At 58.4% G+C, this 57,671-nt stretch carries 44 protein-coding genes, 1 tRNA gene and 1 riboswitch (2 of these 46 cut by a window edge); of the genes, 18 read left to right on the forward strand and 27 right to left on the reverse strand.

All coding sequences use genetic code 11. The features are described from left to right. The 5 genes from JK202_RS09720 to JK202_RS09740 form a co-directional block, all read right to left on the reverse strand. Positions 1–188: the start of an AAA family ATPase gene (locus tag JK202_RS09720; RefSeq protein WP_211560554.1), read on the reverse strand. Its footprint begins 3,226 nt before the window's first position; only the first 188 of its 3,414 coding nucleotides appear in the window; it begins with the start codon at positions 186–188; the stop codon falls past the left edge of the window. After that, entirely contained in the window at positions 188–1,426 is a 1,239-nt protein-coding gene (locus tag JK202_RS09725) for a DNA repair exonuclease (protein WP_211560555.1), read from the reverse strand. The genes JK202_RS09720 and JK202_RS09725 overlap by 1 nt, the downstream gene beginning before the upstream one ends. Positions 1,427–1,476: 50 nt before the next feature. Next, a complete protein-coding gene (locus JK202_RS09730; RefSeq protein WP_211560556.1) occupies positions 1,477–1,980 on the reverse strand; it encodes a DUF892 family protein in 504 nt (167 codons plus the stop codon). A 155-nt stretch (positions 1,981–2,135) separates the two neighbouring features. Next, positions 2,136–4,670, reverse strand: coding sequence for a TonB-dependent receptor (locus JK202_RS09735; protein WP_211560557.1), 2,535 nt, complete (start codon positions 4,668–4,670; stop codon positions 2,136–2,138). Between the two features lie 246 nt (positions 4,671–4,916). After that, positions 4,917–5,663, reverse strand: coding sequence for a sulfotransferase family 2 domain-containing protein (locus JK202_RS09740; protein WP_249199910.1), 747 nt, complete (start codon positions 5,661–5,663; stop codon positions 4,917–4,919). A 159-nt stretch (positions 5,664–5,822) separates the two neighbouring features. Then, positions 5,823–6,031: riboswitch (cobalamin riboswitch) on the forward strand. Between the two features lie 107 nt (positions 6,032–6,138). Between JK202_RS09740 and JK202_RS09745 the strand changes: the two genes are divergently transcribed. Genes JK202_RS09745 through JK202_RS09760 form a run of 4 tightly spaced genes read left to right on the forward strand, consistent with a single transcriptional unit; the run spans position 6,139 to position 10,750 of the window. Then, positions 6,139–8,136, forward strand: a complete 1,998-nt coding sequence (locus JK202_RS09745; RefSeq protein ID WP_249199911.1) for a TonB-dependent siderophore receptor — start codon at positions 6,139–6,141, stop codon at positions 8,134–8,136. A 28-nt stretch (positions 8,137–8,164) separates the two neighbouring features. Further along, on the forward strand, positions 8,165–8,986 hold the full coding sequence (locus tag JK202_RS09750) for an ABC transporter substrate-binding protein (protein WP_211560558.1): 822 nt from the start codon (positions 8,165–8,167) through the stop codon (positions 8,984–8,986). Beyond that, a complete protein-coding gene (locus JK202_RS09755) occupies positions 8,983–9,969 on the forward strand; it encodes an iron ABC transporter permease (RefSeq protein ID WP_211560559.1) in 987 nt (328 codons plus the stop codon). The genes JK202_RS09750 and JK202_RS09755 overlap by 4 nt, the downstream gene beginning before the upstream one ends. A 10-nt stretch (positions 9,970–9,979) precedes the next feature. Continuing rightward, positions 9,980–10,750, forward strand: coding sequence for an ABC transporter ATP-binding protein (locus JK202_RS09760; protein WP_211560561.1), 771 nt, complete (start codon positions 9,980–9,982; stop codon positions 10,748–10,750). Here JK202_RS09760 and JK202_RS09765 read toward each other — a convergent pair. Continuing rightward, positions 10,675–11,697 carry a bile acid:sodium symporter family protein gene (locus JK202_RS09765; RefSeq protein ID WP_211560563.1) on the reverse strand — a complete coding sequence of 341 codons (1,023 nt, stop codon included), beginning with the start codon at positions 11,695–11,697 and terminating at the stop codon, positions 10,675–10,677. The two genes, JK202_RS09760 and JK202_RS09765, sit on opposite strands and share 76 nt — an antisense overlap. Before the next feature lie 88 nt (positions 11,698–11,785). On the opposite strand from JK202_RS09765, the gene JK202_RS09770 reads away from it, so the two are divergent. After that, a complete protein-coding gene (locus JK202_RS09770; RefSeq protein ID WP_249199912.1) occupies positions 11,786–13,720 on the forward strand; it encodes a glycoside hydrolase family 32 protein in 1,935 nt (644 codons plus the stop codon). Between the two features lie 110 nt (positions 13,721–13,830). Here JK202_RS09770 and JK202_RS09775 read toward each other — a convergent pair whose 3' ends face one another. From JK202_RS09775 to JK202_RS09785, 3 genes are all read right to left on the reverse strand, one after another. Then, positions 13,831–14,460 (reverse strand): DUF1269 domain-containing protein, encoded by a 630-nt coding sequence (locus tag JK202_RS09775; RefSeq protein WP_211560566.1) that lies wholly within the window; start codon positions 14,458–14,460, stop codon positions 13,831–13,833. A gap of 117 nt (positions 14,461–14,577) precedes the next feature. After that, positions 14,578–15,039, reverse strand: coding sequence for a hypothetical protein (locus tag JK202_RS09780; protein WP_211560569.1), 462 nt, complete (start codon positions 15,037–15,039; stop codon positions 14,578–14,580). Positions 15,040–15,268: 229 nt separating this feature from the next. Further along, a complete protein-coding gene (locus JK202_RS09785; protein ID WP_211560570.1) occupies positions 15,269–16,702 on the reverse strand; it encodes an FkbM family methyltransferase in 1,434 nt (477 codons plus the stop codon). Positions 16,703–16,796: 94 nt separating this feature from the next. On the opposite strand from JK202_RS09785, the gene JK202_RS09790 reads away from it, so the two are divergent. Beyond that, on the forward strand, positions 16,797–18,935 hold the full coding sequence (locus JK202_RS09790; protein ID WP_211560573.1) for a hypothetical protein: 2,139 nt from the start codon (positions 16,797–16,799) through the stop codon (positions 18,933–18,935). Then, the gene (locus JK202_RS09795) at positions 18,932–19,966 is read left to right on the forward strand and encodes a hypothetical protein (RefSeq protein WP_211560574.1); all 1,035 of its coding nucleotides are present in this window, start codon (positions 18,932–18,934) and stop codon (positions 19,964–19,966) included. Before JK202_RS09790 ends, JK202_RS09795 begins: the two co-directional genes overlap by 4 nt. A gap of 24 nt (positions 19,967–19,990) precedes the next feature. On the opposite strand, the gene JK202_RS09800 is transcribed toward JK202_RS09795, so the two are convergent. The 12 genes from JK202_RS09800 to JK202_RS09855 all read right to left on the reverse strand — a co-directional run bounded on the left by JK202_RS09800 (position 19,991) and on the right by JK202_RS09855 (position 31,855). Further along, positions 19,991–20,929, reverse strand: coding sequence for a glycosyltransferase family 2 protein (locus JK202_RS09800; protein ID WP_211560576.1), 939 nt, complete (start codon positions 20,927–20,929; stop codon positions 19,991–19,993). 102 nt (positions 20,930–21,031) lie between these two features. Next, on the reverse strand, positions 21,032–23,038 hold the full coding sequence (locus JK202_RS09805; protein ID WP_211560578.1) for a hypothetical protein: 2,007 nt from the start codon (positions 23,036–23,038) through the stop codon (positions 21,032–21,034). A gap of 13 nt (positions 23,039–23,051) precedes the next feature. Beyond that, on the reverse strand, positions 23,052–23,531 hold the full coding sequence (locus tag JK202_RS09810; protein ID WP_211560580.1) for a hypothetical protein: 480 nt from the start codon (positions 23,529–23,531) through the stop codon (positions 23,052–23,054). Positions 23,532–23,556: 25 nt separating this feature from the next. Further along, entirely contained in the window at positions 23,557–25,704 is a 2,148-nt protein-coding gene (locus JK202_RS09815; protein WP_211560582.1) for a glycosyltransferase, read from the reverse strand. Between the two features lie 634 nt (positions 25,705–26,338). After that, a tRNA-Phe gene (locus JK202_RS09820) sits at positions 26,339–26,414 on the reverse strand. A 61-nt stretch (positions 26,415–26,475) separates the two neighbouring features. After that, positions 26,476–26,655, reverse strand: coding sequence for a DNA gyrase inhibitor YacG (locus JK202_RS09825; protein WP_211560584.1), 180 nt, complete (start codon positions 26,653–26,655; stop codon positions 26,476–26,478). Then, positions 26,652–27,695, reverse strand: coding sequence for a ribonuclease E/G (locus tag JK202_RS09830; protein ID WP_211560587.1), 1,044 nt, complete (start codon positions 27,693–27,695; stop codon positions 26,652–26,654). Before JK202_RS09830 ends, JK202_RS09825 begins: the two co-directional genes overlap by 4 nt. Beyond that, complete coding sequence (locus tag JK202_RS09835; RefSeq protein WP_211560590.1) at positions 27,692–28,348, reverse strand: nucleoside triphosphate pyrophosphatase; 657 nt, start codon at positions 28,346–28,348, stop codon at positions 27,692–27,694. The genes JK202_RS09830 and JK202_RS09835 overlap by 4 nt, the downstream gene beginning before the upstream one ends. Positions 28,349–28,361: 13 nt before the next feature. Further along, positions 28,362–28,580 (reverse strand): translation initiation factor IF-1, encoded by a 219-nt coding sequence (infA, locus tag JK202_RS09840; RefSeq protein ID WP_007282896.1) that lies wholly within the window; start codon positions 28,578–28,580, stop codon positions 28,362–28,364. 195 nt (positions 28,581–28,775) lie between these two features. Next, complete coding sequence (locus tag JK202_RS09845; protein WP_211560592.1) at positions 28,776–30,071, reverse strand: DEAD/DEAH box helicase; 1,296 nt, start codon at positions 30,069–30,071, stop codon at positions 28,776–28,778. 127 nt (positions 30,072–30,198) lie between these two features. Next, positions 30,199–30,639, reverse strand: coding sequence for a hypothetical protein (locus tag JK202_RS09850; RefSeq protein ID WP_211560595.1), 441 nt, complete (start codon positions 30,637–30,639; stop codon positions 30,199–30,201). A 52-nt stretch (positions 30,640–30,691) separates the two neighbouring features. Continuing rightward, a complete protein-coding gene (locus tag JK202_RS09855) occupies positions 30,692–31,855 on the reverse strand; it encodes an autotransporter strand-loop-strand O-heptosyltransferase (protein ID WP_211560598.1) in 1,164 nt (387 codons plus the stop codon). Between the two features lie 367 nt (positions 31,856–32,222). Here JK202_RS09855 and JK202_RS09860 point away from each other — a divergent pair, with 367 nt between their 5' ends. Both JK202_RS09860 and JK202_RS09865 read left to right on the forward strand, forming a co-directional pair. Then, entirely contained in the window at positions 32,223–33,614 is a 1,392-nt protein-coding gene (locus JK202_RS09860) for a cytochrome-c peroxidase (protein ID WP_211560600.1), read from the forward strand. Between the two features lie 166 nt (positions 33,615–33,780). Continuing rightward, positions 33,781–35,112: an autotransporter strand-loop-strand O-heptosyltransferase gene (locus JK202_RS09865; RefSeq protein ID WP_408872151.1), complete on the forward strand. Its 1,332-nt coding sequence runs from the start codon at positions 33,781–33,783 to the stop codon at positions 35,110–35,112. Positions 35,113–35,132: 20 nt separating this feature from the next. Here JK202_RS09865 and JK202_RS09870 read toward each other — a convergent pair whose 3' ends face one another. From JK202_RS09870 to JK202_RS09895, 6 genes are read right to left on the reverse strand one after another with little or no spacing between them, the layout of a single operon-like run. Beyond that, a complete protein-coding gene (locus tag JK202_RS09870; RefSeq protein WP_211560602.1) occupies positions 35,133–35,558 on the reverse strand; it encodes a hypothetical protein in 426 nt (141 codons plus the stop codon). A 10-nt stretch (positions 35,559–35,568) separates the two neighbouring features. Continuing rightward, complete coding sequence (locus tag JK202_RS09875; protein ID WP_211560606.1) at positions 35,569–36,153, reverse strand: prepilin-type N-terminal cleavage/methylation domain-containing protein; 585 nt, start codon at positions 36,151–36,153, stop codon at positions 35,569–35,571. A gap of 14 nt (positions 36,154–36,167) precedes the next feature. Next, the gene (locus JK202_RS09880; protein WP_211560609.1) at positions 36,168–36,545 is read right to left on the reverse strand and encodes a prepilin-type N-terminal cleavage/methylation domain-containing protein; all 378 of its coding nucleotides are present in this window, start codon (positions 36,543–36,545) and stop codon (positions 36,168–36,170) included. Beyond that, positions 36,535–36,954, reverse strand: a complete 420-nt coding sequence (locus tag JK202_RS09885) for a prepilin-type N-terminal cleavage/methylation domain-containing protein (protein WP_211560613.1) — start codon at positions 36,952–36,954, stop codon at positions 36,535–36,537. The genes JK202_RS09880 and JK202_RS09885 overlap by 11 nt, the downstream gene beginning before the upstream one ends. Next, positions 36,944–38,179: a type II secretion system F family protein gene (locus JK202_RS09890; protein WP_211560616.1), complete on the reverse strand. Its 1,236-nt coding sequence runs from the start codon at positions 38,177–38,179 to the stop codon at positions 36,944–36,946. The genes JK202_RS09885 and JK202_RS09890 overlap by 11 nt, the downstream gene beginning before the upstream one ends. Beyond that, a complete protein-coding gene (locus JK202_RS09895; protein WP_211560617.1) occupies positions 38,176–39,903 on the reverse strand; it encodes a GspE/PulE family protein in 1,728 nt (575 codons plus the stop codon). The genes JK202_RS09890 and JK202_RS09895 overlap by 4 nt, the downstream gene beginning before the upstream one ends. An 80-nt stretch (positions 39,904–39,983) precedes the next feature. On the opposite strand from JK202_RS09895, the gene JK202_RS09900 reads away from it, so the two are divergent. From JK202_RS09900 to JK202_RS09940, 9 genes are all read left to right on the forward strand, one after another. Further along, entirely contained in the window at positions 39,984–40,733 is a 750-nt protein-coding gene (locus tag JK202_RS09900; RefSeq protein WP_211560619.1) for an A24 family peptidase, read from the forward strand. A gap of 132 nt (positions 40,734–40,865) precedes the next feature. Then, entirely contained in the window at positions 40,866–41,930 is a 1,065-nt protein-coding gene (locus tag JK202_RS09905) for a PilN domain-containing protein (protein WP_211560621.1), read from the forward strand. Beyond that, on the forward strand, positions 41,927–42,553 hold the full coding sequence (gspM, locus tag JK202_RS09910; protein ID WP_211560623.1) for a type II secretion system protein GspM: 627 nt from the start codon (positions 41,927–41,929) through the stop codon (positions 42,551–42,553). The genes JK202_RS09905 and gspM overlap by 4 nt, the downstream gene beginning before the upstream one ends. Beyond that, positions 42,550–44,880 (forward strand): type II secretion system secretin GspD, encoded by a 2,331-nt coding sequence (gspD, locus tag JK202_RS09915; protein WP_211560624.1) that lies wholly within the window; start codon positions 42,550–42,552, stop codon positions 44,878–44,880. Before gspM ends, gspD begins: the two co-directional genes overlap by 4 nt. Next, a complete protein-coding gene (locus tag JK202_RS09920; RefSeq protein WP_211560626.1) occupies positions 44,877–45,737 on the forward strand; it encodes a type II secretion system protein GspK in 861 nt (286 codons plus the stop codon). The genes gspD and JK202_RS09920 overlap by 4 nt, the downstream gene beginning before the upstream one ends. 153 nt (positions 45,738–45,890) lie before the next feature. Further along, positions 45,891–48,023, forward strand: a complete 2,133-nt coding sequence (locus JK202_RS09925; protein WP_211560628.1) for a phosphocholine-specific phospholipase C — start codon at positions 45,891–45,893, stop codon at positions 48,021–48,023. Positions 48,024–48,187: 164 nt separating this feature from the next. Further along, positions 48,188–55,168, forward strand: a complete 6,981-nt coding sequence (locus tag JK202_RS09930) for a Hint domain-containing protein (protein ID WP_211560630.1) — start codon at positions 48,188–48,190, stop codon at positions 55,166–55,168. Positions 55,169–55,206: 38 nt separating this feature from the next. Next, positions 55,207–57,138 (forward strand): glycosyltransferase, encoded by a 1,932-nt coding sequence (locus JK202_RS09935; protein WP_211560631.1) that lies wholly within the window; start codon positions 55,207–55,209, stop codon positions 57,136–57,138. A gap of 194 nt (positions 57,139–57,332) precedes the next feature. Next, positions 57,333–57,671 carry the beginning of a phospholipase C gene (locus JK202_RS09940; protein ID WP_249199915.1) on the forward strand. It continues 1,293 nt past the right edge of the window, so 339 of the gene's 1,632 nt are visible here — the first part of the coding sequence; it begins with the start codon at positions 57,333–57,335; its stop codon lies off the right edge, out of view.

Genomic DNA, 57,671 nt, shown 5'->3' on the forward strand with positions numbered 1-57,671 from the left:
ATCCAGTCCCCGCCCGAAACATGATGCGGAAACCCAAACAGAAAATCCCGGATGGCACAGAGCGTCGTCGATTTGCCGGCCTCGTTCGGACCATAAATCACATGCAGGTCCCGCTCGCCCTTTGGGAAGGTCAGCGTGGCATCCTGAAAGCCGCCATAGCGTAGAAGGTCGAGACGTTCGAAACGCATTAGTCCGTCTCCCCCACAAGCCGCGCCCGCAAGGCCGCCCGGGCCTGTTCCAGCGGAAACTGCCCCTCTGCCATCAGACTGTCGCGTTCAACGCAGGAGGGCAGGGCGGAGAAAAATCCTTCAAACGCGTCCGGAAGGGATGCCAGAAATTCCTCGTCCTGCATCAGCCCCTCAAGCGCCAGATCCAGCTCCCGCGTCTCCGCCACCCCGGCCCGATGCACAGGACCGGACGTCTCGTTCCGGATTTTTTCCAGCGCAATCTGCGCGGATCCCTGCGCCATCGACACCGCAATGCTCCGCAGATCCTCTTTCCACGCCTGCGACGCGCACAGTCGGCCATGCAGAACACTCCGTCCCGTCAGCACGATCCGCGCAATGACCGTCCGTCCCCCGGCTTCGGACAGCGCGTCTTCCATTTCCCGCCGTGCGGCACCCAGAACCGCATCCATGGTCTGCATGTCGCTGACATCCAGCTCCAACCGGCACCAGCGCACCACATCACATTCCACAAAATCGACGGACCGGACGATCCCGTCCTCAACCGTGACCAGCTCACACCCACACGCCCCGGTCTCGCGTGCATGGCGCCCCTGAAGCACGCCGGGAAACACGATCCACGGATGCTTGCAGACAATTTCGCGCGCATGGACATGCCCCAGCGCCCAGTAATCATACCCCTTGGCCGAGAGCGTCTCGACGGAGCAGGGGGCATAGGTCTCGTGCTCCCCATACCCCGAGAGCGACGTATGCAGCACACCGATATTGAAGCGCCCCGCCACCGGCGCGGGATAGGCGCGTGTCATGTCCTGCGTGACATGCCGGTCCCGGAAACTCTGTCCATGCAGCGCCACGCCCAGCTCAGGCCAGTGCAGCGTCTGCGGCGCATCATAGGAGAAATGGTCGATCCCGTCCGGCAGCGGCAGTTCGCGCGCAATGACCGACTGGGCATCATGATTGCCCGAAAGCGTCACGACCCGGATACCCGCCTGAACCAGACGGCTCAGCGCCCGGACCATGTAAAGCCCGGTCCCCACATCCTGCCAGGACCCGTCATACAGATCCCCCGCCAGCACGACGAAATTGACCTTTTCCGTCAGCGCCGTCTCGACCAGCCGGTCCAGCGCGCGCCGCGTGGAGCCGCGGATTTCCGCTTCGGGAAGCCCCTCGTAACGGCTCAGCCCCCTCAGGGGGCTGTCGAGGTGAATGTCAGCAGCATGAAGAAAGCGGAATGAGGACATGCACGAAGTTTACGCCCTCGCGGATGTCTTGCAAGCCGGGTTGAGCCGTCTCAGGCCGCAGCCAGATACTGGGCTACGATTTCAGGCATCAGCCCCTCAAGTGCATTGGTCGAAGCGACTTCCTCGTCCTTGAGACATTCCAGAGCCGCCGCATCCTGCGTAAAGCCAAGCTGCCGCGCCAGCACGATCAGAACCTGAAGGGACGTGATCTGATGCGCGCGATACCCGCTCGCCGCCAGCACGTTCTTCAGAACGTCATGCTCCTCCCCGCCATGCAGCAGACCCGAGACCGTGCTGAGAATGGACGAGACCGTCTCATGCGGAACCGGGGCAGGGTGCCCATGCCGGGACAGAAGGGTCGTGATCTCCCGTGCATGACTCCGGCCCATCGCCAGATCCTGCTCCATCCGGCGGCACAGCTCCGGATACTGCTCACATACAGGAAGCTCGCAAAGCGCAGTCTCGATGGCCTTGGATTCAATGGACAGGTGATCCCGCAGAGCGTCCAGATAGAGATCCAGCGCTGACCTGGCCGTTGTTTTCGTTCTGCCCACCGTGGATCCTCTTTATCTTTGGCGCGATCTTAAATGGCCATATCGTCGAATAGAGTGCAAGAGCGCAGAGCCGTCCCCACAGAGCCTTTCCAGCAAAGAAAAACCCCATGCCGGAAACCGGCATGGGGCATTCAGGCTCAGCAGGATCTGAAAGATCAGAAACCGGCGCTGACGGAACCAATCGCGGCGAAAGGAGCAGCGATCATGTAGGTCGGAGCCGTTCCCTTGATTGTGTTGCCGAAGATGCCGCGCTGTGCAGTGGCATTGGTCGTCGGCGAGGTCGGGAAACCAAGGTAATGGTTGTTGGTGATGTTGGTCAGATTCAACTTAATGTTCGGAGCCTGTAGGAAACCAAGCGTCTTGAAGCGGTAGCCAACCGTGATGTCCATCTTGACGTAACCAGGGATGCTCTGGTCGTTCATAAAGGTGGAGTACTGCTTGGCGACATACTTCAGCTTGTAGGCACCGAAAACATTGCCATCATCATAGTCGAGATTAAAGCCGACCTGATACTTGGGGGTGTCCGGAGCAAACTTGCCACTTGTCTTCAGGTAGTCGACCGTATTCGAGCTGCTGGCACGAAGATTGCTCGTGGTGCGAGCATCAACATACTCGAACGAGGCATAGGGACGGATGTGATAGAAGATCGGGCGTGTTCCGATTTCCGCATCCACACCGTTTGTGCTCTGGCCACCGGCGTTGACGTTAGTCGTGGCGTAGTTGAGGCAGGAGCTGTCAAGACATTCGGTCTGGGAGAACAGACGGTTCGTGAAGTTGTAGTGGAAATACGTGACCGAGGCCATGACCGTCGGGCCAGTGTATCGAAAACCGGCTTCTTCGGAAATGGAGATTTCCGGCTGCTGGTTCTGGTTGGCCTGCGTTCCGTAGTAGTTTCCGGAAGCAGTTTTGGACGGCAGGTAGTACGTGCCGGCATCATACAGGGAGTAGTTCGTCGGGATACGGAAGTTCGTAGCGCCCGAGACGAAAACCTGCATCTCCGGATTGATCTGATACCGGATCGAGGCCGTCGGCAGCGGCTGGTAATACGTCTTGTCGATATACGGACCCGTAGATGTATTTGGCAGGAAGTTGTGACCATCACGTGTGACGATCGCGTATTTCAGGCCAGCGTCGATGGTCAGCTTGTTATGGAACAGCGACAGGCTGTCGCCGATGAACATGGTGTGCGTACGCGTCTGGGTCAGGGACTGACGGTACTGGTAGGTCGTGCCGTCGTTGAACACGTAGTTCGGCCCACCACCCCACAGGTTCCACGGCGTACCATCGGCGCCGATGCCGGTTCCCGGTGCGGTCTGGGACTGCTTGGCATACTCGAACCAGTAACCGACCATCAGACGGTTTACGCCTGTGGTCAGCGTCAGCTTCGTGACAGCACCCGGACGATACGTCGTCGTGATGGACGGCTCATAGATAAGGCTGCCCTTCGCGGGGGTCTTGCCGTCCAGAGTACCACCCATGGTGGTCTGGCCCCAGTTCGTGGGAACGGAGTAGGCTGCGCCACCGCTGCCACTCCCGTACCAGAAGTACGGCGTCTCCGTCAGGACGAGATGATCGGTCAGCTTGAAGGTGGACGGGGCACTGGCATAGATGTTCGTAAACGGGTTCTGATGTAGTTTATAATAGTTGCTGTTGTTCTGCTGATAAACGCCATTATAGACAGTATTATTGATCGTGGCGCCGGTTTTATTGACGAACGTCGTACCGTTTGGACGGGTACAGGTGCTGCCGCTATAGCAGGTTGCGACGTTCTTGTCCTTCACACCGAAACCGTACGTGTCCCAGGAGGCCTGATTCACGCTCGGCGTAAGGTAATTGTAAAGACGGTTGCCGACGATCGCGAGCGAAACGCGGTTGCCATCACCCCAGTCATTCACGAACTTCGCTTCGGCATGCAGTTTGCGGTTTGTTGCCTCGGAGTGGATGGCATCTTCTGTTGCATAGGAGCCGGAGAAATATGCGCGCAGATTGGTCTGGCCGATTTTTCCGGTATCCAGACGCAGGAAGCCGCGTGTGTAGTCATACGAACCGTAGGAGACGTCGAAAGCTCCGCCCTTCTGCATCTTCGGATCGATCATGTACATGTCGACCACGCCGCCGGTGGCGCTCAGATGCGGACTGTCGAGGTCAGCCGAACCCTGTGCGAGGCTGACCTTGCGCAGGTTCTCGGAGTCCACGATTTCCTGGGAATAGACCGAGAAGGAACCGATATCGTTGATCGGGAAACCTTCAAGCGTGAAACCCATCTGCGCCTGGTCGAGACCACGGGCGCTCATATGGCTTCCCGTCAGGCCTGCCGGATCGGAAGACGTAACGTTCGCACCTGGAAGCAGCGCGATCAGCTGCATCGGATCCTGGCCCGGTGCCTGCTTTTCGATATAGTCGCGGGAAATAGCAGAAACGGACTTTGCGGAGTCCTGTTTCTGCATCAGACCACCACCGACATCGCGGCGTGTTACGCCATCGAAATAGGTATGATGACCGCTGACAGAGACATGTTCTTCATGTTCGTCTGTTGGAGCCGTGTTACCCATCATGGACGGAGCGGCAGCAGCGACTTTCGTAGGGCTCTTCTTGGTAGAAGGAGCCGTGCTGTCTGCGGGTGCGGCAAATGCCGACACCGTACCGAACGCAAACAGGGCCGAAGTCGAAAGCAGGCGAGCAAGGCGCATCGTATTTTCGGTCTTTCTCGGTCAGGTGAACTTTCAGCCGAGAAAAAGCATGAGTGACGGTGTTATTTCAATCAGATGTAGGGTGATACATTATGACATGGAGGGGGTATGGCAATTTAGTCACATTTCACTGCCGTAACGGCGACAAATGGCAGGAAACTCCCCATGCATTGTGACATTTAGAAGACAGATCCCGTTTTTCTGGGGCCGATCGTTTCGAAATCTCATTCTGCGGGACGCAGGGCTTCATCCGCGCTGTAGAGCTGACGAATCCTTTTTGCCTGGGCAGCTTGTCGGCACGACATCATGGCTGTTGCCGTTCAGATGCGGAATTGTCTTCCCTTGCAGGGCAGGCACCAGGTCGGGCAGGGACGAGATCTTGTGCATCGGGAAAAGCTGGTCGACGGCAAGTTGGCCGTTTCGGTCGCAGACATAAAGGGTCTGCGGTCGGAAGACATGGTCCATATCATAGACCGATGAACAGGACTCCACATGGTTGATCGCATCATCCAGCGTGTGGAAAGAGCGGTAAAGTGCATTGACGGAAGGATGGATTTTCACTCGCGATGTTCCGCCACGACGGGCGAAGGCCCATGCGGATACGAAACGCTCCACCGGATCGCGCCAGATCGCAAAGCTGGGCAGGGTCCGCGACAGATCGGGCGCGACATGCTGATAGTAGCGCCAGGTCTCATGCATCATGATCCCGCCATACAGCAGGTCACAGATCGAAGTCCCCCCGTTCTTGGGGACATGGATAAAAAATGCTCCCGCTTCCCGGATACGTTCGATCCTCTGAAGGCGCTTCTGGCCCAGCGGAAGGCGCAGTCGCAGATCGGCAGCCCGGGCATGGACGTCGTTATATTGCCGAACCCGGAAGGCGGTACACAACAGGCGCTGGGGAAGGCCAGGCCCCTCTGTCTTGCTGCCAGTGTGCCCTGCTGGCAGGGCGCAGTCCTGTTGAACCGTTTGGGCAGCAGAGGGGGGCGTCATGATCGTGTCCTGATCCTGTGTCTGATGGGAGGAACAGTGACTGGCGGGGATAGTCGAAGCAAAGTGTGGATTGTAACGGAATGAAAGCCATGTTGCAGGGCTGTACCGTGCCAAATCCGTCATGAATGGACGTTTGTGTTTGACTTGTTTTGCCCGGGGCGCTTCATGACACCTGACGGTGCCCGGTCTTCCGGGTGAAAAGGGAACGCAGTGCAAGACTGCGGCTGCCCCCGCAACTGTAAGTGCTGACTGTTATTCCTCGCGGAGTGACTGACTGGCCTCAGGGTATGTATCCACTGGCCTGTGCCGGGAAGGGGCCTGAAGCCGGAGCACAAGCCAGGAGACCTGCCGTCAGTATGAGTTGTCCGAAGGACGGTCCGGGCGGGGTGCATCGGAACGCCGGGTCAGACCGCGCTGCTGCGGGGTTTGCCTCCTTCTTGAGGGCAACGCAGAACAACGAGACCTTACCATCACCATGCCCCGTATTCCCTGTTTTCTCTTCGCGACGAGCATGCTTGTCACCGTTCCTGCACTGGCGTCCGCTCACGCTCAGGAACCGGATCCCGCGCAGAAACCCAAGGCACCCCCAGGCGCTTCTTCCGGGAAAATTACCAATACCCCCCCGGCGTCTCTGGCATCCATGACGTCTTCCATGTCCGAGACTGTCACGGTGACGGCGAACCGTATCCCGCAGGATCTCAGCAAGGTTGGCTCGCAGGTTACGGTTGTGACCCAGCGTGACATTGAACTTCTTCAGAGACGTGACCTCGCCGACCTTCTGGCGCGTGAACCGGGCCTGAACATGGTTCGTACGGGTGGGCCCGGCGGCACGGGATCAATCTTCATGCGCGGCGTGAACTCGAATGAAGTGAAGGTGCGGCTGGACGGGATGGATATCAACGATCCGTCCACCCCGGCCGGGGCATTTGATACGGCGCAGTTCCTGACGGACGGTCTGGCCCGCGTGGAAATCCTGCGCGGCCCGCAGGGCGGCCTGTATGGTGCGGATGCGATGGGCGGCGTCATCGACATGACGACCAAGCAGGGGCAGGGACCGCTGCACGGTTTTGTCCGTCTTGAAGGCGGCAGCTATTCCACGAAGAACCAGACGGCTGGTGTTTCGGGCTCGCTGCACCGTTTTCATTACATGGTTGAAGTCTCGCACAACCATGTCGGCGACTATCAGGCCGTGCCGAAAGCCATCCGTGCGCAGGTTCACGACCATGACGTCGCGTCCAACCGCAACGACAACCGCACGGCCAATGTGCGGCTCGGTTATGACGTGACGGATAACTTCGACCTAGGCTTCACGGCCCATCTGACGCAGGCGGATTACGAATACGTCGCCGACGATTACAGCTCCTATCCGGCGCTGCCGTCAGCCCAGCAGAACGAGAGCGACCTAAAACAGGCGATCCTGCGTGGCACGGCGCATCTGAAGTCCTTCAAGGGCGTGTTCGAGCAGACGCTGGGCGTTGGGTACATCACCTATCGCCGTCATGACATTACGGCTGGTGATCCGGAAATCTCGTCCAATCGCGGCGACCGTCTGAAGGTGGACTGGCAGGGCCTGACCCATCTCGGCCATAACGGCTCCTTCCTCGTGGGTTATGACTATATCCGCGAGCGGATCATGACCCCGGTCGATGCCCAGACCACGACGAATGCCGCATGGGGCCAGCTCGAAGGCCACTGGCACGACATTCTCTTCGGATCGGCCAATATCCGCTACGACAACAATTCCCGTTACGGCAATTACGTGACCTGGCGTGTCGCCCCGGCTGTGAAGATTCCTGGCACCGGCCTGACACTGAAGGCCAGCGGTGGCTCGGGCTTCCATGGTCCGTCGCTGAACCAGCTTTTCGTCAGCTATCCGGCCTATTACTCCCTTGCCAATCCGAACCTGCGGGCCGAGCGCCTTCTGGGCTTCGATGCCGGGTTTGAAGAGCGTCTGCTGGACGGCAAGCTGACCTTTGGCGCCGACTATTACGGCAACCATGTCCGCAACCTCATCAACTATGCCCTGTCGGGTTATAACTACACCTATATCAACGTCGCCCGCGCCCAGACGCATGGTGTGGAAGCCTTTGTTGATTACCGCATCATCAAGAGCGTGGACCTGCGCGGCACCTACACCTGGACGGATGCCACAAACCGCAGCACGGGCGCTGCCCTCGTGCGCCGGCCACGCCACAAGGCTACGGCCAGCGTCATCTGGACGCCGACCAAGCGCCTGAGCATCACGCCAAGCCTGCTCTATGTCAGCGGCTGGCACGATCTCGACCGTTACACCTCCATGAACACAATCGGTCATGACTATGTGACGGTGAACATCGCCGCGGAATACAAGCTGGCGAACTTCGTCACCCTCTTTGTGCGTGGCGACAATCTGGGGAACCGGTATTATGAAAATCCGGTCGGCTATCTCCAGCCAGGCCGGTCCTTTTATGGCGGTGTGACGTTTGGCCTTTAAGGCGTTCCTTCACGTCCTTTCAGCCCCGATGGCAGTTCTGCTGCTGTCGGGCTGGCTTACCGGGTCGGCAGATGCTGGTCCGGTACGAACCCGTATCGTTTCCCTGAATCTGTGCACGGACGAACTGCTGCTCGAACTGGCAGAACCTGCCCATATTCTGGGTCTCAGCCCCTTGGCGGCCGACTGCGCTGAATCCGTGCAGTGCGAGACCGCAAAAACCCATCCCGTTCAGCGACCGGATGGTGAAAACCTCGTCGCTACCCGCCCGGATCTTGTTCTGGACGGGACCTGGCACAAACCGACAGTTCCGCTCGTGACAGGTGCCATGCACGTTCCGTTCGTACAGCTTCCGTCTGCCGCGTCGCTAACGGATATTCCCAATCAGATCCGCACCATAGCCCGCGCCATCGGAGAAGATGCCCGTGGCGAGGAACTGGCCCATACTTTCACTAATCATCTGCCAGACCTGCACGCGGCCCATCCGGAAAAAATCCTGACTGCAACAGTTATCGGCGCCAATCTGTCGGGCGAGGAAGGCGGCCTGATCACGGACATCCTGACCCGGGCCGGTTTTCGCCTCTCCACTTTCGGACGCTCTGACGGCACCATCCCGATAGAAATGCTGATCGCCCATCCGCCAGACCTTTTGGTGACCGGCATGATTTCCGAAGGTTCCTCTCTGGCTGAAAGCGCCGTGCAGCATCCCGCGTTGAAAGACCGTTTCAGGGGGCCGCATCTTCTGGCGCTTCCCGGGCGACTCACCCTGTGCGGTACGCCCGAAACCCTCGATGCGCTGACCGCCCTGATCGCCGCGCATGACCGTCTGACCGGCACGGAGCCCTCGCCATGAGCCGCTACACACTGACTGTCGCCGTACTGTGCACGCTGGTTCTGGCCCTCGCCATCCTGTCACTGTCCGCAGGCCCGGCGGGGATCGGCGTCATTCAGGGCCTGTCCGACATGCTGTATGGCCGTGAGACGATTGCCGCGACCATTATTGGTCAAATCCGGCTGCCGCGCATGATCCTCGCTTTGCTGATCGGCGGAACGCTCGGCCTGTCGGGTGCGGCGCTGCAGGGACTGGTCCGCAATCCGCTCGCTGATCCGGGCGTGCTGGGGATTTCGGGTTGTGGCGCACTCGGGGCGGTGCTGGTTTTCTATACCGGCGTCTCTACGCTCTGGGCGCCTGCGCTTCCGCTGGCGGCGTTGTCCGGCGCCGGGCTCGCGACACTCCTGCTTCTGGCCCTGACCCGTGGCGGCACTCTGGTTCTGGTGCTCGCCGGTGCCGCGCTGGGCTCTATGAGCGCTGCCCTTCTGGCCCTGACGCTCAACCTCGTGCCGAGCCCCTATGCGTCCTACGAAATCATGCACTGGCTCATGGGCTCCCTGTCCCGTGCCAGCCTGCATGACGTGCTGATCGCCACACCGGGCCTCCTGGTCGGCTCGGCCCTGCTGTTCAGCACCAGACGCTCCCTCGACGCCCTGACCCTTGGCGAAGACGTTGCCCAGACGATGGGCTTCCCCTTGCGTGCGGTACAGTGGCGCGTCGTGCTCGGAACGGCGCTCGCGGTTGGCAGTGGTGTGGCTGTCGCGGGCGGGATCGGGTTCGTTGGCCTCGTCATGCCGCATCTGCTGCGCCCGCTCGCCGGCGCTCGCCCGTCGCGCCTTTTGCTGCCGTCTGCGCTGGGTGGTGCGGCGCTTCTGCTGGCTGCGGATTTGTTCGTGCGCCTGCCCGTCAGCGGTGCCGAACTGCAACTCGGCGTCGTGACGTCCCTGATCGGAACACCGGTCTTTTTTTGGCAGGTCTGGCGCCTGCGCGGCAGGCCGGTATGAGGAGTGCGCCATGATCCTCCAGACAGACACGATCAGCCTGACCCTTCAGGGCAACCGGCTTCTCAACGATATCGCGCTGGACGTGCATCCCGGTGAAGTCCTCGGCCTGATTGGCCCCAACGGTGCGGGCAAGAGCACACTGCTGCGAATCATGGCCGGTCTGCTGCGCCCCGAGACCGGACGTGTTCTGCTGGACGGGCAGGACCTGTTCACCATGCCCTCCGAACAGCGCGGGCGTCATCTGGCCTATCTTCCGCAGGAGGCGCCGGCTTCCGTCGGCATGACCGTGCGGGACGTTGTAACGCTCGGACGGCTGCCTCATCGCCGCACGGCTTCGCCGGAACAGGACGCCGCCGCCGTGCAGCAGGCTCTCGATGCGGTCGGGATGAGCGCTTTCGCCGACCGCTCCTCAGCCCGCCTCTCAGGTGGTGAACGCGCCCGCGTCCTGCTTGCTCGCGCGCTTGCAGTTCAGGCTCCGATCCTGCTGGCTGATGAACCCGTCGCGGCGCTCGATCCCGCGCAGGCCCTGACGGTCATGGATCTCTTCGGCCAATACGCTGCACAGGGTCAGGCTGTCGCCGTTGTCTTGCACGATCTTGCACTCGCCGCCCGCTTTTGCACGCGCATTGCCGTCCTGTCGCAGGGGCGTCTCGTCAGTATAGGCACTCCCGCCGAAGTCCTGACGGACGCCCTGTTCGCCGAGGTTTACGGTGTGGCCGTGCGGCGTTGTGGCGAGGTCGCCGTGCCTTGGTCGCTGGTCTCGAGCGCGCGACGCCCATAACGCCGGGCCAGCAGCGTGCAGGTGAAGAGCTGGATCTGGTGATAGATCATCAGCGGCAGGACGATGATGCCAACCGATGCCGCCGGGAAAATGACGCTCGCCATCGGCACGCCTGACGCCAGCGACTTTTTCGAACCGCAGAACTGGAGCGCGATTTTGTTCTCCGTTGTCTGCCCCAGACCGTCGCCCATCAGATGCGACAGCACCAGAACCAGCGCCAGCATGAAACTGTCGAGCAGTGCGACTTCCAGCAGATGCGCGCCCGAAACCCGGTGCCAGATCCCTTCCACAACGGCCGAACTGAACGCCGTATAGACCACCACGATGATGGACCCGCGATCGGTGAACGAGATCAGGATCTTGTGTTTCCGTACGATCGGTCCGACCCATTTCTGCAGGATCTGCCCGAGTGCGAATGGCAGCAGCAGCTCCTTGCTCACGTCGAGAATGGACTCCAGTGGCGAATGTCCCGCGCCCACATGTCCGAGCACCAGTCCAGTCAGCAGCGGCGTGAGTGCAATGCCCGCGATGTTGGAGACCGTCGCCGCGCAGATCGCCGCCGGGACATTGCCTTTCGCGATGGAGGTCAGCGCGATGGAGGACTGCACGGTGGACGGCAGACAGCACAGGAACAGGATGCCCGACCACAGCTCTTCACCGAACAGCGCATCCGGAAAGACGGACCGGAACAGCAGATGCAGCCCGATCCCCAGCAGTGGAAACAGCGCGAACGTGCAGAGCAGCACGCTCCCCTGAACCTTCCAGTCCTTCACGCTGTCCACGATGGCATGGCGTTCGAGCTTTGCGCCCTGAAAGAAGAACATGAACGTGATGAGGATCGTCACGACATGCTGGAGAATATGCTCCAGCTGCCCACGGCAGGGCAGGAAGGACGCCAGCGCAATCGCGCCAATGAGGGACAGGAGAAAGGGGTCGAGACGCTTCATGCCGCACTATGTCCGTATCCTGACCGGACATGCAATGTCATGTCAGGCCAGCCTTTTGAAAACGGGCATCTCATGTATCCTGCCCTCCATGACAGACCATAATGACCTGCCAGCGCCGGGCCGCCGACGTGCCCTGACGTCCCTTCTTGCCGCGGGAACCGTCGCCGGAACCCTGCGTCTGACCGGCAGGGCGAACGCCGCCGCTGAACCGCCCAAAGATGCGCTCACGTCCCACGGCCATCAGCCCAGCAATGCGCATATCGAGCCCGCCGATCAGCCTGGCGCAAATAACAAGCCTGTCATCCGCACCCAGAGCGATTATTTCTATCGCCCTTCCATTCATTTCTCGCCGCCCACCGGCTTCATGAATGACCCCAACGGCCTGATTTTCGACGGCCAGACCTATCATCTCTATTACCAGTATGACCCGACCGCTCCCTATGCCGGACGCGTCCACTGGGGCCACGCCACCAGCACGGATCTTTACACCTGGCAGGACCAGCCCATCGCCATCGACCAGACTGCGGCGGGCGAGGCCTATACCGGCTGCGTCGTGCTGGACCGCAACAACGTCTCGGGCCTCTTCCCGCCCCACAAACTGGACGAAACTCCCGCCACACCAGCAATCCCGACCGCGACGCAGGCGGCCGTGCAGGCGCTGGCGCCGGAACTGCAGAAAACCACGTCCGACACACCTTTCGCTCCGGACCGGATGCCGTCGCTCGGCCCCAGTGCCTCGGCGCCGTTTGGTTCGGTCTATGCGCCGCCCATCGGCTCGGATGTTCATGCCACGCCGCCCGCACCAAAGCTTCCGCCGATGCCGGGTGGCCTGGTCGCGATCTATACCCGCGCCACGCCGCAGAGCCAGACGCAGTACATCGCCTGGAGCCCCGATGGCGGCCAGCATTACATCGACTACGACCACAACCCGATCCTGAATATCGGCGTGAATTCCTTCCGTGATCCCAAGGTCTTCTGGCACGAGTCCAGTGGAAAATGGATCATGGTGGTGGTCAGCTCACGCGCCCACAAGGTGCTCTTCTACGGCTCCATTGATCTGCTGCACTGGATGCATCTCAGCAGCTTCGGTCCTGCCGGCCTGTTCGGCGTGGACTACGAATGTCCCAACCTGATCGAACTCGACATCGAGGGCGATGAGAAGGGCAGCCGATGGGTCTTATTCGTTTCCGTTAATCCGGGCGGTCCGCTGGGCGGCAGCGTCACGCAGTATTTCGTGGGCGATTTCGACGGCGAGCGCTTTACGCCCGACAATACCGTGATCGGTCTGACGGACTTCGCCAAGGACAGCTACGCCATGCAGGTCTATGACAGCATGCCGGACAACAAGGCGGTCTATTTCGCCTGGTTCGGCAACTGGCAATACTGCGAGGAAGTCCCGAACCGGAGCTGGCGCGGTCTCATGACCTTGCCGCGGCGCATGTCCCTGCGCCGGGATGAAATGAACTGGCTGCGTCTGGTGCAGCGTCCCTATGGACTCGAAGCCTTTCGGGGCGAAAAGATCCCGTTCAAGGTGGACCGTATCGCGGCCCAGAGTGGCGTGCAGGTTGCGCTTCCCACGGGCACGGCCATCGAACTGCTCCTGACCGTCACCGTCGATGAACGCAGCAACCCGCAGCCGGACGGCGAACAGGGCCGCGCGGGCCGCTTCGTCATTGTAATTTCGAACGGGCAGGGAGAATCCCTCTCCATCGGCTTCGATGCCTTCTCAAGCCAGCTCTGGCTCGACCGTGGCGATCTGCACGGCTTCTCCCAGCCCTTCTTCACGGAGCGTTTCTCCACGCCCCTGATCGCCAACAGCCGTCGCTTCTCCCTGCGACTGGTGCTGGATGCCTGTGCGCTGGAGCTTTTCGCCAATGACGGTCTTTCCGTCGCCACCGCTCTGGTCTTCCCTGCCAATCCACTGACGACGCTGGGCCTTCAGGCGACCAATACCGGTGCGACAATCGAGGAACTGGCGCTTTATCCGCTGCGCAAGACCATGGACCGCCCGACCGCGCTTTAGGAAAACGCAAAACTGCCTCAGCGGACAAGTGGCTCATAAAAAACGGGCCATCGCAACACCGGTTGTCGCGATGGCCCGCATCATGGCTTCAGAGGTGGAGCAACCCGATCTCAGCCGCCTGTAATCCGGTTTTTCAGATTATGAAGGCTGGTCGAGACCTGCTTCTGCCACTCGCCCATGCGTTCGTGCCATTCGGTTGAATGCTGTTGAACGAGAACCCGCTCGGCTTCCGTTGCTGCGGCAACCTGTGCCTTCTGCTGGGCCAGAACCTCGCGCTCCACGGCCTCGATCGGACGACGTAGAACTAGCGAAGCCCCCAGAGACCCGGCCAGATCGTCCACGACCTGCGGCCCATATTCCTGAACCGTCGCAATCACGGCCGTCGTTCCAACAGGAATAACAGATGCAATCTGTGCCAGAAGGCTGCTGCGGATTGCCGCATCCTCAACCGACAGGCTGGACCCCACAAGCGCGCCCATGGATGCCCCGAGCAGCACGCCCAGCGGCCCAAGCAGAAGCCCGACGAGCGATCCCAGCAGTGTTCCGTTCAGAACCTGCTCGCCGGAAGAGCCGTTGGCCCAGTTGTCATGGATGATGATGTTGCCGTCCGTGCCGCGCTCAACCACGGCTTCGTTGGCGACAACCAGCTTCTGGTCCTCAGCGCGTTCCCGAAGTTCGGAAAACGCCTGGAATGCCTTGCTCTGCTCTGTGAAGGAGAGAACAAGAATATTGGTATCCATTATAGGTCATGCTCCGCTCCCCCGCGAAAAATCCGGAAGAGACGGGCACGCGGGGGAAGTGTCCGACCTGTAACTGCAGCCTTCTCCGGAAGAAGGCTGCGGCAGGAGGACACCAGATTACTTGCTCAGCGTAAAGGTCAGACCCTGTGCGCCTGCAGCCAGACGAGCACCCTGGGTTGCCGTCTCGATCTTGATACGCACGCCATTGCTGTTGGACAGGACAGCGCCGCCCAGACCCTTATCGAGCGTTGCCTCTCCGGCAAGCGCACCGTAGCTGCCGTCGAAATCATGCAGATGCTTCAGGTTATAGACGGGACCTTCGGCTTTCAGGGAGGAGTAGCCGACCGCAGCGATGTTCCCACCGCTAACCTTGAAGTGATAGGTGTGATGACCATAGGTCAGAGTGCCGTCACCCCAGGTATAACCGACGCCGACGTCAGCAGAATGAGCGGCAAGCGTGATGTGTCCGACCGGGGTGCCCAGCGTGTCCTCAGCCCGGACTGCAGGAGCTGCGACAAGACCTGCTCCAAAAAGGACTGCTGCAAGGGCGACGCCACGACGGCTGATGTTGATGGACATGTTCAGTACCTTTCATGCGCTTGGTGCAAAGTGCGGTCTCAGGAGACGTTACACAGACCAACGTTGAAAGCAGGAACGTGGCAGGCTTCAGTCAGATGCATTGAAAGAAGGATTTTCTCGTTTGCTCTGAAAAAAAACCTGCGTCCGGATGCGCTTACGTGCCGTCCCGAAAACGTATCTATCTCGCCGGCAATGAGGGTTTTGGAAAGCGAACCGGCCTTGGGTGCTTTTATTTCTCCTGATTATTGAGCGCATCCAGGCGCTCAAAGGCCAACTTCTGGGCTTCTGCAAGCCCCGCCTCAGTCTGTTCCAGACGTTTCCAAAGATTTATTTCGGTCTGGGCTGCTTCCTGGCGGCTTTGTTCAGCCTTTTCCAAAGCACTGAGACGCTCAAAAGCCAGATCCTGTGCCTGTTGCAGCCCCTGCTCGGTCTGCTTCAGCTGACTTCGAATATTGGCTTCTGTCTGACGGGCGTCCTGTAGCAGGTTTCTGGCTTCATTCAGGGCTGTCTCGAGGTCCTGGACATGAGCATCTGCCTTGTGAAGCTCATCCAGTCGTTCCAAGGCAAGTTTTCGTGCAAATTCGAGGCTTTCCTCGGCTTTATCCAGACGTTTCTGCTGTTCATCGTAAAATTGTGTGTCCGGTTCCGATGTTAGGTGAGGTGTCCCCTCAGACACAGCCTCTTCCGCCTGTGTATGATCACCAAGAAAGTTTTCGTAGGACTGTTTCAGCACCTGCCGGCTTGCCAGCGCAGCAAGATAAATTCCGGACGCTGTCATTGGCCATTCTGCAGGGGCCCAACGCGGGGTCTCCCATAAAGCGCGCCGAAGCGCCTCACGGCTGGTAATTTTCTTCAGAATGCACAGATTGCGGGACAGGGTCTCATCCAGTTCAGGAATGGACTGGTCCCGGCTCGCAAGAAGACCCGCTTCATAAGCCCATGGCATAAGGGGTGCCGTCTGCCCGCGGTGGTTATCGGAATTATGGGCAGGGAATGCGAAATAATGGAGTTTGAGACCAAGACCAAGGAGAAGATCGGCACAATCGAGTGACGTTTTCTCCTCGTTGCATTCGATCCAGATCAAGGACTCTCCAGTCGCAATAAAATCCCGGTCATCTGCAAGAATGGCATATTCCATTCCTTCAGCATCAATCTTGATAAGATCGAAAGGGCCTTTTTCCTGACGCAGTCTGGTGAGAGTTGATGTCGCCTTGGCTGGCACGTCGTCGGGGATATCCGCAATGGCCTCATCATAGACAAACGACGTTGAGCCGAGATTTTCATCCTGCCCGTAATGGCCATGAACCTCATAGTTTTCCGGGGCTACGATAGCGTTGATGACGGAGATCTCAGGATGATGCGCCGCAAGAGCGATATTTGCGCTCAGGAAAGGAATAAGTTCAGGATTGCCTTCCACCGCGCATAGTGACGTCAGGCGGCGAAGGGAAGCTACGCCCAACCCAAACGTCCCGATGAACGCACCAATATCAAGAACCCGTGCACCATCATCAAGAAGAGACGCGCAGAACCTGACCTCGTTAAAGGCCCATTCTCCATAATAATCAAGAAAACGACCGATCAGATCATGCTTTAGATCAGGAACTTTTAGTTTCCCGTAGCGTGTTTCGGTATCAGTGATGGAAGAAAACGCGGTTCTGGTCATATGAATTCTTGATTCGGTTAGATGTTAAATATACATATTTCGGCAAGTCTGTCAGCTACTCCCTGTCCCCTCCAACTCATAGATCGGATGCCAGTTGCCTCTCCTTACAGACATGTTTGATGCCTGCTGGTATCTGGAAGCCAACCCGGACGTTCGGGATGCAGGAATTGACCCTCTCGAACATTTCATGTCCGTTGGCTGGAGAGAAGGACGAAATCCCTCTCCCGGATTTGATACGCTGTTCTATCTGCAGACCAATCCTGATGTTGTTGAGGCAGATCTCAATCCGCTTGAACACTTTATCGTGACCGGACATAGCGAAGGGCGAAGGCCCTTACCGGAAGCTTCAGTGGAACCGTCAGCCTTGCCGCTTGAGGAAGACGCTTTGAGGGCTCTCTTCGATGAGAAATATTATCGGCAGCAACATCCGGGAAGCGTTCCATCTGACCAGGATGCTTTTACGCATTTCATGACAGCAGGCTGGCGTCGAGGTTATAATCCCTCTGCTGAATTCGATACCCGGTTCTATCTGGATAGCAATCCGGATGTGAGTACCGCTTCTCTCAATCCCTTTGAACACTATGTCATGTCAGGTCGCGCAGAAGGACGTCCGGGCCTCCCCTCGATTGAGGAAATGGAGATGCCGAGTGCGCTGGATGATGTGCTGGCCCCCGGTATGGAAGTTGTCGCGGCTGACTTTGATCCGGAATTTTATCGCCGCCGCAATCCTGATGTTCGTGGGAATGATGACGACCTTTTCCGTCACTTCATGACTTCTGGATGGAAAGAAGGACGCGATCCGAGTTCGCGGTTCGACGTCGGATATTATTTCTGGGCAAATCCGGATGTTGCTGCAGCGGGCATCAACCCTCTTCTGCATTACCGACTACATGCGGCCACAGAAATCCGGCGCAGTCTTCAGCCCCACGCGATGGAGCGGGCTGTTCTGAGGAACTGTCGTGCTGTTCAGGACAGAAAACCTTTCTGGCAGCTTCCGGAGCGCGAAAAAGCTGTTGATGAATGGTATCTGGCCTCTTTTCTAAAGCGCGCTCGCAAGCAAAATGATCAGGATGCTGGGCTGATCGTCTCAATCAGCCATGATGATTATCGTCGGGTGCCAGGAGGCGTGCAGAACTGCGTTCGTGATGAGGCTCTGGCTTTTTCTTCCCATAAATGGGCTTATCTGCATCTTTTTCCAGCCCGTGCCATCTCCACACTTGCTCCCTTGCATCAGGGAGAATTTGTTGCGTCCCTGAACGGTGAGTACATCGGACGGGTGGCTGTCGACACGCTGTTGAAGGTTTTGGCGACACAGCACGGTCACTATCCTCACCGACATCTGATCATTCACCATCTTCTGGGGGTCGTTCCAGAATGTATTCCTGTCATTGCGCAGGAAATGCACGCGCAGAAGAGCGTTTTCTGGCTGCATGATTTTTTCACGATCTGTCCGTCTTATGCATTGATGAGAAACGATATCGCTTTCTGCAATGCTCCTGCACCGACATCGCCTGCATGTAAGATCTGCGCATATGGCGAAGAAAGAGAGACGCATCTTCCCAGGATCAGAATGCTTTTCGAAGCACTTCACCCTGAAGTCCTTGCGCCTTCGCGATACACCCTCTCTTTCTGGCAGAAGAAAACAGATTTGCCTGTCAGCAGTGCGTCTGTTCAGGAACATGCTTCCGTCACGGCCAGGGTTCCGGTGGGAAAAAGGAAGAGCCCCGATGTCCTGAAAATTGGATTTATCGGGACGCCTGTCTTCTATAAGGGATGGGATGTTTACCGGAAGCTGGCAGCGCAGCTTCTGGGAGATCAGCGGTATGAATTCTTTTATCTTGGTTCGACGTCCCAGGATGCTGTGAATGTTACATCACTGGCCGCCACAGTGACGCAGGCTGATCGTGATGCCATGCAGAAGTGCATTCTTCAGAATGGGATCGACATCATCGTAAACTGGTCTCTGTATCCGGAAACGTTTTGCTTTACGGCTTACGAAGCCATCGCAGCAGGGGCCTTTCTTCTCGCGCCACAAGGAAGTGGGAATGTCGAAGACCTCCTGACTTCTTCAGGAGACGGCATCGGGTATGTTGTTCGTGACGATGAAGAACTCACGGAGCTGTTCACCACAGGCGAAATAACGTCTCTGGTTGAAAAATCCCGGAGAACGACAGGAAATCTTGTGATCCGCCCCTGTACGTTTGCGTATCTCGTGCCGGAGGCCGCGCAATGACTGTTTACTGTTTTACAAGCGCTACTTATTCCTATCTTGGTCGTGTTCGTGTGCTGGCAAAAACTGTCCGCGAACATCATCCGGACTGGGTCTTCTGCCTCTGTCTCTGCGACGTTCCGCCACCTGGGTTTGACCCCGCAGTGGACCGGGATGTATTCGACGAAGTGGTTCCTGTTACGAAACTGGGCATTCCCGATTTGCCGGCCTGGATGTTCAGGCATAATATTGTCGAGCTTTCTACGGCGGTGAAAGGGAAAATGCTGTGTCGGCTTCTGGAAAAACCGGATGCTGACAGTGTGGTTTACATCGACCCGGATATCGCTCTCTTCAATCCACTTACACATGTCATGGACTTGTTGAAAAACCATCCGGTCGTTCTGACACCTCACCAGCTTGAACCAGAAATACATCCGCAGGGAATTGTCGATAACGAGATCGGTTCGCTCAAGCACGGGATCTATAATCTGGGTTTCATGGCGATTGCCAATGTGCCGGAAGGGCGTCGTATCGCTGAATGGTGGCGCGACAGGCTGCTGGTCTACTGTCGGGATGATCCTGAAAACGGACTTTTTACAGACCAGAAATGGTGTGATCTGATTCCGGCCTTTTTTGAAAATCCAGCCATTCTGCGGGATCCCGGATACAATGTGGCAAGCTGGAATCTAAGTCACAGGCCGATCAGGATTGATGGCAACGGCCAGATTTTTGCGGCCGATGCGCCGTTGCGCTTTTTCCACTTCACAAAGGTGGATACGGCGGGTGAAGTCATGCTGGAGCGGTATGGAAGTGAAAGTATTGCCCTGTTTGAGCTTCTGCGGTGGTATCGGGAAGCTATTCAGAAGCAACAGCCTGCCGAGGTGCCCCCTAAATACTGGTATTATGGTACCTACGAAAACGGCACTCTCATCAGTCGTCCGGAGCGCCTGATCTACAGAGATAGAAAAGACCTGCAGATGGCCTTTCCTGACCCCTATCGGTCAGGACCGGAAAGTTTTCAGAACTGGTGTATCGTTCACAGTAACGAGTTGTAAAAAAGGGGCCTTACGGCCCCTTTTTTATGCCCGTGGCGGAGCGGGGTAATTCAGATACGCCATCCGCTTCATTTCGCGCCTACCCAATGCAACCGTATCAAGGATCAGGCCGCAGGCAGCCGACAGGGCAGACAACATGACAAGTCCCGTTGCAAGAACGGCTGTCGGCAAACGCGGGACCAGTCCCGTGCGGAGGAAATCAAGGACGACCGGAATTCCCAGTACTACTCCGGCGAGGAAAAACAGGCCGCACAGCAGTGTAAAGAACAACAGCGGCCGTTCCTGTTTGACGAGATTGACGATGGTTGTGAGAATTCGAAAACCATCATGATAGGTCCGCAGCTTGGAAAACGATCCGGCCGGACGCTCGATATAGGTCGTCGGGACCTCCGCAATGGGCATGGCGAGTTCAAGAGCATGAACGGTCAGTTCGGTTTCCGTCTCAAATCCAGCTGACAGCGCGGGGAAAGACTTCACAAAACGGCGTGAAAAAACGCGATAGCCAGAAAGCATGTCGGAGAGACGGCGGCCGAAAACACCTGTCACCAGCCCCGTAAGAACACGGTTTCCAAGAACATGTCCGCGCCGATAGGCTGCTTCCCGGTCCGTAACGCGGGCGCCGTTCACCATGTCGAATCCGCCCTGATATGCGCATTCCAGCAGCCGGGGGGCTGCAGCTGCTTCATAGGTCGCATCGCCGTCCACAAGGATATAGAAATCCGCTTCGATGTCAGCGAACATACGTCGGATGACATGGCCCTTTCCCTGCATCGTCTCTGTTCTGACAATAGCTCCGGCGGCGCGCGCTACTTCCGCTGTCCTGTCTGATGAGTTGTTGTCATAGACATAGATGGGATAGTCAGGAAGAGCGGCCTGAAAGTCCCTGATGACCAGAGGTATGGCGGTTTCTTCGTTATAGCAGGGAACGAGGACCACGACGCGTAGAGTATCAGGAAGGTTCATTTTCAGATATTTTGCGCAACAGGATTGAAGGTCATCGCTTCTGTATCCGCGATATCCTTATAAAAAGCAAAACAGAGCCCCATGATACAGCTCCGTTTGGGTTCAACCGGGTCTCCACCCAAAATCATGGACGAACAGGCCGAGCTCCCTTGTATCCTGCGATCCTAGAAAAATACTTGAAGGCGGGTGCGGCGTGCTGACATTGAGGTTGAGCGTCACGCTTCCATCCTCTGCGACGTCTTCCGCCGGAACTGCGCATTCCAAATGGTGCCGTTCACCGTCTTTCCAGGTCCAGCTACAGATATTTCCTTTTCGCCCCGTCATGGAAAATTTCATGGGACGCATACCAGTATTCCACAGGGCATTGGCGTCCACAGTGAGGACAATGCTGGAGTGGACAGGGGTGCGGAAGCGTAGCGTTCCTGTCCTGTTATCGACCCATCTACCTTCGGGCTCAATTCCGAGCCAGCCCGCTGTGCTTGCCTGCTGTCCCAGTGGGGATGTCAGGATGATGTTTTCACCAGCAGGTAGTGAAACCGGCGGCAGCATGGTCCGGGCAGAGCATGTCCAAGGGCCCAGCTTGCCCCAGCATGGGATGCCGGGCTCAAGGACGATCCGGCCTGGCTCAGGCAGGCCCGTAAACGTAATTCCATCTACGGGAGTAATGGATAAAGACCCTGCCGGCCATGTCCGAAGGGGCTGAAGCATCATACCGCCCGGAATGGGAAAAGCTTTGAAATCGGCAATGGGAAGCACCTGATGTGTGCCAATCCATAATGCATGTGTGCCGAAATACATCTGGTCCGGTGCGCCAGTGGCAGGAATGGTAATCGTGTCCATGGCCTGAAGGCTGGGTATCGTCAAAGACGCAGTATGGCCATTTTCCAGATGTCCGTGAGGGCCATATGAAACGGGAACGGCACGCCAGCACACCAGAAACAGCATCGCCGGTATGACAGCGATTATGAAGCGTGGATTATAGACCAGAAAGCGCAACAGGACGATGCTGTAGAGGCCCAGAAAACCAAGGCTCCATTTGAAATAATGGATGTTATGGAAGGCCCAGATCCCCGGAGCGTGCAGGTCCCGGTAAGCAAGATAAAGCGCGGTGGAACTGCTGACACTCAGAAAAACAAGCAGATCGACAGGCCGGCGATATGCTGCGCTTGCAAAGATAACTCCGACTAGGCCGGTCAGTACGAAAGGCAGGCTTTGAATGATTCCATAGCCCGAAGGCAGAGCCGGTTCTGGAGCGATCATGATCTCGACCCAGTGCAGCGGGAGCAGGGCTGCATCAAAGCCAACGGCCTGAGAGCTGACGATGTAAGGCGCCAGATGAGCTCCCCAGACCGCCAGATAAAGGATCAGGGTGGGCAGCGCGCCGGCAACAACACCGCAACCCAGTGCCAGAACAGCTAGGACGCACGTCATGAGTGACGTGCGATGTCCCCTGCGCTGCAGCATGAGATGGAGCAGGACCACACCGCCGCACACGCCAAGCAGAAGTGCTCCATCAACGGGACGTCCGCCGCCCACGATGGCTGTGGACAGGCCCGTGACAAATGCAAAAAGAGGCTTTGGATTTCGGATCCAGTACAGACAGTACAGGATTGCAAGCAACATGAACGGAACTGCGAGCGTGCTTGTCCAGGGCGTGCTCCAGACCTGCCTGATACTCGGCGGCCCCATTTCACAGACCAGAAAGACCAGCATCCCCAAGGCAGACGACGCTGGAGCCTCGGGAAAGACAAGTTTCGTCAAAGCCCCAAAAATCCAGACGGATGCCATCAGGCAGATCAGATTGAGCGGTAGAAAAGGATCCGGAAGATGAAGCCACACTCCGGGAACAGCGAGCGCCGGATAGAGCGGAAGGTACCATTGTTCGGCTGACGAGAACTGCCCTTTTGCAAAAGACAGGGCCGCGTGAATGTAGTGGGACTGATCATAATCTCCCCACCACCCATTTCCCGGAAGTGCCGCTGTGGGATGATGCCCGTCCTGGCACCAGCTGATCAGGCAGATGAAGGCTGCCAGAAGTGGCAGAAATATTTTCTGACCCACAGAGGCAATGATGCTGGAAGGACGGAAACGGGAGGAAGGTACGGGCATCAAGGGTTCAGATTCAGGTGCGCAAACGCGATTTCAGGAGACGGATGACCACGCGGAAGGGGCGGGTAATACGCCAGGACGTGGACCGGCGGACCGCATCCAGCCACATGCGGGCATCATCACGCTCTGCCACGAGCAGGCGAAGCTGGTCTGCAACATTGTTGGGCACGATATCAGGATGGGTCTTGGGAATATCCAGATCATGCGACGTATCAAACAGCCGGCTACGCAGATGGATCAGCTCTTCCCGGCCACCATGGGCCATCGCCAGACGCATGGCGTAATCTTCACAGCGTTCCTGAAGGCGGGCAATCGACGTATGAAGTCTCTCGACCTCATTTTTCAGGAAAGACGCTTCGTGCTCGGCGCGGGAACGCGCTTCCTGTGCCAGTTCGAGAGCGCCGGTCTTCAGGGAAGCGGAGGGTGGAGCTGTTCTGTTTTTCTGCCCAGGACGTGGGGCGTTCTTGGTCTGCACGTGATTTCTGGTGGACATAAAAACTTCTTTTCTTCTTGAGAGCTCAGGCCTTTTTCGTCAGCTCGGCAAAACGCTGCATCTGTCGCTTGAGGACGGTCTGAGCGTTGTAGTTCGTTTGAATGAACTGCTGGGCTGCAATGGCCTTCTGCTGTGCTTCTTCGGGATGATTCATGACGTGCCGCATCAGCCATGCTGCATGTCCGATATCCGGGTCAGCCCATTTCTGACCCTCTCCGAAGGGGTATTCGCCCTTTTTGACAGGAACAAGGCGATATCCGACGGGATATCCCGTGGCCGGTGAAACCAGGTCTGTTGTTGCTGCGTAGTCAGTTGCGATGACGGGCAGTCCAAGGGCCATGGCCTCAGCAACAACCAGTCCCAGCCCCTCACAACGGTGAAGAGAGACAACGCAGTCACAGCACGTCATCAGGGAAAGAGTGTCTGCCCGGGAGAGAACTCCGTTGATCAGAATGATATCAGGGTCGTCACCGATCAGTTCAAGGAAAGCGGCTTCACGGTCTTTTGCGAAATTGCCGTTCATGGTCTTGATGACGAGGGCCGCGCGTCTGGAGCTGCCGTGACGCTGGCGCATCTGGCGGAATGCCGCGACAATGCCTTCCGGGTTCTTTCGTTCGATGAAAGACAGGAAATCAAACGAGAAGTAGAAGAGAAACGTCTCTTCAGGCAGGTTGTAGCGGACCCGCGGCTGCGCCACCGGAAGATCAAGCGTCAGGGCAACCGGCATATAGACAACCGGCTTGTCCAGTCGCCCTGCGAGCATCCGCTGGATCCAGCGGGTCTGGGCCCAGATTTCATCAACCCCATCAAATGCGGCCAGCCACTCTGCTGGAAATTCTTCCAGCTCCCAGGCCGGCATGCTGATTCTGTAGCCGGGATCCGTGACGGACTGAAGATGCTTGAGAACAGCCGGAAGCTGGTCTGCATTGATATTGGCATACAGCTGGATACGACCACGAACCCGGCTGTTCAGCAGATGGACGCAGCTTATGTCCGACCGGTCCGACACAACTCCGAAGGCGACATCCACACCTTCAACAGCCAGTCCCGAATGGGACAGACTCTGGAGAGTATGTCGTGCGACAGTTCCTACGCCGCTGGTCGTCTGGAGATAACCTACAACCGAGACGTCAGGACGACCGGCCGACTTATGAGATATGCTGACTGGCCGGGGAGGGCTGACCTGTCCGAAGCGGCATGCAACGGGCTCAATGAGCCGGTGATCCAGACTCTGTTCGGAACGGGCATTCTTGACATACCAGTGGGTCAGACTCGTGAGGTGATCAGCCCGCTCTGGATCAAGGTTGAGACGCTGGTTGTCGAAAAAATTCCAGAGGTAGTGCTGGAAATTGGTGAATATGAGGTTTTCCCTGTCCAGGCTGCCTTTTGGCGAAGGCTGATGAAGATACGCCTCATAGGTCTCAAAAGGATCTGACGGCCAGTCGGGTGTGAATTCCCTGAACATACGGCGCACGTGCTCAGGAATTCGGGTGCCGCTGCGGAAAGATCCATACGCATAAAGCGCTGCGGGAATTTTACCGTAGCCTGCCGCAAAAAGAAGCTCGGAATACTGATCGAGAAGATTGCGGAGGGCCGGCGCAATGTCCGTCCGGAAGTGACGGCAATGTTTGCTGAGACAGTTCGGATGGCGTGGATCAAAGCCGCTGAAATGGAAGAAGACGAGGGGATCACCACCGGCGGTCCACGTCGTTTTTTCCTGCCTGAACGTGACCTGAGCCAGATTCCAGTAGGCAAGATTCATCCCGCGGTTATGGATAATATGCGTGTTGGGGGCAAAGCATGGCGCCAGATCCATGAACTTCTGGTCTACGAAAATGCCTTGTTCCTGGGCGTTGATACAGGTGCGGTGAAGGCGTCTCATCCACCAGCGGATTACATCCAGTGTCTCTGCTGATCGGGACGCACCCAGAAAGCCCAGATTATAGACGCCTGCCCGCATGATCGTGATGTCGTTGGGATCGGAATCACCTTCTGCCGGCCGGTGCAGATGCGGCGTCAGGAGAAGTGAAGCGCCTTCATCAAAATGTTCGAGCAGCAGATCTAGCCTGTTAAGCAGCAGAATATCCGGATCGAAGTAGAACACACGATCGAATCCGCCTTCTACAAGAAGGTGTTCCATCAGGAACGGCTTGATGGCCGTATTGAATTCCATGATGTCATATTGAAATGCAAATGTCTTGAAATCAGGAATATCGAGCGTATGCGCTTCAATAATTGATGCCGGTCCCTCGTAAAGACCCTCCCAGTCAACTATCTTGTCTGCCAGACCGATGAAAAGTTCAAATTCCGGATGTAATTTTGCAACCGATTTCATAAGAACACGGGCGGCAGGCATGTAATTATTGGAACAGATCGTAAAAAGAGCGACCCTTGGTGAGCGTGGCTCGTTCTTTTCGGTTCCGGACGGGGAGGGCAGGGATCGGGGCGAGGTAATCATAAGAGGGCTGCTGGCTCCAGTAATAACTTCAACCACCAGTCTTGATGTTGAAATCAGCAGAATGTGTTAATCTCATGATACCAGTCTGTGTGCGTGGCGTAAATCTTCCACGCGCAATAATGGAAAGGTTCAAAACCCTTTTTGATTATTGCCAAAATGAGTAGTCGCACGTGCGTGGATAAATTTGCTGCTCACGAAGATTGAACACTGTCTGGATGGATTTTCAGTGTCCGCTTGAATGAGGACGTCGATCCGTTTCAAAAGGCTGCGCGGCGAACAACTGCGCGAAAAAGTACGCCTGCTCTTAGGAAGAGAAGCGGAAAGATTCTGGTAATTTTCAGGAAATAAATGGTGCCCAAGACCGGGATCGAACCAGTGACACTGCGATTTTCAGTCGCATGCTCTACCAACTGAGCTACTTGGGCACCGAAGCTTCAGGAATAATCCCGTTGCGGAAATGGGGTGTAGCTTATGATCGCGGCGGGATCAACCCTCCCCGTCGCGATATTCGTCTTGTTCTTCCTCATTGTCCTGACGGAAGGACGGAACACGGTAGGTCCCGCTGAACCAGCGGCCCAGATCGACATCCGCGCAGTGGCGTGAGCAGAAGGGGCGGAACTTCGCATCGGTGGGGCGATGGCAGATCGGGCAGGTGGAATCGCTCATGACAGGCTCCAGCTTGCAGGTGGGGCATTGGGGTCCAGAACAAGATCCAGCGGCCGGGCGCGGCGGGACGTGAAATCCGCCAGGGCGTCGGGGTCGTTTTCCAGCGCCGTGACGAGGCTGATCGAGGCGGTCAGCGTCTGCCCGGGCCGGTTTTCACGCAGGATCGTCCTGAGAAGGGAAAGTGCCTGTCCATGTGGGGAGGACAGGAGTTCATGCAAAGGGGGGCGGCGGCGCGGGCGCGTCAGTTCCAGCAGACCGGAGGGGGTTGCACCGAGGATGTCCGGTTTCAGGGGGTCGCCTGCGACAGCCTCACGCAGGAACGGCACCAGAGCCGGGCGTTTGCGCGTTTTCACACCTGCCGGGTCCACCAGAATCGTGCCCGAGAGGTTCCTCAGGCGGATCTGCCGTGCCAGCTCGGGGAAAGCTGCGACATTGCCTTTGAAGTCCGGGGTGCAAGCGCTGTCGAGGTCGATGGCGATGAGGGCTGGGGTCGGGAAAATGCTGGCAGTCAGCAGGCCAAGATCGGCCTCGGGGCTGCCGAGACTGTCGAAATCGGCTTCAAGCGCGCCGTCGAAGGCCTGCTGGCAGCGCTGAAGGCGCGGGCGCAGTCGGAGGGGCAGTTTTGCAGCAATTCCCGGATCATCCACGAAAATCGGAACATCCGGATAGCGGTCCGCCAGCTCGTCGAGCGGGGTTAGTCCGCGTTCGAGCAGTTTGGGTGCGGAAGGTGCCTCGGTAGGCATGTCCGCTCGGCGCAGGCGCAGGCCTTTGCCGTTCTGGGCGGCACGGCTGACGCGGGCTGCGGTTAGAGAGCCTTCGATCAGGGCTTCACGAGTGGAGAGAAAGCCGCTCTGGCCGTCTTCGAGCAGGACGAACGCACCCCCTAAAGCGGGGGTGCCCTTCTGGACGCGGACGACATGCCAGTCTTCCAGACCATCCGGGCAGCCGGGACGCCAGATTGCGGCGTCCAGCAGCGTGTCATGGTCTGTGACGGCAATCCGCACTTCGCCTGGGGAACAGGCTGCGCGGATTTCGGTCATGCGATCCAGCCACCCGAGAGTTTACCAACCGGTTGCCCGCGCAAGAGTTGGGCAGTTTCAAACAGGGGCAGTCCTACGACGGCGGAATAGCTGCCGCCGATCTGGCGGATATGGGCCCCTGCGGCACCCTGGATGGCATAGCCACCCGCCTTGCCTTGCCAGTCCCCCTGCGCGATCAGAGCGTCGATCTGCGCGTCCGTCAGGCGATGGAAAATGACGGAGGTTTCCACCAGACGCTCGCAGGCCGTGCCTTGAGACCAGCCCGCGCTCGGGCGCAGGACCACGGCTGTCAGCACTTTGTGGCGACGGCCGGAGAGCATCCTGAGACAGGCACGGGCCGTCTTTTCGTCTTCGGCTTTCGGCAGCACGCGGCGGCCGACCGAAACCACAGTGTCCGCGCCGAGGACGAGCGCTGCATCCGTGCGCTGCGCGGCCACATGCTCCGCCTTCTGGCGGGCGAGGCGCTGCGCAAGCGGGCGCGGCAGTTCGCCGGGGCGCGGTTCTTCGTCGATATCGGCGCTGACGACGGCGTCGGGCACGATGCCGATCTGTTCCAGCAGGCTCAGGCGGCGCGGGGAGGCGGAGGCCAGAACGAGCTTCGGACGGTCCGGAAGGCCGGATGACCCTTCTGCGGAAGACGGGGAGGAGGTCATGCGGCGGACGGTCTTACTTGAAGCGGAACGTGATCCGGCCCTTGGACAGGTCGTACGGCGTCATTTCAACGTTCACGCGGTCACCGGCCAGAACGCGGATGCGGTTCTTGCGCATCTTGCCGCTGGTATGGGCCAGGATGGTGTGCTCGTTGTCGAGCGTGACGCGGAACATGGCGTTGGGGAGCAGTTCCATGACGGTGCCGGTAAACTCGATCAGGTCTTCTTTTGACATGTGAATCCTTGCTTCAGGGACAGGGTAATGATCTGCGCGCGGCAGCGGCTCCGGTGCGGAACCAGAAAATCCAGCCCGCTATGTGCGGACTGTCAGCCCAAAGGTCAAGCATGACCGGTCCCTGTCCCGGGATTCTTGCGGTTTTTTGGGGCTCTGAGGTCGTGCCGCCCTCTCAGACGGCACGACGGGCTCCGTTCAGGACGTTTTGGTGGCAGCAGCCCGGGCCGCCATCTTTTCTTCTTCGGTCCAGATGCGGCGCTCGCGCACCTTCTGCGGCTTGACCTGCTTGACCGGACCGCCACCGAGGACAGGCGGGCGCATGGTCGAGTTCCGGGCCTTCTCGCAGTGCCATTCATGGGTGTCATGAACGTCCAGTGTCCGGCCGATCTCACGCTCCACGGCGTGCAGCCAGGCGCGCTGTTCGGCATCGCACAGCGTGATGGCGAAACCGCTGCGACCCGCACGGCCCGTCCGGCCGATCCGGTGCACATAGCTTTCCGGCAGGCTCGGCAGATCGTGGTTGATCACATGCGTGACCGTATCGACGTCGATGCCGCGCGCGGCGATATCGGTCGCCACCAGAACCTGCACATCGCCTTCGCGGAACGCGTTCAGGGCACGCTCGCGCTGACCCTGCGAGCGGTTGCCGTGCAGGGCCTCGGCTGTGATGCCGGATTCCGTCAGGAAGGTGCAGACCTCGTTGGCGATGTTCTTCTGCAAGGTGAAGACGACGGCCTGACCGATGCCCGGCGTCTGGAGCTGGGACAGAAGCGCCGCTTTTTTGTCGGACGCATCGAGGAACATGACCGACTGCGCGATCCGGTCCACCGTGGTTGAAGGCGGTGCGATTTCAACCTTCGCCGGGTCACGCAGAAGGCTCTCGACGAGGGCTGTGATGGATTTCGGCATTGTTGCGGAAAACAGCACCGTGTGCCGGTCTTCGGGGAGCGTTGCGACAATGCGCTCGATCGGCTTGGCAAAGCCCATATCCAGCATCTGGTCGGCTTCATCCAGCACGAGCGCTTCAAGCTGCGACAGATCGCACAGGCCCTGCTCGATCAGGTCCAGCAGGCGCCCCGGTGCGGCCACGATGATGTCCACACCTTCTTCAAGCGCCTTGACCTGATGAAACTGGCTTACGCCACCAAAGATCGTGGTGACGCGCACCGGCTGGTGCCGGCTGAAGTTCTCGAATCCGTCTGCAATCTGGGAGACCAGCTCACGCGTGGGGGCCAGAACCAGAATTCGCGCGCCGCCCTTGGGGGCAGGGCGGGGCGTTTCGGCAAGCCGGTGCAGCAGCGGGAGGGCAAAGGAGGCTGTCTTGCCGGTGCCGGTCTGGGCCAGGCCGAGCAGATCACGGCCTTCCAGAAGCATCGGGATGGACTGGGCCTGAATCGGCGTGGGCTTGACGTAACCCGCATCGTCCAAGGCACGAAGAATCGTGGGCGCAAGGGCGAGATCGGCAAAAGTTACGGCAGAAGTCGGGGACATGATGAAGCGGCGCCTCCGGCGCTGAGTATAGCTGCGCCTGATGGGGCTTCGCGGATTCAGAAAACGGGCTTGTACGAATGATGCCTGTCGCCGTCAACGCAACGAAAGAGCTTACCGAGCCCGTTTGTCAGGACAGTTTGGAAATATCGCGCATGGCCACGACCAGAGACATATGTGACGCCAGAAGCCGCTGCGGCAGCGTGGGCAGATAGATCCGGATGGCTTCAAGCCGCTTGGATTCCGGAAGAGCCGCGAAAGGGGGGCGTGACCCCGGCCCGTCACTGCCCGCATCATAGCTTTTCGCGATTGCCACAAGGAGAGATGCTGGCACCGAGGCCAGCAGGGCTCTCTGCGCCGGGCTAAGAAGCCGATCCCGCAACGGCCCGGACAGGGTGCGTTCTTCAGCCATTTTCGGCGGCTCATACGGCTTGAGCTGGCTCAGCGGAAATTCGACTTCCACGCCATTGGCCTGCTCCACATAGCCGGTGGCGCCCTCGATATCGACGAGCCTGCCGTCATGCGTTCCCTTGAGGTCTGAAACACGATCACCGATAGACAACTTAGCCATGACTGATTCCCCCATATCCGGACAAGCCTTAGAGCAATTCCGAGCCGGTAGCTTACAAAATCTCGGTCATGAGGTTTTCGATGGCTCCGATGACGTGCTTTCCCTCAATGGCTCTGGTGCACTCGAACTGTCGTGGTGTCGCTTTATGCCGGGGACACCAGAAATAGTCCTGAGGGTCCATCTGGTGCCGGGGGTCATTTGCGCAGCCGTTACAGACATTCCTGTTGATCAGACGCCAGGGCGTGGCAAATTCATTGAAAGGCTGCGTGAAGCCCGAAATCATGACCACCGGGCATTCTGCCGCCCATGCCAGCCATGAGAGCCCACTGGAGAGACCGATAAAGAATCTGGCATGTCTCAGCCAGACGGCCCGCTCCGCCAGCGGTCGGTTACCTGTCTGATCTTCGACGCCGTTGGGGATGGTATTCCAGACGATTCCATGGCCGGAAAAAGGCTTCTGATCGATACACACGACCCGTAATCCCTGCTGCCTGAGAAAGGAAACCACCTGTCTCCAGCCATGAGGGTTATTCCAGTATTTGGCCTGACCGGATGCCTGCGTCGCAATGCAGACATAGGGTTCATCCAGGGGAGAGGATGACGCAGCTTCGGGAAGGCGGGGCCGAATTTCACGTTGTTCGTGGCCCAGAATATGCGCTGCCGTATCAGATAGTCCTGCAAGGCGATAATCAACAGGCTGATAAATCCCGTTCTCGTCATTGTAGAAGACACAGACTTTGTATGACGCATAATACAGCGTTTCATCTGTGGTCCCCGACACGATCATGCGTATGTCGGGATAGGCTTCACGCAGAAGATCAACCAGTGGCGCTTTCATGATGCAGGTCAGCCGGCATCCATGCTGCAGACGAAAATGCTCGACATGACCAATCCAGGCGAGATGGTCGCCAAGCGCGCCAAGACTCATATCGATCCGGACGTCCCTGTCGCGGAGGTCCAGGTCATGGGTGAACAGCTTCTGTTCGCCACGCCAGACTTCAACCCCGAATTTTACGAAGGAACGTCGCGTCGACTGTAGTGTCCCCTCGTTCAGGGGCATATCTGCAAGAACGGTTGCGGTTTGAAGATCGCGCAGACGGATCCGCCAGGGGATGTCGCTCTTGGGAACAGCGATCCGGGCACCGTCATTGAAATCAAAACGAATGCCGTCCGGGCCGGAAAATACCGGAACCGTCGGCAAAAGCGGATCAGCCATCGAGAGCTCTTTTTCGGAGGAACGATGCTCCGTATGTCTGCGATATCATGTGTCTGTAGACCTTGGCTTTCCGTCCGATCCGGACGATGCATCAGCCCTGTCGTAACGGGAAGGGGGCGGCCGGAAGCCTGCGTTCAGCTTCATAAAACTATCATAACCCCCTGCTGCTGAATCCGTTATCAGCCCTTGTGTCGGCTAACGCGACTGCTCCGTGCCGGAACCGGTACGGGCGTTGTCTGCTCATAACCGGCGCCGAGAAACACCACCCTCTGCGAGAATGGTACGACCTTTGGGTATGACAGGCACAGAACACACCGGGCGTGCTGATCGTCGCATTACTGAATTATCCGTATTCCCTCTGATGAACATGCTGTGGCGGACGCGGCTTCTGCTCGCCGTCCTGGCTGTTACGGCGATGGGCGGGAGCTGTTACGCACAGTCTCCGGCGCCGGGTCAGGATGTCTGCGATCCTGCGCCAGATGGTCATAACCCCTGTCCCCAGACTTTCCATCGTCCGCGGGAGGCGCCCCTGTCCCAGATGGCGCAGGTCGGGCGCATGCTGTTTTACGACGAGGCTCTTTCCGGTTCGGAAAAACTGTCCTGTGCATCGTGTCATGACCCGGCAAACCATTACGGTCCCGCAAGTGGCGCATCCGTCTTTACCGGCGGTACGGATCTGCATCGGCAGGGCCGTCGTGCCATTCCCACAATGACATATCTGGAGCGTATGCCTCCGTTCAGTATCGGTCCGGATCTTGGAAATGATGATGTTGCCCCACGCGTCATCGGCGTCCCGAGTACTGGAAACCAGCGCGGGAGCAAAAGCGCCACCGATACGGCATCATCCGCTGCGCATATCGTCCCTCAGGGTGGCCTGTTCTGGGATGGCAGGGTCGATACGTTTCAGCAACAGGCAGGCGGACCGCTTTTTGATCCCGACGAGATGGCCTCTACCCCGGAGCGTGTCACGGCCAGACTGAATACGGCGCCCTATCGTGCGGCTCTTCTGGCGCTGGCGGGAACGCGGGGCGAAAAAGACCCTTCCTTTCTGCGGGAAGAAGCCCTTTTCGCGATTGGCCGTTATGAACTCGAAGACCGTCATTTTCACGAATATTCGAGTAAATTTGATGCCTGGCTTGAAGGAAAAGCCACGCTCAGCCCAATCGAACGTGAAGGATATCTGCTGTTCAATGACCCGCAGAAGGGCAACTGTGCTGCGTGTCACCTTGATCACATCACACGCGATGGTCTGCCGCCTCTTTTCACCGATCATCAGTATGAAGCGCTGGGCGCACCTCGCAACATGACGATCAACCGTAATTCGGCTCCCGGCTATCATGATCTGGGCGTCTGTGACAGTCAGCCTGACGGCCGCAAGGCGTTTGCAGCCTATTGTGGAATGTTCGTGACGCCGACGCTGCGTAATATCGCAACGCGTCACGTCTTTTTCCATAACGGCGTTTTTCATACGCTCAAGGAAGTTCTCGACTTTTACGCTGTCCGCGATCTTCAGCCCGAAAAATTCTATCCCCGCGCGCCAGATGGAAAAATCAGCGCCTATAATGATCTTCCGGATCCGTATCGTGCCAATCTCGACACGATGGACGCGCCATTTGACCGCAAGCCCGGAGAGAAACCGGCATTAACCGATGCCGAACAACTCGCGATCATCGCTTTTCTGGGGACTTTGACGGACACAGATGCCCCGGCTTCCGCGCCGGTCATGGATCAGGGTTCGCTCTCTTCGTCCCGGCCCTGATGCTCGCACGACGCCAACGGCATACGGTTGTTTCTGAAAACGCCTGTGTGCGGGTTTTCAGAATAACGGGCCGTATAGCCACGAGAACCGCAAACAGAACAGACAGAGGAACAAGATGATGGGTGATCTGCTCCAGGTGTCTGAATCTTCCAGACCCGCGAAAGTGATGGAGGTCGATGCCTCCTCCAAAGTGACGGAAAGCCTGCCTGTAAAGGCGACAGACGAAAAAAGGGAGGGAGAAGCGCCGGAGAAAAATCCCTTTCTGAATCCTGTTCCACTTCCTGTTCTTCAAGGTCCTGCGAGCATCCGGTTTGATTTCAACCAGGGAGCCCGTGTCGTTCTGCCTGCCAGGGAAACCGGGCAATGGCATGCCGTTTTGCGCGATCTGGATACCGGCAACATCCTTTTCACCAGCACCAATGCCGGAGCACAGATCGCCTCGGCCAAACGCTATTACGTCCGTTTCGGAATCGAGATTGACGAAACTGATGCTCAGGGTGTCCGCCGGCAGATCCTGCGTCATGAACTCGACCTGCGTGACCGGCCGGTTATCGTCGAGATCCCCGTGGGAACCCTTGGTGATACGCTGGGCTGGTTTCCCTATGTGGCGCGTTTCGCGAAGCTCCGGAACGCCCGTGTCACCTGCGTCATGTCGGGCCTCATCATTCCTCTGCTGCAGGATGCCTACCCGGAACTCACTCTGGTCACAAAGGCTGAGGCAGAAGAGCAGAAGCTCGTCGACACGTCCTATGCCAGCTACCGGCTTGGTCTGTTTTTCGATGACAAGGACCACACCCAGCAACCCACGGATTTCCGCTTTGTCGGTCTCCATCGCACAGCGGGCTATATCCTTGGGATCGATCCAGCGGAAGAACCCCCACGTCTTGCTGTTGAGGACAGCGGTCGTCCGATCGAAGAGCCTTATGTCTGCATCGCTGCGCAGGCTTCAAGCCAGTGCAAATACTGGAATAATCCTGCTGGATGGTGGGAGATCGTGAATTTCCTCAAGCAGGAAGGCTATCGCGTCGTCTGCATTGATCAGAAACCTGTTCATGGCACGGGGATTGTCTGGAACCACATTCCTTTCGGCGCGGAAGACCAGACGGGTGACCGTCCTCTTGCTGAGCGCGTGCGCTGGTTGAAGCATGCCGCATTTTTTATTGGCGGGAGTTCCGGTCTGGCCTGGCTCGCCTGGGCGGCAGGTACGAAAGTTGTGATGATCTCCGGATTTACCCATCCGACAAACGAATTCCACACGCCTTACCGTATCATCAACTGGCATTCCTGCAATTCATGCTGGAATGACCCCGCACACCAGTTTGACCATAAGGATTTCCTCTGGTGCCCGCGTCATGCCGGAACAGCGAGACAGTTTGAATGTACGCGCCTGATCACACCTGCGCATGTCAAAGCAGTCATTGCCACAATTCCCGGACCAGTCTCATCCAGTGTTGCTGAAATCCGCGGCACAGAAATGCAAAATGCTCCGATCACCTGATCCAGACATGCCTGACTTTCTTACGGCGGCGGAGCGTGTCGAAAATCCAGATGAAGCGTAACGGATTGGCCGCCGCGTTCCAGCGTTGCTGCCGTTGCGCTCAGTGTCGCGACTTTCCACCCTGAAAAACTCTGGTCTTTCTGCGCCCGGAAAACCTTGGGCTGGTCCGGCAGTCGAAACAGGGCTGTCAGAGCCTCCCCGTCCCTGGTGATCCCTGTCAGGATCGGCATTGATTCCGTAGCGGCCTGAGGTCCATGTGCGGGCAGTCGTGTGGGGGCGAACAAGGGGCGGGCAAGAATTTTTGCAACCTGAGCACTGCTTTCAACCGTTTTTGTCTGTGCAAATAATGGCGTGCTGGCATCGACCGCAATCAGCATCAGAGGCAATGCTTTCGCCCAGAAGAAAACGCCGTTGCGACGACCAGGCGCAGAATGCTTTGATATCATTCCATATTCCTTACTCACTCCGTGCCATCACGGGATGAATGACCATTTCCGACCATGGCAGGCCGTGTTCCGGGACGATCTGAATGCCGACAAGTGCGGGAAGGGCGCTCTGCGTCCATGAGGTTTTCCAGCCCTCGTTCCAGTACCGGACATGAAGTGCCCGAATGGACGCCGCCAGGACTTCCTCGTGAACAGGGTCCTGAACCGTGCAGTCACTCACCCTGTATCTGCGCCAGCGCAGCAGAAGGCGCTGTGTCCTGTCGAGCCCCAGCCCGATCTCGATCTCATGCACCTGTCCATCAGGCATCCTCAGGGTACTGACGAATAACGTCCGGTCCTCGCGTCCGACGAACATGTGTCGTTCCGCATCAAGGGAAAGTGCCCCGTCAGATGCTTCAGCCGCACCAACGAGACGCCGGAGGGCCTGCTCCGTCTCGGACTGTACCGCCTCCTGATCAAGCATCATGTCCTGTCGGGCCCAGCCTCGCATTCCAAACGTCACGCTGCCGCTCAACATGAGGAAAAGGAGGCCCAGCAGGACGACCACCACAAGCATTTCCAGCAGGGTAAAGCCCTGTTCACACCGCTCAATCATGTTTTCCGTACGCCTCAAGACGGCGCAGCCGGAGCAAATCGGCGGCCAGTCAACCGGACATGACCTCCCAGCCCCCAGAACACATCTGAAGAAATCGAGAAAAATCCTGTCAGCCGCCCGTTGACCGGAATTAACGCGATCTGGTGTGTCTCGATCTGCCATCGCAGGCCATCGCGCATCTCGCCTTCATGTGTTCCCTGCATCGGGTGTGAAACGGCCATTGCAGTATCAAGCTGTGAATGGGCCACTTCAAGCGCTTCCTGCCGGTGGGAAAGCCGGGCTGAACCGTCCAGCGCGCTGCCAAGACTGAGCATGAGCACCGCCAGAGCCGCCGAGGCAATTGCGATGGCAATGATCGTTTCGAGGAGGGTAAAGCCTCTCTCACGCACCATCCGCGAGAATCCTTCCGGTCAGCGGGCTGACTGCGAAAACAGCCGTGAGTGCATCGCAGCTTACGCGCCAGGGTCCTCCCGCTCCGGTGCCATCTGGCGCAAAATGCATCGGGATCGACGCACTGACTGTTACGCCCCGCCCGATCGGGACCGTTCGCAGCATGCCGGGACCAGCGCTTTCAATGATTGCCTGACGGGCGGCGTCCACCTGCACAACGATGTGTTCGCCGCGTGTCTGTGCATCCAGCCGTGCCGTCCGCAGTTCCGAGAGAACAGCATTACGGCTGCTGAGAAAAGTCGCGCGTGAACTGCGAAGAGGGCCATGCTGCAGGATCAGGCCCAGCAGAAGCCCTGCGACGACTAGCACGACGATCATCTCGATGAGAGTGAATCCGGCTTCATTTCGCAAGGTCGTTCAATCCCAGCATTGCAAGCAGCAGCGCAGAGACGATCCCGGCCACGATCGCACCCATGACGATCGTGATCGCAGGGACCAGCAACGCGACCAGTCGCTGCAACCCGACCTGCGCCGCGGTTTCGTGCAGGCCTGCCGCCCGCAGGCAGAGCGGGCCAAGCTGCGCCGTTTCCTCGCCCAGACGCATCAGATGGATCGTCCGCGCCGGGAACACGTGTTCTGCATCCAGAGGGCGTGACAGTCCGCCACCTTCGCGGACACCACGCTCAGCCATCCTGATGGCATGTCGCCCGGCAAGATTGCCAACCACGGCTTCACAGATCCGCAATGCACCCAGCAGCGGTACTCCGTTTTCGAGCAGCGTGCCCAGCGTGCGTGTCAGTTGCGCTGCCATGACATCGCGTGCCAGCCCCCCAAGAACGGGTACGCGCAGAATGACACGATCCACCGCCAGCCGGATGACGGGGCGCGCCAGCAGGAGACGGCCCGCGAGAGTGGCCAGAAGTCCTGTCACAAACAGGGCCCAGCCCCATTGGGCCAGAAAATCACCGGCCGCGATGACGACCCGTGTCGCAAGCGGAAGCTGGGCACCCGCATCCTGAAAGAGGGGGACGAACTGGGGCAGGATTTCCGTCAGCAACATGATGACAGCGCCGACGGACGCCACCACCAGAATCGCCGGATAGATCAGGGCAGAGTGTATGGATGACGCAAGCTCGCGCTCGCGCTCCATGAGCGCGGCCAGACGATCGAGCGCCATGCCAAGCGCACCGCCTGCTTCTCCGGCCCGAACGAGACCGACATAGAGCGGCGGAAACGTCTCGGGCCGTGTTGCCAGCGCGGCAGCAAATGCCCCGCCACCGCGCATCGCATCGCGAAGCTGTTCGATCATCGCGCGCTGGCGGCTGTTGCGCAGGGTCTCGACCAGAAAACGCATGGCCCGGTCCAGCTCGAGACCCGCCCCGAGCATGAGCGAGAGTTCGCGCGTGATGTCAGTAACTTCAGAGCGCGTCAGCCCTGAGCGTCGCCACGAGATAGCAGGAAGCCGAAGCCAGGGACGATAACCGGAACCACGTTCAAGGCGGATTGGAACCAGTCCCGCACGGCGTAACGACAGGATAACCTGCTCTTCACTGGCACCATCGGCGCGGCCGTGCTGGACCACTCCCTCCGGGGAAAGCGCCGTGTAACGCCACGCATTTCCCTGTTGTGCACTCATCCTTCATCTGCGGGGCGAACGATCCGCACCACTTCTTCGATCGTCGTTTCTCCGGCGATGGCAGCGGCGATGCCGTTATGAAACAGTGTCCGCATGCCTTCGGCAACCGCCTGACGCTCAATCGCGCTGTCATCTGCTCGGTCAAGAATGAGGCGCGTGATGGCGGGGGAAGGCGCAAGATATTCCGCGATTGCCAGTCGGCCGCGATAGCCCGTATGCCGACATTCCGGACAACCGACGGCATGCCACAGGCGGGATGCATCGCCATCGCTTATCCCGAGCCGTGCCCCCAGTGCGGGATCAAGGGCCAGCGGTGTGCGGCAGGAATGACAGAGCCGGCGCACGAGCCGCTGGGCCAGGACGCCGCGTAAAACAGCCGTCTGCAGATAGTCTTCCAGCCCCATGTCCCGAAGTCGGGTCACAGCCGCCGCGGCAGAATTCGTATGAAGCGTCGAGAGCACCAGATGCCCGGTCAGGGCAGCCTGCGCTGCAATCTGTGCCGTTTCCAGATCGCGGATTTCACCGACCATGATGACGTCGGGATCCTGACGCAGGATCGCACGCAGAAGCGTTGCAAAGGTAAGGCCGATCTGCGGGCGGATCTGGATCTGGTTGATCCCTGCAAGCTGATATTCGATCGGATCTTCGATCGTGATGACCTTGCGCTGGTCCACCTTGATGCCGGCAAGGCCTGTGTAGAGCGTTGTCGTTTTGCCGCTTCCTGTCGGTCCAGTGACGAGTACAATCCCGTTTGGCTCCTCAAGCGCAGCGCGAAACCGTGTGGCGACCTCCCCGTCGAGCCCGAGCCGACTGTAGTCGAACGAGGATGTTCCCCGATCCAGCACACGCATCACCACGGATTCCCCATGAAGTGACGGAATGCTGGAAACACGGAAATCGACAGAATGCCCGCGCACCGCGAGCTTGATACGCCCATCCTGAGGCAGGCGTCTTTCCGCAATGTCGAGCCGTGCCATGATCTTCACGCGGGAAATAACCGCAGAGGTAAGCCGCGCCGGCTGACTGTCCACTTCATGCAGGACGCCATCATAGCGGTAGCGCACCCGTAGTCTGTCCTCGTAAGGCTCCAGATGGATATCAGAAGCATGGGTTTCCACGGCGCGGAAAATGATCTGGTTAACGAGACGGATTACGGGCGCTTCGCTGGCGAGATCCTTCAGGCGATCCGCATCTTCTTCAAGGGGCTCATCTGCAGAAGCTGCGTCTGCCTCATCTTCAGGCGTTGACGACCCCTCAGGATAAAGGCGTGTGAGAGCCGCTTCGAGATCGACAGGAAGCACGGCAAGAGGACGGACCTTCAACCCGACTGCGAGCGAAACAGCCGAAACAATGAAATCATCAAGGGGGTTCGCCATCGCAAGTGGAAGCGTGTCCCCTTCGGGCGGCAAGGGGAGCGCGCGTGTCTGTCGCAGAAAGGCGGCTCCAAGGCGTTCGGGCAGAACGGCGTCTTCCAGCGCGGCAAGACGCGGCGCACAGACAGCGTCATAACCCGTGAGCGAAGCATAGGCAGCGGTCAGCGCGCCTTCGCTCACCAGTCCGAGCTGAAGCAGAACGATCGGAAGAGACTGCGCGTTCTCCTGTGCCACACGCCGCGCCCGGTCGATCGTGACACTGTCACACACTCCGCGTGTGATCAGGGTTTCCGCCAGAAGCGTATCGGCGGCTTCGGCATCCGCAGGCTCAGGGAAGACGGCAAAGTTCATGATTCAGTCACTTGCCACCCCAGGGCGGGTCCGTCAGAACGCCACTCACGTACAGGATTGTCCGGGAGTGTCCGAGCGAGATGGAATGGGTTGTCGTACTGTTCGCTCCGGTCATTGGCAGCTTTCTTGGCGTCCTGATTCGTCGCCTTCCACGGAAGGCTCCAATCGTTGTCGCCAGGTCGTGCTGTGAAACCTGTGGTAAGGCCCTTGAACCGCGCGACCTTGTTCCGCTGCTGAGCTTTGTTCTCCAGCGCGGACGATGCCGGTTCTGCGGCTCCCACATTGATCCTTTCCATCCCGCCATCGAACTCGCGGCCATGGCGGTTGCGGTCTCTGCCCTCGCTGTCAGGGGGACGGGCGATCCGGCAGTGTGGTGGGATGTTGCGCTCGGATGGACACTGCTGACATTGGCCTGGATCGACGCAGAAAGCCTGCGTCTGCCAGATGTCCTGACATTGCCTCTCCTGCTCGCCGGGCTGTGCGAAGGGGGTTTGTCCCCCGACGGGCTGACACTGCTCAACCGCACTGCGGCAGCGCTTGCCGGATGGGGCGGTCTGGCTGGTATTGCGTTTCTGTACCGCCGTATCAGACACAGGGCGGGACTGGGCGGTGGGGATGCGAAACTTCTGGCCGCCGGGGGAGCGTGGGTGGGCCTTGAAGCCATTCCAAACGTACTGCTGGGAGCAGCCTGCTGCGGGCTTGTTCTGGCCGTCATCCTTGCGCGTGGAAAAAAACGCAATCTTGCCATGACGACCATGATTCCCTTCGGTCCATGCCTTGCGCTGGCCATCTGGGCAGTCCGCCTCGGCCAGATCGCGATCGGGAATTAGGAATGAAAAATCCATCTTGTTTCGCAGGATAAACGCTCTCGTGCCCGCGCCAAGCCCGCCCGCGACACTCTCATAAAACCTTCACAAAAACCCGTTCGTCAGCGTCGTGTCCGCAATGATAAGGTTTCGTTCATGCTTTCCGTCAGCCACTTCGGGCACTGGTGGGCCGCCCGCATGGCAGAGATCGTGCGATCGCTCGCCGTCCGGTCTGTTCCCGAGTCATTGCGCACCCAGATCCATGCCATGCTTGCGCGGCGGCACCGTCCTGTATTGGTCCTGAACCCTGAAAACGGAACACTAACCCTTCTGCCCAGATCCGCGGATGACCAGCCGGAAATAGTCACGTTCGATCTCGATGGCCTCAGGACGTTACGCACCAGACTGGCATCCGGATTCAGACGACAGCGACCGATTGCCGCGCGGATCCTGATTCCGGGTCTGATGATCCTGCGGCGGGTCGTGCGCGTTCCACTCGCAGCCCGCGCCCAGGCGACGTCCTTCATCGGTTTTCAGATCGACCGCATCACTCCTTTTCCACGTGACGAACTGCTGTGGAGCGTTACTCCAACGGCTGGCACATCTCCGAAGGACGGAAGTCTCGACCTGACGCTGACGCCACGTGCTCCGGTTGATCCATGGCTGGAGGCCCTGCGCGCGGGCGGGATCAGACCCGTCAGTCTGACGGCTGCGGAAGGACCACACGCCGCAGTCATCGCGCTCGAACCTGTTGCCCGTTTTGCCTCGCGAACGCGCATGATGGTTGTGGCGTCAATCGTCATGACCATCGTGGCGTTGCCATTCCTGCAACAGCTCTATGTGGCGCACCGTCTGGACACCAAAATCAATACGCTTTCCGGCGACCGTCTCCTCGCCGAGAAATTACGCAAGCGACTGGACGCCCTTACCAGTGGCGCTGCGATTATTGACCGGGAAGCCCGTCAGCATGGGACGGTACTGGCCGTTCTGAGTGATCTGACGGACGCATTGCCTGACGATACGTATCTGGATGCCCTGACATGGAAAGCCGGCCAGCTTTCCATCGACGGTCAGTCGGGAGAAGCGTCGCACCTCATCACCCTTCTTGGCAGGACCCACACGATTCATACGCCGGGCTTCACCGGGCCGGTGCTGCACCTTCCCAACCAGCGTGCTGACAGCTTTTCCATTCATGCGACAACCGAAGACGGGGTGCCATGAGCGCTGCCGGTGTTCCTGCGTCCCGGAGCAGCCTTGGCGAACGTATGCTGGCTCTGGGGGTTTCAGCGACAGGACTGCTCGTTGTTGTTCTCGTCCTGTCACCTCTTGTCAGTGCCTACCGGAATGAAGGCCGATCCATTGAAGACCAGCGGATGGTCCTTGAGCACACCCGGGCACTGATAGCGCAGCTGCCCGCACTCAAGGCGCGGTACAAAAAAGCCCGCGTAGCAGATACCGGAAGCAGTTTCCTGCTTCCCGGCAGCAGCGATGCCGAATCTGGCGCCCTGCTGGTGCAGACGGTTCAGGCCATCGCCGCGCGTCATGCCATTGAATTTTCCAGTCAGGAAACGCTCCCCGTTCATCGCGTCGGACAGTTCAACGCAATCGGCGTGCGGATCGCTTTCGCAGCGCCCTGGGTCTCGTTTGTGGCCCTGATGAATGACGTGGGCCATGCCACTCCCCGCCTTCTTGCGGACGACCTGTCTGTGCAGCGGGCACATGCTGCGGCGGACGGCGCAGCGCAAGGCACGGATGCTGTCGAAATCAGTCTCGTTGTGACTGGCTTTCGCCCCGATATGACGAAAGCCGGAGAAAGCCCGGCAAAGGATGATACTTCATTATGACATTCCAGACGTCGGGTTTCAGACGATCCGCCAGCGCGCCGCACAGCCGCGTTGCGATCATGGGGCTCTTTGCTGCTCTTGAAGCCGTGTCGGGGTGCAGTTCCCGGCCAACGCAGCTTTCTCCCCTGCCGCCGGCCAATGTGCATGCACAGGCCACACCGCGCATCAATGCGGCACTCGGCTCGCCGGTATCGGATACGGGCTTTACCCGGCTGGGCTCGGGGACTGTCCGTGTCACCCCGAGTGGTGAACGCGGCGCGGGAGACATTTCCCTGGCATTTTCGGGGACGGACATTCACGCTGTTACTGAAGAGATCCTGGGCTCGCTTCTGCATGTAAACTACACCATTGATGCCGGAGTTCAGGGAACAGCCACCCTGCATACGGCGCAGCCTCTTCGGCGGGACCAGCTTATTCCCACGCTGAAGGTCCTCCTGTCCGGTGCCGGTGCTGCGCTGGTGATCGAAGATGGTCTTTACCGGGTCGTTTCTCTGGGGCACGGCGGTCCGGCAGGCGCATCTGCCGCGCAGGGCGAAGTTGTTATTCCCATGCGCTATGCCAATGCCGACAGCGTCGCGCGACTGGTTCAGCGCGTTGTCACGAATGATGCGCGTGTCGTCGCTGACCCCGCCAGCAATACGATTGTCATTTCCGGTGATGTAGAAAAACGCGCCACGCTGGCCGAACTGGTGCGCAGCTTCGACACTGATGCTTTCGCCGGGCAGTCCTATGCTCTTCTTCCCGCCGGGAACGGTACGGCCGCGGAACTGGCGGGGGCGCTACAATCCGCTCTTGGTCTCAAGGAAGGCGAAAGCACGCACACCACGGCGAACACGCCGGTTCAGATTTTCCCGATGCCGAGCATTGATTCCATTCTCGTGGTTGCCCGTCAGCCGCGTCAGATTCAGGATGTCCGAAGGGCATTTTCGGTCATCGAAGCGGCGCGTCGCCAGAAAACCCGGAGCTGGAATGTTGTCTATCTCCAGAACGGGCGTGCCAATGACGTAGCCTATGTTCTGCAGCAGGCCTTCACGCCCAATCACGTCACGGCCACGCCGACGCCGATTTCACAGATTCCTGCTGGAATGACGTCGTCCAACAATAACAGCGGTAGCAGCAGTTCCGGCAGCTTCGGGAATATGTCTGGCGCGTCCGGTATCGGATCCAGCAGTTCCGGGGGCAGTTCCTCATTTTTCGGAAATTCGAGTGGTGGAACCAGTGGCGGAGGCAGCAGCTCTCTGTTCCAGAATGGTGCGCAGTCGCAGGGGAGCGGTCAGAGCGACGGGATCAGTAATAATCCGCTTCTGGCGGGACTTGGAAACATGGGCCAGAGCGGTCACACCGAGCCGCTGATCCGGATCATTCCGGACATGCAGAACAATTCCATTCTCGTCTATGGAACGCAGGCCGAAGCGGAGACCGTGTCGGCCATGCTGCGCAAAATCGATATCACGCCGGTGCAGGTGCGTGTTGATGTCACGGTCGCGGAAGTGCAGCTGAATGATGCGCTGCAATATGGAACGCAGTTCTTTTTCAAGTCAGGCGGCGTCAACGGCATACTCAGTGGCGCACAGCAGACGGTCAGCGGGACACTTGCGTCGTCCCAGCTTTCCAGCAGCTTTCCCGGTTTTGTCATCGGTGGCAGTTCCCAGGGCGGCGCGCCGTTTGTCATTGATGCGCTGCAGAATGTCACGACGGTCCGCGTTCTTTCGACGCCACAGCTCATGGTTATTGATAACCAGCCGGCGTCGCTGATGGTGGGTAATCTCGTGCCCTATCTGACCGGAACAACCACCAGCGCAGTCACTTCAGACTCCACCATAACGAACAGCGTCAGCTATCAGCCGACAGGTGTCATTCTTCAGGTGACACCGCATGTAAGCAATACGGGGCTCGTGACGCTGGATGTTTCACAGCAGGTCAGTTCAGTCTCGGCATCCGGTTCCACTGCGATCAGTAGTCCGACTTTCTCGGAGCGGCAGGTGACATCGCGTGTCGCCATCGAAGATGGACAGACCGTGGGACTTGCCGGTCTCATCAGTGAGAATGCATCCCGCAACAGCGCGGGTATTCCGTGGCTGAAAGATATTCCGGTACTGGGCTTTCTGGGGAGCACACAGAACAATACACGCGTGCGCACGGAACTGCTCGTGATGATCACGCCGCATGTCATCCATAATCAGGATGAGGCGCGCGCAATGACGGAGGATCTTCGTCACAATCTCCAGCAGGCCGCCGTGGTTGCTCCGGAACTTTATGCGACACAGCCCACAGGATCTGCCGATCCGCAACGCCGTGTTCTGCATGCGGTCGGGCTGAACGATTGACGGTTCGTCCCCGTGACGGAGGGTTCGCCCTGCTCATCGTCCTGTGGACGGTCGGACTGCTTTCACTGATCGTGACGGCGACGATTGCGGCCAGCCATTCGGCAACAGAACGTGCGCAGTCGGATACCGCCCTGGTCCAGGCACAGGTTCTGGCTGATGCCGCAATTGAGACGGCCCTGATGCACCTTCTGAGCAGTGGCCCCATGCACTGGGCTCCGGACGGCCAGACACATGTTCTCAGCATGGCGGATGTTGATGTTCCGGACTTCGTGCTTACAGCCCGTATTGTTGCTGAAACGGACCTTCTCAACCCCAATGTCGCACCCGCCCCATTGATGCGAGCGGTGCTGGAAACACTCCATGTGGGTGGCGAGGACGCAGATCGTATCGCCAAATTAATGGTTCTGTGGCGCAAACCGGTGTCATCTTTTCAGAAAGGTGGAAGAGACGGAATGCTGTTACCCGCAGGCGCTCCCCCTGGCTGTCATCCCCTTGGACGGTCATTCCGGACGATTGATGATCTTGCCACCGTTCCCGGGCTGATACCGCCACTGATCGAGGCACTTGCTCCACATCTTTCATTTACCCAGACGGTTCCGCCTACTCCTTTGACGCGAGACCCTCTCCTGAGAATGGCCTTCCAGAAAATTTCAGGATCGAAATCGCAACAAAACTTACGCGCTCCTACGGGGCCAGGGCATGGGCACGATGATCCGGCTGTTATTGTCGAGACACATGTCACAAAATCAGGACAGGTGAGTGTTACAAGGCGCGCCGTGGCTACCCGTAATATCGGAATGATGCCCCCGTTCATCATTCGCTCAATCGAAACGGTCGAGCAAACAAATCCCCGATAATCTGCGAAATAGAAGGTTGTTTCTGTTCGGGTACCTTTCTTTACAGTTTAAAGAAATGAATTCCCAATGTCATAATAGGTTAATAAATCTATAATACTACGGGTGACATCGCTCCGCTATTAACAGCCCAATTGTTAGTGAAGGAGTTGGGTTTTGGTTAAGTCGAATCGCAGAAACTTCATAAAGACTGCTACCGCAGGTATTGCAATGACGGGTGCTGGCGGCATCATGGGAAGTATTAACAAAGCTCTCGCGGTTCCGGCGAATAATGCCACCAAGTCCATCATGGACGTTGAGCACATTATCTTCGTCATGCAGGAAAACCGTTCATTCGATCATTATTTCGGAACCCTTCAAGGGGTCCGTGGCTTCAATGATCCCCGTGCGGTGAAGCTGACCAAAACCACTAACGTGTTCCAGCAACCCTATAACGGTTCGTATCTGATGCCTTACCGGCCGGATATCGACGATCTGGGCTCCACATTCCTTGCAGATACGCCCCATGGCTGGGCTGATACCCATGACATGTGGAACCAGGGTTTCTGGGACGGCTGGCCAACTCACAAGGGCCAGAACTGCATGATCCATATGCAGCGGAGCGATATTCCCTATCATATCGGCCTGGCCGATGCCTTCACGATCTGTGACGATTATCACTGCGGCATTCTGAGTTCGACGCACCCTAACCGCAGCTACTGGTTTTCGGGCTGTGTCGGAAATGTTGACGGCAAAACCCCCAATCTTGATGGGACGGGCTCAAGCGGACTGGCCTGGAAATGCTATGCCGAGCGTCTTACCGATGCAGGTGTGAGCTGGGGCCTTTATCAGGACGCTGGCGCAGGCATCGGCTGGAATAACGGCACATTTGGTGTCGGTTTCCCCAATAATAATCCGCTTCAGGGAAACTGGGGCAATATCCAGTTCCTGTTTCATGATGGCGTGCAGAACGCCGCGACGACGTCCACACTGTACCAGAATGCCTGCCGCGCAACGAATATCGCGCAGAACGGCGGTTCCCTTTTCGATCTGTTCCGTCAGGATGTTGAGAACGGCAATCTGCCGTCCGTTTCCTGGTTTGCAGCTCCGGAAGCATATTCCGAACATCCGAACTGGATCCCGCCTTACGGGGCCTGGTACCTGTCCCAGATTGTCGACATTCTCGCCGATAATCCGGATGTGTGGAGCAAGACCGCAATTTTCGTGACATATGACGAAAACGACGGCTTCTTTGATCACGTGGTTTCGCCTACCCCCCCGACACAACCTGGCTGGGGCAAGTCCACAGTCTCCATTGAAAATGAAATTTTCCCGGGGTCCGATACCAATCGTGCCGGTCCGTATGGTGTGGGTCCGCGTGTTCCGATGCTTGTCATCTCGCCCTGGACCCGAGGCGGCCGCGTTAATTCCCAGCTTTTTGATCATACGTCCGGAATTCGTTTCGTAGAATCCCGGTTCATGAATGACCCGTCGGTTCCCAACCCGTCGGCGCTTTACGAAACGAACATCACGCCCTGGCGCCGGGCCGTCTGTGGCGATCTGACATCCGTATTTGATTTCCAGAATCCGAACGAGAACGTCACTTTCAATCTGCCCGATACATCTTCAGACGCGCCGGCGTCATCTTCGCGTTACAGTGACGTCACACCCACGCCTCCGGGTGTTCAGGCGCTTCCTGTTCAGGAAACCGGAACCCGCGTTGCCTGCGCTCTTCCGTATGATCTGCATGTTCAGTGCACGCCATCGGGCAGCAATGGCATGATTGCGCTCGAGTTCATCAATTCCGGTGAGCAGGGCGCTGTTTTCCACGTCCGGGATATCGCACACACAACGCCTCCGCGTTACTTCACGGTCGGTGCCCAGCAGACCCTCAGCGACGAGTGGGTTACGGACGCAGCGGGTGACTATCACCTTGAAATTCATGGTCCGAACGGATTTTTCCGTCAGTTCACCGGCTCTGCGGGAAGCAGCCCGTCACTCGCCAGTGTCGGTATGGTGACGCGTTCAAACCGGGCTGCCCAGTCACTGATTCTCCAGCTGGTCAATCATGGTACGTCCGCTCTGAAGCTGGCCTTCGCTGATGGCTACAAAAAAATCAATCTTCCTGCGGTGAGCATCGCGGCACAAGGCACGCATGCCCTGGTTATTCCGGCTTCCGGAAATTCCGGATGGTACGACATCACAATGACCAGCGCTGCGGACAGTACGTTCGCACTTCAGATTGCGGGTCATCTCGAAAATGGTTCGGCCAGTATCACGGATCCGCTCATGGGCGGACAGGTGAGTTAATAACGAAATCGTAACAATAAGGGGGTTTCGAAAGCTGACTTTTGAAACTCCTGTTCTGCTTTTGCGAAAACAGTTCCCCGATGGGCCGTGAGCCCGGTGTGCATCTCCGCTCCCGCCATCCCAAGCCTCTATTCATAAACTGAAGCCTCGAAAGGTTGCTCATCATGGTTACTGTGGCGTCTGGTTCGACGGCCGTTGTCAGCGCGGGTTCGTCAGAAACCGGTGAAATCATCTCGTCTGGCGGGACGGAAATCGTCTCGTCAGGGGGCGTAAGCCAGCTGGCGTCAGTACAGGCAGGTGGTGTGGAACTCGTCCTTGAGGGGGGTGTCGCCTCAGGCGCGGACGTGAGTGGGACAGAAACGGTCTCGTCCGGCGGCGTGACGTCCGGAGCAATGATCGAGGAAGGTGGGCTGAACACTATACTGGCTTCCGGGTCCGCCACCGAGACCACCCTGATGGCCGGTGGAACGGAAACCGTCGCCGCGGGAGGCATCTCCGAAAACGCAATGCTGATCGAGGATGGGGCGGTAGAACAGGTTAGCGGCGTTCTGCTGTCGGCGGCGATTTACGGCGGAACAGCGGTTATCTCAAGCGGGGGCATTGATAACGCTGCGCAGATTGGCGGTGGCTCAGAGACTGTTCTTTCGGGGGGCACATCTCTCTCAGCCGTACTGACGACGGGGGGAAGCAGCATCATTTCTGCAGGCGGCACCATGATGTCGGCGACTGTAGGAGACGGTGCGACTGACACCGTGCTCTCCGGTGGAATTGCCAGTGCGAACGATGTCCAGTCAGGGGGAACAGAGATCGTTGCAGCCGGTGGTCTGACATCGAATGTGACGGTTGAAAGTGGCGGACTTCTGGATGTCGCTGACGCTTCGGCTGTGGTGTCGGCCAATTTGCAGGTTGGCGCGTCAATCGACATTGAAAATGTCGCATGGACAAGCACGGAGACGGCAACGCTCGCCGGGGATGTCCTGTCGATTAATAGTGACGGATCGGTTGTCTCCGTATTGCTTTCGGGTGAAGCCACGGGTGCACAGGTGACACTCTCTTCTTCTGCGGATGGAAGTGTCCTGGCGACCATCAATGCTGCATCCGGCGCGGGTACGACGGTTCTCTCAGGTCAGACCCTGGTGGTCTCTTCCGGCACGACTGCCAGTGGCGTGACGGTCGCAAGTGGTGGTTCGGCGATTATTGCCGGTACGGTAACGGACATTGATGTGCAGTCCGGGGCCGGTGAACTTGTTCAGGCTGGCGGGACAGCCATCAGTGGGACCATCGAAACGGGGGCGACTGAGAACATCCAGTCCGGAGCAGTTGTCAGCGCGACGACCGTGCAAAGTGGTTCGACGGAAATCCTTGTCAGCGGCGCAACATCCATTGGCGATATGATCGCGTCCGGTGGCTCGGCCGTCATTTCCGCCGGAAGCGTTGTCAGCAATTTTTCGGTGCTGGATGGTGGAAGCGCCTATTTCGGATCAGGAACAAAATTGGTGGCTGCCCAGGGCAGTAACCTGAATATCGTACTGAACTCCGCAGCCGCCGAAGTGGTTTCTTCCGGTGGAACATCTATTTCCACTTTCATCTCGGCTGGCGGGTCCCAGAATGTCCTGTCTGGTGGCGAAAGCATCAGCGCCGCTATTTCGGGACAGGCGTCTTTTGAATATGTGTCTCTCGGCGGGACATCGCTTGACACCGTGATCGATCAGGACGGCGCTCTGTCTGTATCCGCGGGGGGCATTGCCATCAGTGCGACGGACGGTGCCGGAGGGCACGTCTTCCTTAACAGCGGTGCCACATCCATCAGCGCTACCGTCGAAAGCGGCGCCAGCCACTTTAATGTGTCCGGTGGCGCAACTGCCATTGATACGACGATCCTTACGGGTGGCTCTGCCAACATATCCGGTATCGTAATGGATGCGCAAGTTCAGTCTGGCGCGACCATGGTGATCAATCGTGGTGGAACGGCCGTTGACACGCAGGTTGCTTCCGGCGGGGTTCTTTCGTTTGCCGCGGGTGGTGTCGAGCTGGTGTCCGGTGGTTCGGACACGGGCCTCTCCATCGGAAGTGGCGGCACGCAGGTGGTGGTCCAGACCGGAGTGGCAGAAGGCACCGAAGTGGCAAGTGGTGGGCTTCAGGTCGTGTCCAGCGGCGGCGTTGCGAAAGACATGGTCGTTGCCAGTGGCGGCGATCTGCTGGTGTCGGCTGGCGGCACGGCTCTTGAAAGCCTCTCTTCGGCAGGCATCATCAACGCCGTTACACTTGAAAGCGGCGCGATTCTGACAGTCGCGGATGCTTCTGACATCGGTGGTGCGACCCTGCTTTCCGGAGCGATGCTCGATATTTCGGACCTTGCTTATGCAAGCGACGACAGTGTGTCCGTGAATTCTGATGGTGATCTGGTGATCAGCGCGGGCGGTTCTTCAACGACAGTGGCGCTGAACGGCGAAATGAACGCCGCCGCTACTCTGTCCTCCGCAGCAGACGGGAGTGTAATGGTGACAATGACATCCGGATCTCTGGCAGCGGTTTCCGCTGGCGTTACAGAAATTGTGTCCTCCGGCCAGTCCGTTTCGGGAATGGCGGTTCTGTCTGGTGGTACCCAGATTGTCGAGCAGGGCGGCAGTGTCACCAATGCGGACATTGAAGCTGGTGGCACCACGATCCTGTCTTCGGGTGGCGAAAGCATCAGTGCCGTCACGTCCGGCATGGCATCTTTTGAAATCGTCTCTGCCGGTGGTACGGCGACTGACACGATCGCCAATCAGGACGGCTATCTGCAGATCCTTTCCGGCGGTACGGCTGTAAACGCCACGGTCAATTCCGGCGCGCATATCGTCATTAGCAGCGGCGGTGTTGTGGCCGGCGCCACGGTCAATAGCGGTGATTCCCATTTCAGCGTGCTGGGCGGCGCAACGGCGACCAACGTCACACTGAACTCCGGCGCTTCGGCAAACGATGCCGGAGTTACTAGTGTGACCGATGTGAAATCGGGCGCCAGCCTGGTTGTGGACAGTGGCGGCACCGCTTTCAACACCACGATCAACCCCGGAGGCACAGCAACCGTCCTGTCGGGTAGTGAGATGATTTCGGGGTCCCTGCTTGGGGGCGCCAGCAACGTGTCCGCAACGCTGAACGTCTCTGCAAATGCGGTCATCTCCGGCTTTACGGTCAGTGGGGGCTGGACCTACGCCAATATTTCCTCCGGTGGCACTGGAATTGCCACGACAGTGGAGTCCGGAAGCGTTCTCAATGCTTATGCCGGTGGCACCGCGATCGACACCGTTGCTGCTTTGCAGGGACATGTATGGATCCATGGCGGGACTGCGATCGATACGACTGTGCTGAGTGGCGACCACAATTTCACTATCGACACGAATGGCGAAGCAGTTGGTACGGTCGTCAGCTCGGGTGGCACAGGGCTGATTGCCTCGGGCACCGCCGTTAACACAACGGTGCGCACAGGTGGATCGATGCTGTTCAGCGCCGGGATGAAAGAGATCGTTTCGGGCGGTACGGACAGTAACGTCACAATCACGAATGGTGTTACCGCTATCGTTTCTTCCGGAGGCACGGCCCTCGCTGATACGCTCACTTCGGGCGGGACGATGACCGTTCTTGATGGTGGTCTTGCCAGCAACGTCGTGGTGTCCAGCAGCGCGGAAGACATTGTCTCTGCCGGTGGTCAGACCATTGGCGCCACGGTGGCGGCAGGCGGAAGCGAAGTCCTCTCCGGCGGCACCTCGACAAACGCTGTCATCATCGGTTCGGAAACGGTTGGCAATGGCGCCGTTCTGGACAGTGCGGTTCTCAGTGGCGGAAAGGTCTCTGTGACCTCCGGGGGCACGGCGCTGACGATGGATGTCCAGTCCGGCGGAACGGCAAGTGTTGCTTCCGGCGGGGCAATTTCCGGAATTACGATCGAAAATGGAGCCCTTCTTTCTGTGGCCGACCCATCCACAGTCAGCGGCGCGACACTTCTTTCGGGTGCATCCCTGGATCTTGAAAACATGGCGTATGCCAGCGATGCTTCGGTGTCCGTGGACAGCGCAGGCAATCTGGTTGTCAGCGCTGGATCTTCAACACAGACATTTACTCTGACAGACGAAAACAATGCCGCCGCGACCGTTTCCTCGGCAGCCGACGGCAGTGTTCTGGTGACAATGACCTCAGGCGTTCCGGCAACGCTTCTTACAGTTGTCTCGTCGGGCGAAACCCAGACAGTCACATACGGAAAATCGGTTTCGGACGTGACCGTCCTTTCTGGCGGTGTGCAGACTGTGGAGTCTGGAGCGTCTGCGTCGGATACGGCGCTGTATGGCGGGACGGAAGTTCTGACGGGCGGCACGTCGACGGATGGTGCGATCAACGGCGGTACGGAGACGGTTGCTGCTGGTGGTATACTGAGCAATGCGAGCCTTGATGACGGGACGATCGAAATCCAGTCCGGCGGCACGGAAGTGGGGACGCAGAACTTTGGCGGCGCGGAAATGGTGGACGCCGGTGGCTCTGCAGTGTCCGGTACGGTTGAAGGCGGTGCCACGCTGACGGTGTCTTCGGGTGGTTCGGTGACGGCGGAGACGGTGCAGCAGGGCGGGACGCAGATGCTGCTGTCTGGCGCAACATCCCTGAACGATGACATCCAGGCTGGCGGCACGGAGATCGTGGCGTCCGGTGCGGTGGCGTCTGGCGTGACGGTCGAGAGCGGTGGCGTCCTGTTGGCCGCTGACGCTTCCGCCATCACCGGTGCAACGCTGCTGTCGGGTGCGTCTCTTGATCTTGAAAACATGACCTTCACGAGCGATGCGTCCGTGTCGGTGGACGGATCGGGTAATCTGGTTGTCAGCGCCGGGACGTCGGTAGCCAGTATTTCGCTTGGCAATGAGCCGAATGCGGCTGCGACGCTTTCCTCTGCTGCCGATGGCAGCATTCTGGTGACGATGACAGGGGGAGACCTTTCGGTTGTCCCGGGGGGCATCACGCAGACAATTTCTTCCGGCGAAACTGCGGACAGCGTCAGCATCCTTGCGGATGGCGAGCAGATCGTAATGTCTGGCGGATCGGTCAGCAATGCGATGGTGTCGGGCGAGCAGGATCTCCAGTCCGGGGCATCTGAGGAAGCCAGCGTTGTCCTTTCTGGTGGTGTTCAGACTGTGGAGTCTGGAGCATCTGCGTCGGATACGGCGCTGTATGGCGGGACGGAAGTTCTGGCGGGCGGCACATCGACGGATGGTGCGATCAACGGCGGTACGGAGACGGTTGCTGCTGGTGGTGTGCTGAGTAATGCGAGCCTTGATGACGGGACGATCGAAATCCAGTCGGGCGGTACGGAAGTGGGCACGCAGAACTTCGGCGGTGCGGAAACGGTGGACGCCGGTGGCTCTGCAGTGTCCGGTACGGTTGAAGGCGGCGCCACGCTGACGGTGTCTTCGGGTGGTTCGGTGACGGCGGAGGCGGTGCAGCAGGGCGGGACGCAGATGCTGCTGTCTGGCGCAACATCCCTGAATGACGACATCCAGGCTGGTGGCACGGAGATTGTGTCGTCCGGTGCGGTGGCGTCTGGCGTTATAGTTGAAAGTGGTGGTGTCCTGTCGGTCGCCAATGCGTCCGCCATCAACGGTGTAACAGTGATGGCCGGGGGAGCCATCGACCTGACGGGTCTGGCATCTTCCTCTGATGCGACGGCAGAAATTGTTGACGGTACGACGCTCACGATCACGGAAAACGGGACGGCGACCTCAATCGCGTTGCAGGGCTCATATACGGGCGATTACTTCACGCTTCAGAGCGATGAAGCGGGCGGCACGCTTGTGACTCTTGAAGAGGGGACGCCCTGCTATGCGCGCGGCACGCTGATTGCGACAGAAACTGGCGAACGGCCGGTCGAGACCCTGACGATCGGTGACCGTCTCCTTACTCTGAGCGGAGCTCTGCGGCCTGTCCGCTGGATTGGACGCCGGCGTTATGCCCGGCAGTTCGCGGCACGCAATGCCGACGTTCTGCCGGTGATGTTCCGTGCGGGTGCGCTTGGAAGCGGGCTGCCCCGTCGTGATCTGTTCGTCTCTCCACTGCATGCCATGTATCTGGATGGTGCTCTGGTTCCGGCGGTTCAGCTCGTTAATGGCAGCAGTATTGTTCAGGTGAGCGACATTGATGAAGTGTCGTATTTTCACATCGAACTTGAGAGCCACGACATCATCTTTGCGGAGGACACGCCTTCGGAGACCTTTGTGGACGACGACTCACGCGGGATGTTCCATAACGCCAGCGAATATGACGTGCTGTATCCGGATGCGGTGCGCGTGCCAGCAGTCTATTGCGCGCCACGTGTTGAGGAAGGCGAGAGGCTCGAACGCATCCGTGCCCAGCTGAACCTTCTTCCGGCCGTCGGGGCAGATCCGAGCTGCGGTTCCATCGACACGGCAGATCATCACAGGGTTGCAGGCTGGGCTCAGAAAGATTGCATGGGCCTGCCGGTGCGTGTGCAGCTTCTGGATCATGGTGTTGTCATTGCGGAGACAGTTGCGGATCTGCCGCATGATGCCCTTGGCCTTGATTGCGGGTTTGTGTTTGATCTGCCGAACCCGCTGCTGTCGTCGGAGCGGCACATGCTGGAGGTCCGTCGCGCTTCAGACGCGGTGACGCTGGGCAACGGTCCCTGGATGATCGATCTCGTTGAAATCAGCGATGCGGCAGCAGCGGGAGACGTCCCACTCAAAGGGCATATCGACCTTGCGGCGCGGAACCGCTTCAGGGGCTGGGCCTGCAATGGCAGTAATGACGCTGATCCTGTTACCCTTCTGATCCTGGGTAATGGTGTTCTGCTCGCGCGTGTCGTGGCGCGGCAGATGCGTCATGACGTTGCCAGGGCCGGACTTAATGCCGGCCATTGCGGGTTTGATGTCGCCCTGCCGTCACCACTGTCGCCTCTCTCGCGCCATGTGATCGAGATCCGTCGGGAAAGTGATGGAGCTCTGCTGAGCGATACGGTTGTGCTTGAGGCCCTGGAGGTCACTGATCCGGTGGTCACAGCAGCACTGGAACACGAAAAGTCGGGGTCGTTTATGTCAGCTCGGGCTGACCGGCTTGTTCGTCGCCGCCTGGCGGCGGTTCCGGTGGCACGGACAGCTTCTGCGAGCTGAGGCCTCATGGACATGGACTTCGGTTCGGAGTGGACGGCATGACGCACCGTCCACTTCTTGGCTTTATTGACAATATCGACCGTTACCGGGTGCGTGGCTGGGCGCGTGAGGATGGCTCTGCGGAGCCCGTTCTTGTTCAGCTGGTGGATCATGGGGTTGTGCTGGCCGAAAAACAGGCTGATGAACCCCGGCCGGATGCAGGAGGGAATTTCGGTTTCGAGTTTCTGCTGCCCTTTGGGTTGTCGGAAGAGCGGGACCATCACATTGAAGTCCGTCATGCTGCAGACGGATCCCTGATTGGACGAACCCCCTGGGTTCTCGGTGTAGAGGCGCAGCCCTCTTCCCGGACGCTGTCGGGACATATCGATTACATTGATCATGACCGCATTCGGGGCTGGGCGGTCGAGACTGGTGAGGACGGACGCTCTGTCGCGCTTGAAATCTTCGACAATGGCCGCTTGCTGACCAGCGTCATCGCAAACGGGCGTCGGGCTGATGTCGCGGCTGTGGGTCTTGGCGACGGACGCTGCGGGTTTGACATTCTTTTGCCTGCGTCTCTGCCGTCGGACATTCGCCATTCAATTGATATCCGGCGTGCGTCTGACGGTATGCGTCTGGCAGGCAGTCCGGTTGTGCTCGAGCCAGCAGAGGGTCTGAACGACACATTCAGGCAGACGGTTTCGCGTGCAGTAGCAGCCGTGGCGTCTCTGCGCGATCTGGCTGTGCAGGAAGAGGCGCTTGCATTTTTCCGGGATCAGACAGACCGCGTGGCACAGGGGCGCATAGAAACGCTTTCACGGCAGGACGCACGAAAGAAGCAGCGTCAGAAGCGCCGTATGGTAGCGGAAGATATCGGGGAAACCGCCTTCCCCAAAAGAGCGCTGGTGATCGATGCCCGTGTGCCCGTTTCAAACCGGGATGCCGGGTCCTGCGCCGTATTGTCCCATATGCATGGTCTTCGTGAAAATGGATATGAAGTCAGCTTCATGGCGGCTGATGAAATGCATAGGCGCGCTGAGGATTATGATGCCCTGCGTAAGGCAGGTTTTGTTGTCTATCGCTCACCCTATGATACTTCGGTTGAGGACGTTCTGAGAGCGCAGTCGGGAACGTTCGATCTGGTGTATCTGCATCGACAGACGATAGTGTCGCGCTATCTCGCTCTTGTACGCCACATGCAGCCGAAGGCGATGGCGGTCTATTCCGTAGCTGACCTGCACCACATCCGTCTTCAGCGTCAGGGAGAGGTACAGGAGCGGCCGGAGCTGCTGAGTGCCGCCCGTCAGATGCGTCTGCTGGAATGCACATCGGCCTGGATGGCGGATGCGGTCATTACGCATTCAGCAGCTGAAGCCAAATGGTTACAAAAGGCAGTTCCTGAGTCCAAGACCTTCGTTGTGCCATGGCATGTTCCGGTGCGTGGCAGACCGCCTGCGTTCGGGAGAAGAGCTGGCGTGCTTTTCGTCGGGGATTACAGTCATGCGCCCAATCTTGACGCAGCCTACTGGATTCTTGAGGACATTGCGCCACGTCTGCACAAAATTGCACCCCATGTGACCCTGATGCTTGCGGGCAGCAATATGCCAGCATCCCTGGCGGCCAGCAGCACGGAAAATGTCGAGATCATGGGGCACGTTGCTGATCTTTCCGGTCTGCTGGGAAAAATACGGGTCGGCATTGCTCCGTTGCGTTTTGGCGCTGGAGTAAAAGGCAAGGTGCTTGAGTGCCTTGCAGCGTCCGTTCCCTGCATCATGACGCCGATCGCCGCGGAAGGAATATCCCTTCCTCCCGAACTGGACTGTCTTGTCGCGACAGATGTGGAACAGTTTGTTCAGCTTATTGTGCAGTATCATGATGAAGAGGAGGCGTATCGCTCCGCAGCGCAAGTCGCCAGAACGTTTGTTCGGGACAATTATTCCGATGGGGCCGTACAAAATGCCCTTTCTTCTGTCATTAAAACAAAGAAGTAAAATCCGTTCATGTTTCAGTCATGAAGCAATGTGCTGAATTTCTTCGGCAGGACATTTTTTAAATCCTGTATTCATAATTTTTTAATAAAAGTATAACACTGCCTTATCGATAGAACAGTTATTAACAGCATCGTTTTTCACAGCTTGGTCTTGAGTATCCGACCGTAGTGAGGAAAGGTTTTACTGAGGTGTCCATGAATAGCGTACAACGAGCAAAGGCTGGCTTGGCAGTACTCCTGTCAGGCTCCATTCTTCTTCCGTCAGTGGCGCTTGCGGCGTCTTCCTCCGCGGCCGACTCATATGCGACCGCTACTCCCATCAAACATGTGGTCGTGATCTTTCAGGAAAATCGTTCCTTCGATCATTATTTTGGGACTTACCCCAAAGCCGCAAACGTGAGTGGTGAGCCGAGCTTCACGGCACTGGCTGGAACGCCTTACGTCAACAACCTGACCAATGCCAATCTCCTGACGACCAATCCGAATGCAAATTCGGCAAATGGCTCCGGAGCAGCCCTGCCTTTCCGGATCGAC

Source organism: Gluconobacter sp. Dm-62 (genome assembly GCF_018256155.1).
In the GTDB taxonomy this organism is placed as follows: domain Bacteria; phylum Pseudomonadota; class Alphaproteobacteria; order Acetobacterales; family Acetobacteraceae; genus Gluconobacter.

Excerpts from the sequence above, each read along its gene's own strand:
- JK202_RS09725 (WP_211560555.1), bottom strand. The coding sequence starts at position 1,426 with ATGTCCTCATTCCGCTTTCTTCATGCTGCTGACATTCACCTCGACAGC.
- JK202_RS09735 (WP_211560557.1), bottom strand. The coding sequence starts at position 4,670 with ATGCGCCTTGCTCGCCTGCTTTCGACTTCGGCCCTGTTTGCGTTCGGT.
- JK202_RS09740 (WP_249199910.1), bottom strand. The coding sequence starts at position 5,663 with ATGACGCCCCCCTCTGCTGCCCAAACGGTTCAACAGGACTGCGCCCTG.
- JK202_RS09745 (WP_249199911.1), top strand. The coding sequence starts at position 6,139 with ATGCCCCGTATTCCCTGTTTTCTCTTCGCGACGAGCATGCTTGTCACC.
- JK202_RS09750 (WP_211560558.1), top strand. The coding sequence starts at position 8,165 with ATGGCAGTTCTGCTGCTGTCGGGCTGGCTTACCGGGTCGGCAGATGCT.
- JK202_RS09755 (WP_211560559.1), top strand. The coding sequence starts at position 8,983 with ATGAGCCGCTACACACTGACTGTCGCCGTACTGTGCACGCTGGTTCTG.
- JK202_RS09760 (WP_211560561.1), top strand. The coding sequence starts at position 9,980 with ATGATCCTCCAGACAGACACGATCAGCCTGACCCTTCAGGGCAACCGG.
- JK202_RS09765 (WP_211560563.1), bottom strand. The coding sequence starts at position 11,697 with ATGAAGCGTCTCGACCCCTTTCTCCTGTCCCTCATTGGCGCGATTGCG.
- JK202_RS09770 (WP_249199912.1), top strand. The coding sequence starts at position 11,786 with ATGACAGACCATAATGACCTGCCAGCGCCGGGCCGCCGACGTGCCCTG.
- JK202_RS09775 (WP_211560566.1), bottom strand. The coding sequence starts at position 14,460 with ATGGATACCAATATTCTTGTTCTCTCCTTCACAGAGCAGAGCAAGGCA.
- JK202_RS09780 (WP_211560569.1), bottom strand. The coding sequence starts at position 15,039 with ATGTCCATCAACATCAGCCGTCGTGGCGTCGCCCTTGCAGCAGTCCTT.
- JK202_RS09785 (WP_211560570.1), bottom strand. The coding sequence starts at position 16,702 with ATGACCAGAACCGCGTTTTCTTCCATCACTGATACCGAAACACGCTAC.
- JK202_RS09795 (WP_211560574.1), top strand. The coding sequence starts at position 18,932 with ATGACTGTTTACTGTTTTACAAGCGCTACTTATTCCTATCTTGGTCGT.
- JK202_RS09800 (WP_211560576.1), bottom strand. The coding sequence starts at position 20,929 with ATGAACCTTCCTGATACTCTACGCGTCGTGGTCCTCGTTCCCTGCTAT.
- JK202_RS09805 (WP_211560578.1), bottom strand. The coding sequence starts at position 23,038 with ATGCCCGTACCTTCCTCCCGTTTCCGTCCTTCCAGCATCATTGCCTCT.
- JK202_RS09810 (WP_211560580.1), bottom strand. The coding sequence starts at position 23,531 with ATGTCCACCAGAAATCACGTGCAGACCAAGAACGCCCCACGTCCTGGG.
- JK202_RS09815 (WP_211560582.1), bottom strand. The coding sequence starts at position 25,704 with ATGGAATTCAATACGGCCATCAAGCCGTTCCTGATGGAACACCTTCTT.
- JK202_RS09825 (WP_211560584.1), bottom strand. The coding sequence starts at position 26,655 with ATGAGCGATTCCACCTGCCCGATCTGCCATCGCCCCACCGATGCGAAG.
- JK202_RS09830 (WP_211560587.1), bottom strand. The coding sequence starts at position 27,695 with ATGACCGAAATCCGCGCAGCCTGTTCCCCAGGCGAAGTGCGGATTGCC.
- JK202_RS09835 (WP_211560590.1), bottom strand. The coding sequence starts at position 28,348 with ATGACCTCCTCCCCGTCTTCCGCAGAAGGGTCATCCGGCCTTCCGGAC.
- infA (WP_007282896.1), bottom strand. The coding sequence starts at position 28,580 with ATGTCAAAAGAAGACCTGATCGAGTTTACCGGCACCGTCATGGAACTG.
- JK202_RS09845 (WP_211560592.1), bottom strand. The coding sequence starts at position 30,071 with ATGTCCCCGACTTCTGCCGTAACTTTTGCCGATCTCGCCCTTGCGCCC.
- JK202_RS09850 (WP_211560595.1), bottom strand. The coding sequence starts at position 30,639 with ATGGCTAAGTTGTCTATCGGTGATCGTGTTTCAGACCTCAAGGGAACG.
- JK202_RS09855 (WP_211560598.1), bottom strand. The coding sequence starts at position 31,855 with ATGGCTGATCCGCTTTTGCCGACGGTTCCGGTATTTTCCGGCCCGGAC.
- JK202_RS09860 (WP_211560600.1), top strand. The coding sequence starts at position 32,223 with ATGCTGTGGCGGACGCGGCTTCTGCTCGCCGTCCTGGCTGTTACGGCG.
- JK202_RS09865 (WP_408872151.1), top strand. The coding sequence starts at position 33,781 with ATGGAGGTCGATGCCTCCTCCAAAGTGACGGAAAGCCTGCCTGTAAAG.
- JK202_RS09870 (WP_211560602.1), bottom strand. The coding sequence starts at position 35,558 with ATGATATCAAAGCATTCTGCGCCTGGTCGTCGCAACGGCGTTTTCTTC.
- JK202_RS09875 (WP_211560606.1), bottom strand. The coding sequence starts at position 36,153 with ATGATTGAGCGGTGTGAACAGGGCTTTACCCTGCTGGAAATGCTTGTG.
- JK202_RS09880 (WP_211560609.1), bottom strand. The coding sequence starts at position 36,545 with ATGGTGCGTGAGAGAGGCTTTACCCTCCTCGAAACGATCATTGCCATC.
- JK202_RS09890 (WP_211560616.1), bottom strand. The coding sequence starts at position 38,179 with ATGAGTGCACAACAGGGAAATGCGTGGCGTTACACGGCGCTTTCCCCG.
- JK202_RS09895 (WP_211560617.1), bottom strand. The coding sequence starts at position 39,903 with ATGAACTTTGCCGTCTTCCCTGAGCCTGCGGATGCCGAAGCCGCCGAT.
- JK202_RS09900 (WP_211560619.1), top strand. The coding sequence starts at position 39,984 with ATGGAATGGGTTGTCGTACTGTTCGCTCCGGTCATTGGCAGCTTTCTT.
- JK202_RS09905 (WP_211560621.1), top strand. The coding sequence starts at position 40,866 with ATGCTTTCCGTCAGCCACTTCGGGCACTGGTGGGCCGCCCGCATGGCA.
- gspM (WP_211560623.1), top strand. The coding sequence starts at position 41,927 with ATGAGCGCTGCCGGTGTTCCTGCGTCCCGGAGCAGCCTTGGCGAACGT.
- gspD (WP_211560624.1), top strand. The coding sequence starts at position 42,550 with ATGACATTCCAGACGTCGGGTTTCAGACGATCCGCCAGCGCGCCGCAC.
- JK202_RS09930 (WP_211560630.1), top strand. The coding sequence starts at position 48,188 with ATGGTTACTGTGGCGTCTGGTTCGACGGCCGTTGTCAGCGCGGGTTCG.
- JK202_RS09935 (WP_211560631.1), top strand. The coding sequence starts at position 55,207 with ATGACGCACCGTCCACTTCTTGGCTTTATTGACAATATCGACCGTTAC.